Raw genomic sequence first — 57671 nt, 5'->3', positions numbered from 1 at the left:
GGTTTCTATTTATTGTTTCCTCAGACGGAACGATCATTGCTCATCCAGATACCGAATTGAACGGCAAACCGTTCTCTGAAATGCACGCTCAAGTTAACATTTCTGAAGAGATGCAGATTGTAAACTCAGATGGCAATGAATTAGCTTATGACTTTCGAAAGATACCCGGAATTGACTGGTATGTCGGTTCCGTAATCGACAATGGTATTGCCTTCCAACCCGTTAGTGACATGCGCACAAGTTCTATCATTGTTACCACCATCGCGCTATTAGTCAGTATCGGCTTGCTGCTTGTGTTGATAGGTAAATTAATGAAACCATTAGGTTCTCTTAATGACGCAATTCAAGATGTTGCTACTGGTGATGGTAATCTAACACAACGTTTAGCCACCACTACAGACACCGAATTTGCAGAACTCGCAAAAGGTTTCAACCAGTTTACAGAGAGCCTACAAGACAAGATAAAACAGCTCAAAGGCATAAGTCACGAGATACTAAAAGGTGCAGAAGCCAGTTCTGAAGGCGCGTCTGCTGCTGCTGCCGCGATGACAGAACAGATGCGAGAAATAGAGCAATTGGCTACGGCAATGCACGAAATGGCCACCACTTCTACCGACATGGCTGGTAATGCACAAGGTGCTGCGTCTGCGGCTCAAGAAGCCGATAACGCAACACAGGAAGGCAGCGCCATTGTTAGCCATACGACAGATTCTATTGGTGCGTTATCCGCCAGCATCGACGATGCCGTGATACAAGTGAAATCATTGGAGGATGCTACCGATAGAATTGAAACCGTACTTCAGGTTATTAACGATATCGCAGACCAAACTAACCTGCTTGCGCTCAATGCGGCTATTGAAGCCGCACGCGCAGGAGATTATGGTCGCGGATTTGCGGTTGTTGCGGATGAAGTGAGAACATTGGCACAAAGAACTCAAGAGTCCACTACTGAAATCCGTACCATGATTGAACAACTACAAGCCGGTGCAGGTGCGGTAGCTAAAGCAATGGGTACAAGTAAAGAGACCGCAGTAACAACGGTGACCCAAGCACAAGAAGCAAATAGCGCACTAGAGCGCATTAGGGACGCTATTCAACGTATTACCGATATGAATATGCAGATCGCTTCCGCAGCAGAAGAACAGAGCTTAGTGGCCGAAGAAATAAACTCTAATACTGTGAAGATCAAAGATTTATCAGACCTCGTTGCCAATGCCGCAGGTGAATCTAGTAAAGAAATGCAGATTCAAGGCGACAATGTGCGAGAGCAGAATGGTATCTTAGACAAATTTATAGTATAAGGTTACCCGCTGAAACAAAGGGTAAGTAGATATCTACTCACCCTTTTAATTGAAAAAGATCCATCCCCAGCTAGGGTTTATTAAACATTCAAAATACGACATACAACTTGTTGCTTCATCTAACATTTTCGCTTTGTCATCGTGAATGTCCTATTTATTCTAATCACTTCTTTTAAATCTTCTTCTATACTTTCCCCATTCCAGTGCTGTTTGCCTCAAATGAGTAAGACGACTTGAATAATTGTTATTAAAAACAATATAACCCTTTGATTTAAAATAGAGAAGATATGGACCATACTTTGCAAGTATCATCTTTATTTCAATGGGTTAACATTATAATAAGGGAATATATGTATAATAAAACAATAACGTCAGTTGGCTTGTTTTTTCTTTCCATTAACGCCAATGCCACCTCGCAAGTGGCGGACTCTGTCGCCCCAGAGTTAACCAGCAAAGTAACGGCTAAACAGGCTGTCGTTGCCAATGACTATATGGTCGCAGCAGCAAACCCGTTGGCCGCTCACGCGGGTTATGAGGTACTGAAAAGTGGGGGTAATGCTGCCGACGCTTTAGTCGCAATACAAACCGTATTGGGCTTAGTTGAACCACAATCTTCTGGGTTGGGCGGTGGTGCCTTTTTGGTTTACTACGATGCAAAATCTAAAAAAATCACCACGTTTGATGGCAGAGAAACGGCTCCTTTGGCTGCTCGTCCCGAACTTTTTCAAGACGAAAATGGTAAGCCTTTAAAATTTTACGACGCCGTTGTCGGCGGCCGCTCTGTTGGTACGCCCGGCACGGTAAAGTTACTCGCGACGATGCATGAAAAGTATGGACAAAAGAGTTGGTCTGAGCTATTTGTGCCAGCAACAAAAATGGCAACAGACGGATTTACCGTGTCAGAACGACTGGCCTCTTCTATTGCAAATGATAAGGAGCGCTTGAGCCGCTATCCAGACACCAAAGCTTATTTCTTCACATCAGATGGGCAACCTCTTGCACAAGGTAGCACACTAAAAAATCCAGCCTATGCGAAGACACTATCAACGCTAGCAAAAGAAGGGGAAAGTGCCTTTTATCAAGGTCAAATAGCCAAAGATATCGTAGCGAAAGTAACCAGCATTACCGATAACCCAGGCTATCTATCTCAAGCCGACTTTATTAACTACGCCGTTGTAGAACGAGAAACCACCTGTGCTCCATATCGGCAATATGACATCTGCGGCATGGGACCACCAAGTTCTGGTGCCCTCACTGTCGGCCAAATTATGGGCATCTCAAGCCATTTTGACTTAAGCGCAATGGGACCTGAAGATCCTGTTTCATGGCAGATAATAGGGGATGCTTCTCGGTTAGCCTTTGCTGACCGAGGACGTTATATGGCAGACGCAGATTTTGTACCCGTTCCTGAAGGGTTAGTGGATCCTGATTACCTTGCTAGCCGATCTTCGTTGATCAAAAAGGGCAGCGCATTAGCGACGGTTACGGCAGGAAATCCACCATGGGCGAATAAAATCGCCCTAGCCGATGATCAGTCCATTGAGTTACCAAGCACAACGCATCTAGTGATTGCGGACAAAGAGGGTAACATCGTCTCAATGACCAGTACCGTCGAAAATGGCTTTGGTTCGAGAGTGATGAGCAACGGCTTTATTCTCAACAATGAATTGACAGACTTTTCTTTTGCCACCTATAAAGATGGCTATCCCATTGCGAACCGACTCGAACCGGGGAAGCGCCCTCGTTCTTCTATGGCGCCGACGATCGTGATGAAACAAGGGCAACCTTATATGGCCGTTGGTTCTCCGGGAGGTTCTCGCATTATTGGCTACGTCGCACAAACATTGATCGCACACCTAGATTGGGGAATGGATATTCAACAAGCTATCGACATGCCGCATATGGTGAATAGATTCGGTACCTATGACCTTGAACAAGGAACATCCGCAGAAAGCTTTAAAGAACCATTAGAGAAAATGGGATTCAAAGTCAATATCCGCGACCTTAACTCCGGTCTTCATGCCATTTTATTTAAAGACGGCAAATTGATAGGGGGTGCAGACCCTCGTCGTGAAGGCGTGGCTTTAGGTGATTAACTTCGCCATTAATTGACCGTTACTTGATTAAATGCCGTGAAGTCAGGATAAGTGGCAGGGATAAAAATAGGGCCATTTTCAATAAATTGAACTGGCCCCTATAAAATACCAATCTGGAAAATAACTGATCAACAATTCGGATACTCTGGGGCCGACATCAATGGGCATTCTATTGGGCATTTTTAGATAGACTATTCCGCTTAGAATCAACGTGTTTTGTGTGTTTATACTGCGTGGTAATCGATCTTATCAAGCCATTGCTTCGCTGCAATAGCATCTTCTGTTAGGCTCAATATACATCGCAAAGAATTACTATGATTGATGCCATTTCTTTCTATCTGAAATGTATGCACTCCAACCTTTTCGATATGATTATTGACCAAATCCACCTCTTTACTAACCACTCCAGTTGTCGTTTGCTTAACCAAACTTTTTACTAATCGGATAAACTTTGCCTCCGATTCTTTTACATATTTACTATCTTCGATAGAAGTCGTAATGAGTAACGCTTTCACCTCTTCTTTTTGGCGACATATATAATAAGCGTAACCGTTCGAATTCATCATGTTATTAGGGTCAACTTTAAGCAATTCACTCAGAAAAATGCTGCCTTCTTCTACACTTATTCTACTGCGTACTGGTCTAAGACCAAATTCTGATAAATAACGTGTTGTACCTTGAATTGTCCAGCCCATGTTTAACCTCCAGTTCCTAACAAAAATGTGATCTAACCATGTAAACTGAGTTGGATATAGTGCGAAATTCACATACTGACATCTCATATATGGAAACAGATAAATTAGACTCATTGAAACTAATTATCTTACTCAAACCACCCTACTGACCAGCATTTGATTTTGGCCTGTCAGACAAGGTTAATCAATTTGAAACCAATACGTAACATAAAGCACATAAATTAGTCCGGTTAATTTCATTAACTCATTATTATTCAGGGACGATTTATGCAATTCAAAAACCGATTCATATTGGCTTTATCAATGACACTGTTGGCTGCATGTACTTCAACAAACAGCAATAATCCGAAGAGCTCATCCAAGTTAGGTATTCAGTGCAAACCACATTCAAGAGTCGAAAATACCGAGATGGCGATTAAAGGTTTAACTTTAGTTGGAACCCATATTTCCAACGCTCGCTTTGACAAATCAGCCGCAGAAATAGTGAGCTACGATAACTGTACTGATTCCCTATATGTGGTTAATGCACAAGCTGCACAAGTGGATGTCTTATCGCTCAACCAAGATGCGAAGCCTATAAATAATGGTGTGATTGATTTACAAAGTGCAGCACTCCATTCAGGTTTAAACATCGGCGCAGCTAACAGCGTAACGACACACGGCGGTTTAGTGGCCATCGCCGTCGAGAATAAAACCAAGCAGCAGAACGGTATCATTGCCCTATATCGGTCTGACACTTTAGAACTAATCAACACCTACACCGCGGGTGCATTACCCGATATGGTGAGCTTTTCAAAAGACGGTCGTTATCTAGCTTCCGCTAATGAAGGTGAACCAAACTCTGATTACAGCGTTGATCCAGAAGGCAGCGTCACACTTGTCGATTTAAGTGATGGGCCAATGAATGCCAATGTTACTCAAATTAATTTCCGAGCATTTAATTCAGAAAACTCACGTTTTAACGAAGTGTCGGAAACGGTTCGAATTTCAGCACCAAATGCCTCTGTTGCTCAAGACTTAGAACCCGAATTCTTAACGTTTGCCGACAACGGTAAGTTATATGTCGCGCTTCAAGAGAACAATGCGATCGCGGTAATTGATGTAGCAAACGCGGAGATCGACGAAATTTTTGGCCTTGGCGGGAAATCATGGTCCAACGCTCAATTGGATGCCTCTAATAAAGATAAGAAGGCGGGAAACTTCAAAAGCTATCCGATGTTAGAAGGGCTATACATGCCTGATAGCATCACCAGTTACACTATCAACGGCAAAACCTATATTTTAACTGCTAATGAAGGTGACGGTCGAGAGTATGGATTTGATACCACCCAAAAAAACTGCGATATAAAAAGCTATCAATGGGATGAAGATGATTTTTCAAACACGGATAAATACGATTCGGCAGAAGGATTTTGCATTGCTTATGTAGACGAGGTCCGGGGCAAGAACTTAAACATCGACGAAAACCATCCCCTTTCTGTGGCACTTAAAGACAAGACGCAACTGGGGCGTTTAAAGATCCTCAACGACAAGAATATCTCGCAAGGCAAAGCTATTTCCTTTGATGAAACAGTATATACGTACGGTGCTAGGTCGTTCTCTATTTTTAGTGAATCGGGTCGTCTTGTATACGACAGCGGTGATGAATTTGCTCGCATCGCACTGCGTGAAAATGGCGAATATTTTAATAGCACAAACGATAGTAACCAAAGTGGTGACGATCGTAGTGACGATAAAGGCTCAGAACCAGAAGCGATCGAAACCGCAAATATAAACAATCGCCAGTATGCCTTTATAGGTTTAGAACGTCAGGGGGGCATTATGATTTACGACGTAAGTAACCCAGAGAAGCCAACGTTTAATCACTATGTCAATAATCGACATTACAGTGAAGGAGTATGTACAACAATAGATGACGGCAATTGTGACAACGGAAAATACAATGTGAAAGCAGGGGACTTGGGACCAGAATCGATTAAATATTTCCAACGAAATGGACAACATTACTTGGCCGTTGGTAATGAAGTGAGTGGCACAACCTCTGTTTATAGAATGGAGTTTTAGCGATTTCTAACGGCCTACCCCATCTTCTAATAAAAGCCTTTTTACTAGGGCTTTTTTGCTTTCGTCATTCCGACAAAATGATAAGCTAGAGTCTAACTTTTATAGCCGCTGGCCTTAACCAAAATGAACAGACACTCTATTTTTGCCTTATTTCTTTGCACGACTCTATTTGCATGCTCCGTTACTCAGAAAGAGCAAATAAAAAGAGATGCGAATGAAGTAGGTAAAGCAACCAAAGAAGCCACAACGGCTATTGGCCATGCTACGCGGGACGCAACGCGTGAAACGGGTCATTTTTTCCGAGATCTATCCAAAGGAATTACCGAATAAGATGTGACTTAGCGTTCAATTTCAACAGCATTAAACAGAGTATTCTATCAATAGACATTTCATACTAACTATGTGATTTTGATATCATATCTATATGTGATCTTCAGAGAAAATACGGATTCATTCGAATATCGACCGTATTTTTGACCTTTTTGTGTTAAAGGTTTTATTTTTTAGTTGAAGGACACCATTTATGAAATTGAAAACCATCGCTTTAGCCACAATTACCGCATTGGCAGGCTCTAACTACGTTATGGCCGCACCAGATTTTGCACAAGCTCAAGCAGAAACGATTAGACCCAAAAACGTCATTATTTTTATTGGTGATGGGATGGGTTTAGGACAAATTGAAATCGCTCGTCATATGGAATATGGCAAAGACGGTTCTCATTTCATTGAATCATTACCCAATGTTGCTTTAGTTAAAACGTATTCAGCAAATAATCAAGTCACCGATTCCGCCGCCGCTGGTACTGCCATTGCAACAAGCGTGAAAACAAACAACAGCGCTATTGGTGTTGATCCTCAGGGCGTTGAAGTTGATAGCGTTCTCGATGACTTCAAAAAAGCAGGTCGAAAGGTTGGGGTCATATCAACCAATACGGTGACGGATGCGACACCAGCGGCATTTACAGCAAGTGTTGCTGACCGTTATCAAGGCCAACCGGCTGCGGCACGTCAAATGCTAGAGCATGAGTATGACGTTTTATTAGGTGGCGGTTCAAAGTATTTTGGTCCTAAAAAACAAGATGGTGTCGATTTATTGCCAAAATTTGAAGAAACGGGCTATACCATCGTAAAAGATAAAGACCAGCTCGCGGCTATTAAAGGCGCGGACAAACTTTTAGGTCTATTCAATCCAACCTATATGAATTATAAATTGGATCGTGATGACTTAAATAGTAACGAACCAAGCTTAGAATTGATGACCGAAAAAGCGATAGATGTCCTTAAAAAAGATAAAGATGGATTCTTCCTTATGGTTGAAGGTGCTCGAATTGATCACGCCGCACATGCCGCCGATATTACCGGTGTCTGGCAAGAATTTATGGAGTTTGACCGCACTATCGAACAAACCGTAAATTGGGCTAAAGATCGCAATGACACACTAATTGTTGTATTAGCCGACCATGAAACCATGGGCTTATCTGTTACCGAACCAATGGACATTGCAGGTTTAAAAAACATCACTGTTTCACCTGAATTTATGGCAGGAAAACTCGTTAAAGCGGCCGATGGAAAAAGTTTTGAACCCGATTCAATTAAAGCCGTATTCAAAGAATATGCAGGCTTTGAAGTGACCGATGAACAAGTTGCTGAATTAAATTCTCACGTAATGGGTAAGAAAGGGAAGTTGAAATATCAATACAAACTCGGTTGGGAAATTGGGTCAATGGTCGCAGCTCACTACCAAGCCGGTGCTATCGATCGTGCTGTCAGAGAAGCCTCTAGCACTGGTGGTCACTCAGCGAACATGATTCCATTGTTCGCGACAGGTCCTGGTTCTCAGTACTTCGAAGGTGTATTAAACAATACAGATGTACCTAAGTTAATTCGTAGCCTTACTCAGAAATAATTTGTAAGAAACGACTTGTTTGTAAGAAAGCAAAAGCCTCAACAGGATAGTTTTCCAATTGAGGCTTTTTTCGGTCAATTAGCCGCTACTTACTAAGATATTCCGCGTGAAAACGTAAATGGTTTTCAATAAAGCTCGCGATAAAATAATAGCTATGATCATAGCCTTCACGGTAATTAACTTTTAACGGGTACCCTTTTTCCGTAGCAACAGAGTCTAAATATTCCGTCTTCAATTGTTCATTTAGAAACTCATCCGCTACACCTTGGTCAACCAAAGCAGGTACAAAGTCGACTGCCTCGCCAAGTAAAATACTCGCATCATACTCACGCCATTCCTTTGTATCTCGCCCAAGATAGGCAGAAAAAGCCTTTTTACCCCATGGCGTTATTGACGGATGACAGATGGGACTAAACGCCGATACGGATTGGTAGGCACCCGCGTTCCGCAGTGCAATAACAAGTGCACCGTGGCCGCCCATCGAGTGCCCTGCGATCGAACGCTTATTTGTCACTGGAAACGTCGATTCGATCAACTGTGGCAGCTCTTCAAGCACATAGTCATACATATGATAATGTCTACTCCACGGTTCTTGGGTAGCATTAAGATAGAAACCCGCACCTTTACCAAGATCGTAGCTATCTACATCAGCCACATCACCACCACGCGGGCTTGTATCTGGCGCAACGATCGCGATCCCAAGCTCAGACGCCAGAGATTGTACTCCCGATTTCTGCATAAAATTTTCATCGGTACAGGTCAATCCCGACAGCCAATACAGAACCGGAACTTTCTCACCATTTGACGCCTGTGGTGGCAAATAGATAGCAAATTGCATCTGACAATTTAGTACTTTGGAATGGTGGCTATAGCGTTTATGCCAGCCACCAAAACTCTTATTCACGCTGATATTTTCAATCGTCACGCTTCTAACTCCTGAGCTCGCTTTGATTTATGACTAAAAGTGAATAACAGTACGTATGCTCTTGCCTTCGTGCATGAGGTCAAACGCTTCATTCACCTTATCTAGGCTCATCGTATGAGTAATAAAGTCATTAAGCTTAAACTCGCCTGCCATATAGCGTTCTACATAATCGGGTAGTTCCGTGCGGCCTTTAACACCACCAAAAGCGGACCCTCTCCATACGCGACCTGTTACGAGTTGGAATGGACGAGTAGAGATCTCTTGTCCTGCCCCTGCGACACCAATAACGACAGACTCTCCCCATCCTTTATGGCAGCACTCGAGCGCAGAGCGCATTACGTTGACGTTACCAATACATTCAAACGAGTAGTCGACACCACCATCGGTTAGCTCCACGATGACATCCTGAATGGGTTGATCATGGTCTTTCGGATTGATGCAATCAGTTGCCCCTAATTTACGCGCAAGTTCAAACTTACTTTCGTTAATATCGATAACAATGATTCGTGAAGCTTTAGCCATCGTTGCACCGATTACCGCTGACAATCCAATACCACCCATGCCAAAAATAGCGACGGTTGCACCCTCTTCAACTTTCGCCGTATTCATTACTGCACCCATCCCAGTTGTCACACCACAACCAAGTAAACAAACCTCTTCAAGGGGCGCTTCTGGATTTACTTTCGCAAGAGAAATCTCCGGTAAAACGGTATATTCAGAGAACGTTGAGGTTCCCATATAGTGGAAAATCTTAACGCCGTCTTTTGAAAAACGTGTCGTGCCATCCGGCATAAGACCTTTACCCTGAGTTTCACGAATTTTTTGGCAAAGGTTTGTCTTACCGGATTTACAGAATTTGCATTCACCACATTCTGGTGTGTATAGTGGAATGACATGGTCACCAATTTGAACGCTAGTAACGCCTTCGCCAATTGATTCAACGATACCGCCGCCTTCATGGCCTAAAATACACGGAAAAATACCCTCTGGATCTTCACCTGAAAGGGTAAAAGCATCGGTATGACATACACCAGTCGCTATCATCTTTATTCGAACTTCACCTTTTTGAGGTGGCATAACATCGACTATTTCCATCGATAAAGGTTCGCCCACAGCCCATGCAACGGCGGCTTTGGATTTTATTGTTTGTGCTGTCATATTGATGTCCTTAATTTGATCGCTGAAAGCGTCTGGTATTGTTGCGTTCTTTAGAAGTATAGATACATTATAGTCTTCATTTTTTAGAGTGATAATCCCATTACTATGAAAATCACTTTTACTGTATAGTAATAATAGGCGTAGCAAACACCAATCCGTCAAATTGCCAATCATAATAAAATTGTTGTTTATCAGTTCATTACTATATTTCACCTATTTTCACATCATCTTTTCTTGATTTCAGTTATGCTAAGCTCGACCATCGTCGCTAATGATCGCCAAAATAATTACTGAGAGGTAACAATGTTCAACTGGGAAGGGGTAAGCGAATTTGTCGCCGTAACAGAGGCGGAAAGCTTCACCAAAGCAGCAAAGCGCCTTGGTATATCAACGGCCCAAGTTAGCAGACAAGTAAGTGCGCTAGAAACTAGATTGGCAACCAAACTCTTCCACCGTACAACGCGTAAAGTGTCGGTAACCGAAGTTGGATTGATCTATTATCAACACTGTCGGCAGGTGCTTGATGGATTAGAAGAAGCTGAGCGCGCCATCACCCATTTACAGAGTGCACCCAGAGGTTTGTTAAAAATTACCGCACCTATCACCTACGGTGAAAAAACAATCGCGCCTTTGATTAATGATTTCATGAGCAAATATCCAGAACTAAAGGTAAACATAAACCTCACTAATCAGAAACTTGATTTAGTCGATGAGGGGTTTGATCTGGCGATTCGATTGGGCCCACTAGAGGATTCAAGCATGATGGCTAAAAGACTCGGGGCGCGAACCCAATATGTCTGCGCGTCCACAGGTTACCTGTCTACCTTTGGTATTCCTCACTCTTTATCAGAATTGGATCAACATAACTGCTTGGTAGGAACGTTAGATTACTGGCGATTTCAAGACGCTGGAAAACCCAAAAATATCAAGATTAAAGGGAATTTAGTTTGTAATAGCGGTCACGCGCTCGTTGATGCTGCCATCAAAGGGTTAGGTATCATACAACTGCCCGATTACTATGTTTTACCTCATATAAAAGAGGGAAGACTGACACAGATATTAGAACAAAATCGCTCCCCTGACGAAGCCATTTCAGCGCTCTACCCTAATAATCGACATCTATCTCCAAAGATAAGAGTATTGCTAGATTACTTGGAGAAAGCACTAGAATAAAGTGATGTGAATGCTAATTATTGATGACATTAATCGCTCTCTATTGGCAGACAATCTTAAGTGGGGCCTGAATTCAATTTCAACACAATGGCCCTATTCCATCTTACTAGGGTCAAATGGTGGTTCAGGTTTAGAGACATCGATAACTTTAGTTCCTGCAATCCAATCATGTACGCACCTCTTATCTTTTCGAAAAATCAATAAGCCGTCAATCAAGCTAGAGTACTGACCAATAAAAGGGATCCATGCAATTAAACTTATTGGAACTATTCTTTTGAGGATAATACTATGTAATCCAATAAGCTGTTCGTCCTTGTTACTGACAATGGCTATATCGCAGATATACTTCCCTATTGTTTGCCCCCTAGAGTGAAGGAGGTATCCGTTCAGAAGCAACCATATTCCATACAGATAGAGATAACTGGTATAAGGCCCCATAACGTCAATAGCCTCATCTGAGTTCCAGTCATTGAAATACAAAAATAGCATGACCACGACTAATGCAACAAGACCATCAATCAATATTGCGCCTAATCTATCCCGTCTAGATGCAAGCTTATTCTCATTCACATTGACCTCAGTTACTGATGTTTCACTCATGGTTGGTACTCGATATATTGTTTTTAATATTTGGCTATATCAAATAGATACCATATACAAAATTGTTAATAAAAACTGACGGTGTTCTTTATATAACGACTTTTTTAAACGCGATAAAACGAAAAAGAGGCCCCAAAAGGCCCCTTAATAATTTACTAAATCTGCTATTCCCAGTCGAGAATAACTTTCCCAGAAAGCCCGCTACGCATGGTGTCGAAGCCTTTTTGGAAGTCATCAATCTTGTAGTGATGCGTGATAATTGGGGTAAGATCTAAGCCTGATTGAATGAGAGACGCCATTTTGTACCAGGTTTCAAACATCTCACGGCCATAGATACCTTTTATAACCATCCCCTTGAAAATAACCTGGTTCCAATCTATTCCCATATCTTTCGGTGGAATTCCAAGTAGTGCAATTCGCCCACCGTGGTTCATTGCATGCAACATGCTATTGAATGCAGAAGGGTTACCCGACATCTCTAAGCCAACATCAAATCCTTCCGTCATTCCTAACTCAGTCATCACCTCTTCAAGGTTTTGATTGGCGACATTGACGGCTCGAGTTACGCCCATCTTCTGCGCCAGTTCCAAGCGGTATTCATTGACATCAGTAATGACAACGTGACGAGCACCAACATGTTTGGCTACGGCAGCAGCCATAATACCAATCGGCCCAGCCCCCGTGATAAGAACATCTTCTCCGACAAGATCAAACGATAAAGCCGTATGAATAGCGTTACCAAATGGGTCAAATATCGATGCCAAATCATCCGAAATGCTATCTGGAATTTTAAATGCATTGAACGCGGGTATCACGAGGAATTCAGAGAATGCGCCCGTACGGTTTACCCCTACGCCCACCGTATTTCTGCATAGATGAGTTCGTCCACCGCGACAATTTCGGCAATGCCCACACGTAATATGTCCTTCACCAGAAACACGGTCACCGAGTGAAAAGCCACGTACCTCTTGACCAACGCCAACCACTTCACCGACGTACTCATGCCCAACAACCATAGGTACAGGGATCGTATTTTTCGACCAATCGTCCCAGTTGTAGATGTGTACATCCGTTCCACATATCGCCGTTTTCTTAATTCGTATCAATAGGTCATTATGACCCATCTTTGGCTTATCTACTTCGGTAAGCCAAATACCTTCTTCAGGTTTTAGTTTTGCCAGTGCTTTAATTTTCATACTCAAATCTCTCAAGATACGTTGGGTTATTGCCACCGACTTAGATAATCGCCATTTCTTTACCAACCAGAATGAATGCATCAATCGCTTTATCTAATTCATCACGATTATGTGCTGCAGACATCTGAGTACGGATACGTGCCTGCCCTTTTGGTACGACAGGGAATGAGAAACCAACCACATAAATGCCTTTTGCAAGGGATCGCTCAGCAAACTCAGCGGCGACCTTCGCATCACCCAACATGATTGGAATAATCGCATGGTCAGCACCTCCCATAGTAAAGCCCGCACCTTCCATACGAGTTCGGAAATGGGCCGCATTTTCCCATAAATTGTCACGCAACTCTCCGTTTTCTGCTAAAAGAGTCAGCACACGAATAGACGCTGAAACAATAGCTGGTGCAACGGAATTGGAAAACAGATATGGACGTGAACGTTGACGCAACCAATCCACGACTTCTTTTTTCCCGGAAGTATAACCACCAGAAGCACCACCCATAGCTTTACCTAATGTGCCGGTAATTATGTCAATTCGGTCAATCACATCATGATGTTCATGGGTTCCACGACCGTTTGCGCCCATAAAACCAACCGCGTGAGAATCATCAACCATAACGAGAGCATTGTATTTATCGGCTAAGTCACAAATTGCGGGAAGATTAGCGACAACGCCGTCCATAGAGAAAACCCCGTCAGTTACGATCATCTTATGGCGAGCACCCGCCTTATCGGCATCGATAAGTTGTTGCTCTAGTTCTTGCATATTGTTGTTGGCATAACGAAAACGCATCGCTTTACATAGGCGAACACCATCGATGATAGAAGCATGGTTTAGTGCGTCGGATATTATTGCGTCTTCTTTACCTAAAATGGTCTCAAAAAGGCCCGTGTTCGCATCAAAACATGAGGTGTATAGGATCGTATCTTCTTTACCTAAGAATTCAGACAGCTTCTGTTCCAGTACTTTATGTGAGTCTTGGGTACCACAGATAAAACGAACAGATGCCATACCGAAACCATGTTCATCCATGCCATCTTTTGCTGCTTGTATAAGATCCGGGTGATTCGCCAATCCAAGATAGTTGTTCGCACAAAAATTCAGTACTTCTTCTCCAGTAGAGATAGAAACAGCGGCCTTTTGAGCAGAAGTAATGATACGTTCAGACTTATACAGCCCTTCTTCTTTTACTTCTTCAATCTGTTGATTTATCTGATCATAAAATGCTGAAGACATGTTTGTATTCCTTGCTGAAAATGATGTATTTATTGTGTAAAACTATTCTAACTGATAGCGATAAAGACTATTATCCCTTTACATGGAAAAACATTAATGAATCACAGGCACAAATAACGATGATTTCTAATAAGTTGATCACACTTCTTCCCGATCTTGCTGTCTTTATTCTAGTCGAGCAGGAGAAAAGTTTTACTGCTGCAGCAAAAAAACTCAACGTAACGCCTTCTGCACTGAGTAAAACGATGACCCGCTTAGAAAAAGCGCTATCGGTAAAATTGTTTGAAAGAACCACACGTAAATTACTCATCACCGAAGCGGGTAAAAAAATCTATGAAGAATGCATCACCATGGTGAACTCCGCACAACAAGCGATTGAATTATCGACTGAAGACCATGACCGCCCTAGTGGACCCATTACCGTCGCAGCGCCTGAGGCATTTCTCAATTCTGTTTTGCAGCCTTATGTCATCCCTTTTTTGAAAAAATACCCTGATATACAATTAAAACTTCGCGCTGCAGATGGCGACATTGATATCTTTAAAAACGGTATAGATATTGTTTTTCGACTCACAGATAAACCCGACGAAAATTTAGTACTAAAAGAGATGGGTAAAACGAATCTGGTCTTGTGTGCCAGCCCTGACTATCTGAGCAACAAAGGTTACCCGACCCATCCCAATCAACTGATTGAACATGATTGCCTTTATCTCGGTGAGACTGACAACGACCATGTCTGGAGTTTTGTTAAGGACGATGAGTTACACCGGATCCCTGTTTCAGGTCGTTACGCTGTAAACCATTCACAAATGCGGCTCAATGGGGTTAAGAATAGCTTAGGTATTGGTATATTCCATGACTTTGTTATTCAAGAAGCAATACGATCTGGTGAGGTAGAGGAAGTACTCAGTGACTGGACGATAAAAGGCAATTATCATGGCATGATTGCTCTTCAGTTCGCTCAAACCAAATATATGCCCGCTCGATTTCGTGTATTCATCGATTATGCGATGGAACATTTTCTCATCGCCAACTAGGAGAACACCTATGCTTAAACGAATCCATCACACTGCCATTATATGTTCAGATTATGAGGTATCAAAACGGTTTTATATTCATGTTCTGGGTCTAGAAGTGATCGCAGAAAACTACCGTGCTCACCGAGATTCCTACAAGTTGGACCTTGCTCTACCAGATGGTGGGCAGATTGAGTTATTCTCATTTCCTAATGCCCCTAAACGCCCCAATACACCAGAAGCCCAGGGATTAAGGCATCTGGCGTTTGTGGTCGATTCCGTAGAGAACACAAAATGCGAGCTAGAGGCCAAAGGTATCGAAGTCGAATCGATTCGTATTGACGAGTATACAGGCAAAGCATTCACCTTTTTCAAAGATCCGGACGGGTTACCATTAGAGCTATATCAAGCCTAGTGGATATTAGTCCACCACCCCTTTCCAATGGTATTGATTCGCCAATCGATTAAGGGTTTTGACCTCTTTTTCTGTTTCAATCTTTAGCCATTCAATCAGTTCTTCAACGATGGGTGATTTAGTACGATAGTGACAAAAATATTGCCAAGGACTGTATTGAACAGGTGCACCCTCTGGGCATATTAAGTACCCGTACTCCAGTTCAGGTAAAACCAACAAAAGATCCGTCACTGTAACACCCTGACCAGATAAGCAGGCACTAAGTGCCATATCTAAGGTTAAGAATGTGGTATCTCGTGTCTTTGAGGAGTGAACATAGTGGGTATTTCTCAACCATGTGATCCAGTCATAGTGATCCATGGTTGGATGAAGCCTAGGCATCTGAATAATCGTCTCTATGTCGGCTTGGTCCGACACCAATTGTTGTGCACAAACTGGAGCCATAAACTCTTCTCGCAAGTACAATACATCGAGGTTATCGGTATAAAGTGAACCACGACGGGTATTGAATATCAGTAAATCGTATTCACTCGCGTTTACACTTTCATCTTCATCCATGCTAGGAATCACGACTATCTCGTAGCCGGGAAACTTCTCGTGTAGCTGCTGAACTTTAGGGATAAGCGAACGCGTGGCGTAACTCAACGCGGCCTTTATAACGATTTTTTTCTGGTCACTTTGTTTCCAAGAAGCAATTAGGGCTTCTAGAGCTAGGTAGTTCTTTTCCAACACGGAATAAAGCGCCTGTCCTTTTAATGTCAGTTCAATTGAGCGATTTCGTCTAATGATTAGAGATTCATTAAGATCATCCTCAAGCTGTTTGACCTGTCGACTGACAGCACTTTGGGTAACGTGTAGCTCCTTTGCTGCTAAGGTAAAGCTCATAAGCCTCGCTACAGATTCATAAACCTGTAGACCTTTATGAGAATAGGGAAGTTGGGGATAAGGTGACATAGTTTTTCGCATGAGTTCATGTAATGTCAGCATGGCACAAATGTTAATTGAACGCTAGCCTTGAAAGCGTTACTTTGTGCTACATAACACAGAGGCTACTATGCAAAAATTATTTTCTCTCGCTCTTCCACTCATTGTCTCCCAACTCATCTCTATGGCATTGGTATTAACCGATATCTGGATGATGTCACGCATCAGTGTGCAAGCACTTGCCGCTGGTGGATTAGGTGCGTCCGTCTATTCTTTTGTGTTTCTTATTGCTGCAAGCACCGTTGGCTGTAGCGCGAACTTAATCGCTATCGCTTATGGGCAGAGCTTGTCACGTCCTGAGTTTGGTATACAGCAAATACGAAATGCTATTAAAGGCGCGGTGATGCTAGCCGTAATATGTACTTTCCTACTTACGACAAGCTTGATTTTCGCACCAGAACTCCTGCGTAGTGCGAATCAATCAGATGAAGTCATTTTTATCGGAATGGATTATCTCAACGCCCTAAAATGGGCGATGTTACCCACTCTCTTACTATTAGTGTTACGAGGCCTAACAAGCACCTTTGGCGACGCTCGTTCTGTCATGGTGATGTCCGTTATCACCGTTTTGCTCAACGTTCCTATCAGCTACTTGCTCGGCTTTCAATTGGGATTTGGGATAGCGGGTCTCGGTGCTGGCACCTCTATTTCAGCCATTATCTCGTTACTCGGTTATGGTTACTGGGTTTTTGGACGTGACACATACTATCGTTTCGCCCCTTGGTTACGACTTGAAGAGTACTCAATCAAACTCATTACACCTTTATTGACAATGGGAGTACCTATTGCACTGGCGAGTATTTTGGAGCATGGGTTGATCTACGGTGGAACACTGATGGCAGGTATGATCAGTGTCGCATCCTTAGCTATGCACCAGATATTATTACAGTGTTTAAGTTTTACGTGGAACATCAATTTCGGCTTTTCTCAAGCGGCCGCTATTTTGGTCGGCAAAGACTTTGGCGCAGGAAATCAGGCAGGCATTAAACGAACCTCTCACCAAAGCTTTATGCTCGTAACCTTACTGAGCATAATACTGGCTGCTGCGTTTATACTCTGGCCGGAGTCTATCGCTCAACTATTTCAACTTGAAGAAGATAATCCGTCAAGTAACCGCGAATTAACCCTCCTACTGACCTCATCTATTTGGGTCGTTGCACTCTGTTTTGTGGTTGATGCTTGGCAGTTATTGGCTCTGAATTTACTCAGAGGAATGAAAATCGTGCTCTCTCCAACGATCATGACGGCAATCGGCTATTGGGCATTTGGGTTACCTGTCGCGTGGTGGTTAATGCCGAAATATGGCTTAGCCGGGATTTGGGGTGGCATTGGAGTAGGTTTGGGCGTAACGGGAATATTACTACTTATTCAATTGCTCAGTGTGCTGAATACTCGACCCCCGCACAATGCTATTAAGGATAAACTTGAAATGATAGTTTAGTTTTCTCACTTATATTCAGTGATGCTCAGTCACCGAATTTCAACAGTACATTATCGTTATTCCCCATCTAGTCCATCCACTTTTAACCTCCCTTTCCTCTATCCAGATCACCTCATAGGTGGTCTTTTAAAAGCCATTCCAAATTCAGATTTTTCCGACATAAATATCAAAGAGCGACATCCATAATACCTAAAAGAACGATTGTTAGACGCAATTTGCCGCTAGGGCCTTTACGCAAGATCCCAACTAAAAGTAGGCAATCAGGCAGTGTTGCAACATCAAAAAATAAGGTGAGAGGAGTTCAAAATGATATTTAATAAATTATGGGGCGCGCTGTTTATATTGGTTTCTTTAACCGCTTGTAACGATGGTGATAGCGGATTTCCAAAGCAAGCGGATCAACTTACCGATACTTCACATGTACTTATTTCACCGGCAAGTACGTCGTTACCCATCGGCTTATCTCAACAGCTTACTGCGGAAATCCATACGCTTGACGGCCGTGTAGTCAACGTCACTCAAGTACGTGACGTCAATTGGAGTAGCGACGATGAGTCCATCGCTACGGTAAGTAATGACGACGAAAATAAAGGTAAAATCACCGGACATTCGCAAGGAAAGGTAACCATTACCGTGTCTGGTATTGATAATGGACAGCTGATTATTGGTACTGCACAAATCGAGATTACTGATCTTATTGTCACGCAGTTGCAAGTAACCCCTTATGACGCCACGACCCCTATTGGCCTGACAAGCAGCCTCATTGCTGAAGTTACATTGTCCAACGGACAAGTGATTGACGTAACCCAAAATGATGCCATAACTTGGAATAGCGGTGATACTGCCCTCGCTACTGTCAGTAACGATGGTAGCAATAAGGGAAACGTCACGGGAGTTAGAGAAGGAACCGTAGCAATTACCGCTTCTGGCATGGCTAATGGCCAGTCATTCAACGAAACCGTCGACGTTGAGATAACCAATACCACCGTAAATCAGCTCAATGTGGATGTAGCTGAAGAAGTGTTACCCATTGGGTTAGCAGTAAATTTTAGTGCTATCGCTATATTATCTGATGACGAAATACGCAATGTAACCGATAACGACGCCATTATCTGGCGCAGCAGTGATACTTCAATTGCGAAAGTAGATAACCGTCGACCAAACAAAGGAATAGTGACTGGTATCGCTAGTGGCATCGTAACCATTACCGCGTCTGGAGAGGCAAATAATCAATTATTCACGGACAGCATTAAAATAGAAGTGACGGATCCAGTCGTAAGCACGCTACGCATTACGCAAGAAAGCGTATCTCTTGCCGCAGGGCTTACACAAAACCTTTATGCTGAGGCAACCATGTCTGACGGACAGATACTCGATGTAACGCAAAACAGTGTGCTGAGTTGGAGTAGTAGTGATGAATCAATAGCCATAATGAGCAACAACAAGATAGAAAAGGGAAAAATACGAGGTATTCTACCAGGCTTAGTCACCATAACTGCGTCCGGTAATACCAATGGCCATTTGTTCAGCGATACAATACAAGTTGAAGTAACGAATACTGCCATTACACAACTGACGGTGGCTGCACCCAACCCTTCATTACCTAAAGGGCTAAACTTATATCTTACTGCGCAAGCTGTGCTTTCTAATGGACAAAGATTAGATATTACACAAAACGATGCGCTCAGCTGGAGTAGCAGTGATGTAGCGATAGCGAGCGTAAGCAACAACCGGACAGAAAAGGGAATGGTAACAGGACTAACTTCTGGCACTGTTACTCTTACCGCGTCAGGCATTGCTAATGGGTACGCTTTCAGCGACACGATACAGATAGACATTACAGAGCCCGTATTGCAAAAGGTCGAAATCAACGCGTCAGCTATTACTATTACCGAATATTTTGGAACTCAGCTACAGGCTTTGGCTACGTATTCGGATGGTACTTCATATGATGTCACTAACGATTGTCAGTGGCATTCCGAAAGCGCGGAATTGTCTGGGCTAATAGTCGCGGATTTGTCGGTAATGACGGGGTACATTCAAGTCGCTAATTTTATCGAGGGTAAAACAGACAAAGTAAAAGTCGCTTACTTGGGTCTAGAATCGGATCCTGTATCTGTCACCATGGTTACCGCCCAAAAAAGCCTTATCATCGGTCAACCAACCGCTTACACCAATGAAATTTTAAGTGACTTGCACAATGAAATCAGGTTTCAAGGAGGTTCTACTATTGACGGTATTTATGATGCTGAAACAGGAGAGTTATTAGCCGGAGGTTATGGTGGTGGGATATCAGAAGAAGATCGAGAAGTATATTACTCCGATCAAATGGTCATAAAAGATGTCACTTATATAAGGGGGATTTCTGGCACACAATGGAGCCCAAGCAATACGCCCATACTACAAATATTAGAGTGGGATGATGGCACATACAAAAAAATAGGAAAGCTTGAAAATGGAAATTCGATCGAGACTTTCATTCCAGACTCTATTTTAGGTATTATTGTGTATACACGATCACCCCAACAACCGAGCCACGTTTCTGCTATTCAGTTTATTTATAAATAGAGAAGGCTGACTTCTTTGTCATATCAATTTAACGGTCAGTATCCACTGACCGTTAAATTGATATCTTCTTTCGCTGTTTTTTTCGTTCACTATCCACCATAATCCCAGAATTATGCCAAACAGAACGATTTACAGATTTTCAAACTCGACAATAGTTTGCCTCTTTCGAAGCCCAAGGAAGTCTAAAAACTGACGGGCTGTATGAGTGATAACTTGAGTTGCAGGGATATCCGCTCTATCAAGCAGGTCACTGGCTTTTTCTAATATACCAATATCCACACAAAAATGGGCATCTGACCCCGTGGTAATGTAAGTGCCTACTTCCTTCGCAACTAACGCTATTTCGTAACAACGATCGACACTGCCGACTCGGCTATGACCCCTAAGCGAGCTGTTATTAATTTCAATCGCCACGTTATGTTCTTTGGCGCACGTTAATACTTTATGAAAATCGAAATCAAAGTTAGGGTTACCTAAATGACCCAATGCATCCACCCGACCACTCTTTATCACGTTAATTAACGTCTCAGTGTGAATGGATTTATCTTGAGGTGGGAATACGGGCTCATGAAAGCTCGCGATAACCCAATCTAACTTTTCATCTAGGGTTGGATTTATATCTACTTCACCAGATACATTCAGAATATTCGATTCAATCCCTCGAACAACACCAACGTCAGATAAAAAGCGAGGGAGAATTCGTTGATTAGCAAAGAACCAATAGTGAGGTGCTCCTGGCATCGTTTCTGCGTGATCAGTCGTACAAAAAATTTTCAATCCATTCTCATTTGCCACCTTCGCGTTCTCAATTAAGGTGCTATATGCATGTCCACTTGCATAGGTATGAGTATGTGTATCAACTTCAAACTTCATATCGCCTCACTCGCTTGTCTTATACGGGTTATTTCCAACAAGTGTAACAATAATTGTGGACATAGATCACTCTTTCTTCATCTTCTAACATGAAAAATTAATGACAGGAAACAAAGCCTCTGATGAAAGCTTACTAAATAGTGGACAGAACATAAAAAGAACGAATCGCTCATATAGAAAAAGCAAACACCTTTATAAAGAAGACTACCTATGCGTCAGGTGCCTTTTTCAGCTTAGGCTTATACCAAACACCTTTCATTTTTGGCCATAAAACTTGCAACACACTCGCCATTATAATAAGTGAAACACCAACCAGTTTTTCTTGTGTAAGTGTCTCGTTAAAAAACATCATTTGCCAAACTAAAGTGAAGATCAAATTTGTGAAGATCAATGGGGCCAACTGAGAGCTACTACCCACCAACTTATATGCCTTAGAGCGGAAAACTTGATTACTAATTATCACAAATGTAAGCAAAACGACAGCCAACCAAATAGCCCAATGGGTTACAGGTTCGGACATTACTTGGATATCCATATCGGATACGCCATACCACAAGGTTATCGGCAAAATAACAATTGAGCTAAATAGAAAACTCCACGCATTGACCGCGATAGCAGGCATATCCCCCTTAGTTGAGCGATATAGACTTAATTGAGATCCCGCATTAAATATCGCCGCACATAATCCAACCAACAACTCAGGCTTCAAAGCGATACTGCTTACATCCCCTGCTAACATTAGCACCCCAGAAAACGTGGCAACCAACCCTACCTTGGTTACAGTTTGAACCTTTACACCAAAAAGTATTTTCTCAAATATAGGGATAAACAAAGGTCCAGCCGCAAATAACACCACACTCTCTACCAATGTCAGAGTGTTTAGAGAATACAAAAAACACATCTGACAACCAGCAACGCACAAGGCGCGCATAATGAACGATTTTGTTAAGTTTTTCTGAGGAAACATAAATCGTGTTGTTGCCATCATAAACAGCATGAAAATAGCAGGAATAAATAGACGTAAAAAAACTAAAACAGCTAAACTAAACTGACCCGTTAAGTATTTCGCAATAACTCCGGATAATGAAAGACTTAGCGTAGATACAAGCATGAAAATGGTGGGTTTATATTCACTAGACATTCTACTCTCCTTTGATACGGGCATCTTAGAGAAGTGACGGCGAATAAAAAAGCGAGTATTATTAACCAAACCTGTTAGGAAAACTTACATATGCGTTCACTCATTCCATTGAAATCTATCTATGCATTTGTTGCTGTAGCTGAAACCGGCAGCATGACTAATGCCTCTGAGGTGCTTAACGTCAGCCACTCTGCTGTGAGTCAGGCAATAAAAAGCTTGGAAAACCAACTGGGTCAACCACTTTTTAAACGTATAGGTAGGCGTGTTGAACTCAACAGCCAAGGCAAACGCTATTACAAGAAAGTCGCACCAGCATTAGAGCAGATAGTCGATGCTTCTGAAGCAATGCAAAAGCCAATACATTCAAACCGAGTGACATTAAACATGAACAATTCACTCGCGGTTCATTGGTGGATACCTCGTATGCTTAGCTTTCAACAAACCGCACCGAATCTCGATGTAAGAATTTCCAATCTCGTTGGCCCATTTAACTTAGATAATGAGGGAGTAGATGTTGCTCTTATTCACGACCTTAAAGATGAGTGGCAGAATTATTATTGTGAAAAACTAGGGGATGATGAAATAATAATGGTCTGCAATCCAGATTTAGTTAGCAGCAAAGCAACTGTTGAGTCGCTGCTTAGCTCTTATCCGGCAATTTATGCCTCTAATCTCCGGCGCAAAAATGACTGGAACTATTGGTGCCAAGCTCACCAATTGCCCATTCCCAAACAAAGAAATAACTTAAGCTTTGTTGTTTCTGTACATGCTGTGCAGGCAGCGATTAGCAAGCTCGGTATATTTGTCACACATAGACAGTTTGTTAAAGATGATATTAGACTCGGCTTACTTGTAGAGGTAGGGGAACCGGTAAAACACCCTTCACAAAGTTTCTATTTTGTCTGCCAATCTGAAAAACTTAGGCTTGAAAGCGTGCTAACTTTGCGAAGCTGGCTTCGAAAAGAATTTGCGTAGAAAAACAGAGGCGTTAAAACTCTGTTTATTTAGCAGGCTCTCAATTACAGTATTAGAAAGGCAACGTAAACTCATAGTATTTAAAATAACGATAGGTTTTTATTATAGCCATTGACCAAACAGTAACGTCTAATTAATAAATTATCATTATTAATTCAAACAGAAAAGCCTACTAAAAACATCAACGGTAATATATATTAATTATCTATTATTCAGTTGTTATCAATATATATATTCTATCTGTATAATTATCGAACATATTTATCCTTAAGAAAATAAAATACAATAGTCGCCAAATGTTCATCTGACATTATAAAAGTTAATATTTCTTAACATATATCATTCACCATTATTATTAGCTAATCTCCTTCCACACAAAAAACAAAATAGGGCCTATGAGTGACAATGCAAGCTATTCTGTTATATTTATTCATTCGTCGCCTAGGTTGTTCTATTTATATTGATTTATGGTATTTTTTTGGTTTATCCTACAAACATTACTAAGACTATGGTTATTATTTTTTCATGATCCGAGTTATTCGAGATGTGCAGTTAATCAATATTAGACGTGAACTGCTCTTTCGCCTAGATGGTGAAGAGGTTCAGACAATCAAGTTCACGTCGCCAGAGTTCCGAGTTTTGGAGTATCTTATCAATCATGCAGGAGAAACAATAACCAAACAACAACTGATAATGGCTGGATGGGAAGGCCAACCCACAGGCGACAATTCTCTAACTGTGGTTATATCAAACTTACGTAAGAAAATAAAACATTCTACCGATTGGGATATTATCAATATTCCAAAAGTGGGTTACTGGCTCGATTGCTCAAATATAGAACAGACTAAAGAGAACGAAAATGCCAAGGCTGCTCTGCCGGCTAAAATAGAAATAAGACCTAGTATAGAGTACCTATTTCTATTTTTTCTTATCACGTCTAGCATTTTCCCAATTATTTATATCGCCAATAATTGGCTTTCGATAACGTGTAATTCAACTACTGTGATCACTGTTTGCTCGCTAGATAGAAATCTACTGAGTGATGTTACAGAGGAAATTCAACTTACTAGAGATGTCGAATCTAATTTTATATCTAAACATAATTTGGTTAATTTCAAATGATTGCTATTAAGAAACGAACGATCTGTCTATCCGTGGCACTACTTGTCTGGTCAGCATTGCTTCTATTTATTTCCCTAAGTTTTCTGAATGCTCTCGGATGTAAATACAAATTCACAAGTAAAAACAGTAATGGCACGAATATATATATCACCTGCAACAACGCCAAGGTAACAGTGGTAACTGAAGACATTGAAGGATCCGTTTGGCAGAGTGAGGGATTTCAATTCTCACTTTTTAATCAACTTGTTTATATCTATACCAGCTCTGAAAAGATATTTGATAGTCATACAGGTAATACAAAATTCGATACTACTCATGTACTATTTGATGATGGATTACCGAAGCATTTTTGGATCTATAGGTGGAATGCGGATAGTATCGTGATGTTAAGAGAACACCCAATATCAATGGCTTTAAAGGTTGATGTTGTTGGATTTACGGATTTCTCTGATCGATGGTTTTCAAATATAAACACGTCAAATTGACCTCGAAAATCAACCCATAAACGATTACTCTATAACAACAGACACCATGTCATTATACAAGTTATGTAAGGTAAGCTATTAAAACTGCATAAATCCGAGAGCGAATCAAATAACAAGATGAACAAGAAACCAGACAGATGCACCGCAATGTTAGAGCTGATACAACAGGTGAAAGATACCTTACCTTTGTATGAACCAGACACCTTTACCTGCGGAACAAAAAGCAACTGCACTGGTTGTCCTAAAAAACTTCTTGAACTAGTGGACTCAGAGCTCACTTACTGGGAATCAGCAATATCTCGCGGAATAACGCCACATTTTGACGATATTAGACAGTTTGGCAAGCTCTGCAAAAATGTTCGCCGAGGCTTAGTGAGAAACAACCTCATTGCATAACTAATTTTCGGTTCTATTTCTTTACATCTTCCTTCTACTTCACGCTGATAGATAATCAGTTAAGCTTCAGAAACCATTCATTTACTCTTTCTATCGTGTTGCTTGATTCTCGACTTAAAAGGTTTAAACAAGAGCATAACTAATGACGTACAAATCATTAATATTGGGATATATTTCGCGAATAACCGCTTTCAACTCAACAAGCGACATATTTTCTTGATGTGCATGAAATTCTGTCAAATCGTTGAATTTAATCGCAACTACCGAGACAATCTGCAATGTACAGAACCAACGGCCAGTCTCGAGAGTAGACACCTGAACAATTGAGTCTGAAGCATAATTTTTTTCAGACTCATCTCGAATTGTAATCGTCTTTTTACCTGACAAAATGTCAGTTTCAAAACGTTCGAAAAACGTCATCTCTGATAAACTCATTTATATTTCCTTACTTTGGTATTAAGGTCTGTTGATTTTTCGTGTTGTTAGCTAAATACAACCAATTTTAGAAACAAAAATAGCGCCATACTGACTATCGTCGTCCAAAGTACGTTCCTAGTTTTCCAGACCATGAAGGCAGCAAAGAGCGCACCCAACAGATAAGGATTGGTTGGAACAATAGACAACTCATCATCTTGGATAAAAACGATAGGCGCCCAAATGGCCGTTAATATTGCTGGGCTAGAATATGCTAACAACCTTTGAGTGGTTGTATTCAGTTTGATGGGTAATTTGGGTTCTAAAAAAAGATAACGGCTGACAAACACCAACCCTGCCATCGCGAATATAGAAAACAAAATCATAGCTTGTCCTCACTATTCTTATCTTTTCGCTTCTTATCATATAATTTGTCAACTCTACATAGCCGTTCACAAGCGAAGCCACTTAACATACCAAAAAGACTCGATACCATTAAGGCGCCTTCAATTTTCATATACTCCAATGCAACGGATAGAACCAACGCTACAATAACGGACATTAAAATAGGAATGTTTTTTATAGTAGGGACGACCAAAGCAATAAAGGTTGCGGCAACAGCAAACTCCAAACCCAATTGATCTAGATTTGGGATCTGACTTCCTGCTACGATTCCGACCAAGGTAGCAATATTCCAAACCAAATAGAAACTCAGCCCAGCGCCCAGAGCATACCAAGGTTTAAATCGTTCTGGTGTTTGGTTACCTACAACCGCAAACAGCTCATCTGTCAGTAAAAAACCCAACAATAACCGCCACTTAATCGACAGTGGTGCAATTTTACTCCGCATTGATACACTGTATAAAAAGTGTCGTGAAGTAATAAAAAACGTGGTTAAGAGCATGGTACTCACCCCAACACCCGCTTTAAACATCCCGACCGCAACCAACTGCGCAGAGCCAGCAAATAATATGGCCGAAAGCGCTTGTCCCTCAAAAGGTGTTAGTCCGACATCCATAGCAAACGAACCGACCAAAAAGCCCCATGGAATAACCGCCACCGAGAGTGGAAATATGGCTAATGCTCCCCGCCAGAAAAGACGTTTTCTAGCTATCACGCCTGACTACCTTCCACCCCTTCAATTAATGTGTCGAATTGAAGATTCCCACGTAATGACTCTAAATCGGGCTCTTCTGCGGCAAGTTCACGAATGGATGCACTGACTTGAATAGAGCGATGCAGATCATAGATAGCCTGTTCTTCTGCTCCTAAACGCGCATAGGAACAAGCCCTTTGGTATAACGCATGTGCATTGTTATCATCAACTTCAAGTACGCGATTACAAAGGCTCATAGCCCAGTGATATTCGCTCATTTCCATTGCCGCATCCGCTTTATGAGTCAACGCTTCTAAGTCACCTGGGCGAATGACTAGGATCTCATCGCAAACTTCCATTTTCTGCTCAGGCGTTTGAGCATTTTGAACTCGTAACCAAAGATTATGAACCTCATTGATGATCTCAATTTCTTGGTTATTTTCAGAAATAATACGGGTTTTACGTTTTAGATCTCTCTCTAATGCTAAAAATTTGGTTTCATACTCTTTGGCTAATTTATTCAAGCGCGCATCAGCCATCTCTTTGGTGCTTTGCTTGATCTCTTTTAATGACTGCCAGCCAACCAGTGCAATCAATGAGGCAACTCCAGCAATAATGTAGAAGAAATACGTTACCGTTACATTGGCATAATTCATGGATTTATCGGCAACTTCTAACTCTCGGTCCGTAATCTGAATAACTAACCTACGCTCCAGATCTTGCTGGTCTTGTCTAAGCGCTTTAAGCTCATCCAATATATAGCGCTCGACTAATGGACGTTCCAAAATGTCACTCTCAGAATACTTCTCTGCGGCAGAACCACTAAAAGAGATAAATAGAGCTATAAAAAGCACCAAAAAATTTTTCATCACAACCACAACCAAATTACGCGCATAAGAAGGCCTTACAATAGGAGGTAAACTCCATCCTTTCAAGTAGTAAAAAACACAACATACATTTAAAGTGTTATTTCCACTTTTCTCGGCTCGCAACTGCACGAGAATAGCTTCCATCACGTAAAAGATAAAAAGGCGTCCCCTAAGGAACGCCTTTAAGCGACTGAATTGTCGTTATTATTGAGTCGCTTCTTCACACACCTTTTTCTGTATCGCAGGGGGGGCAATCTCATAGTGACTCAATGTCATATCAAAACGGCCTTCTCCCCCTGTAATAGCGCGAATACGGCGCGAATACTCTTGTAGTTCATTTATAGGCGACTTCGCTTTAAGAAGGGTAAAATTATTCGCTTCAGGCCGGCTTCCCTCTATTAATCCTCGATTACCCGAAAGGTCTCCAGACACATCCCCAACGCAGTGTGTAGGGATATGAATATCCAATTGCACAATGGGTTCTAACACAATGGGCTCAGCATTACTGACTGCATCTAAAAACGCCTTTTTACCCGCAATAACGAAGGCGATCTCTTTAGAATCGACCGAATGATACTTTCCATCATATACCGTTACTTCAATATCCTTAATCGGATTCCCGGAAATCGCACCCTCATCGATAGCTTGACGCACGCCTTTTTCTACTGCCGGGATGAGAGAAGTAGGGATTGCACCACCAACGACTTTATTCACAAATTTAAAGCCCGCCCCTCGAGGTAGAGGGCAAACCTTAAGCTGAACCTCTCCAAACTGCCCAGCCCCACCACTTTGCTTCTTATGGCGATACATTCCTTCTGCTGGTTTTGTTACGGTTTCAAAATATTCAACACTGGGTTGACTGGTTTCTACCTCTAGTTTATAAACCATGGCCATTTTCTCTAAGGCCACTTTTAGATGGAATTCACCCTGACCACTGATTAATGTTTCGTTTGTTCTTACTCGGTGTTCTATTCGCAAAGACGGATCTTCCGCAGAAATACGATTCAATATTTCAGATATTTTTTTCTCATCTCCACGCTTTTTAGGCGTCACGGCTAAACTATACATGGACCGCGGAAATGTCAGCGTACGCATATGTATGCCATCTTCTTCGTGTGAATCATGGATCACAGAATCGAAATGCAGGTCATCCACTTTGGCTAACACACAGTAGTCTCCAGCAATGGCTTTTTGGATCTCTCTTCGTTGTTTGCCTTGTAACTGATAAAGATGCCCAACTTTGAACGCCTTATTATTTTCACCAATGTAGAGTTGGCTACCTGCATTTATCTCACCTTGAAATAGGCGAACATAAGCCAGTTTTCCCATATAAGGATCCACGCTAACTTTGTATACATGCGCGACACTATGCTCTAAAGACTCACAGTTCACTTGAACTTGCTTGCCTTTTTTTTCTAACAACGGCGGGTTACCCTCGTTAGGCATTGGCATAATTTCAGCGAGCGTTTTTAGCAATAGGTCAACTCCAGCCCCCGTATCAGAAGAGACAAAGCAGATTGGAATAACGTGACCAGTTCTTAATGACTCTTCAAATGGGTCATGCAATTGATTAGGGTTGAGTTCAGAGCCCTGTTCCAAGTAGATTCCCATTAGATCTTCGTCGACTTCTATCACTTGATCAATCAAGCGTTCATGAGCCGCTGTCACATCATCAATAAGCGTCGCTTTTTCATATTCTGGGGAAAAATAGCAATCAACTACTGAGGTACCATCTTCAGAAGGCAAATTAATGGGCAAACAAGCATCACCAAAATGCTCTGCAATATTGGCCATTAGTTCAACGATTTTGTTGGCGTTTAAGTCGATTTTATTTACCACGATCATTTGGCACTTTTTTTGTTCTTTAGCAAAAGTAAATAATCTATCGGACACTTGGTTTAAAGGGGTATTTGCATCGAGTACAAGCGCCGTAGATTCAACAGCAGGAAAGATACTATAGGTCCGGCCCAGTAGCTCTGCCTGCCCGGGAGTATCGATGTAGTTCATACGATGATTGTTCCAACACAACGAAACCGGGGTCGCTTCTATACTGTGCTTGTATTGAATGGACAGTGGGTCAAAATCGGTGACCGTATCCCCCTTATCAACAAAACCAAGCGAATTAATGGTTTTTGATTCAAAAAGAAGACGCTCAATAAGACTTGTTTTACCGGTACCAGTTTGACCTATAAAAGCGATATTACGGATTTTATTTATGGGCATGATGAACTCCTAAAATTTCGTGAACAGTTTTTAAAACAAAAACATCTTCGGAGCTGGCGGTCTCACCGCCTACTCGTCTTCCACGTCATTTTTCGGATAGCCATATACAAAGTTGATCCTTTAACTCGGTTACCTATAACTAGCTTGAACCCATTCCCTTAAAAATAATGTGACTTAATTCATAGCTGTAACAACGCTGCAAGACCAAACCACTAATCTGTCACCCGAGTAGAGCGAGGAATAAACCGATTAAGACGATCTAGGTCTCTATTTTTTGAAAACACCGCCTCTAGTTCCAGTTGAATACCCATATTTAATTTATGATCCAATTCCCGGGGAGCATCGACTTGTGGTGTAAGAGAGAGGTAAAGCCAATTACTGTAGATTTTTTGGCGCCAGGATGCGGATACCCACGAATTAGCGACTTCATCTGCCTGATTTGGCTCAATACTAACGCCTGTGGAATATTCCAATAAATGATTGTTACTCAGACGATCGAAATACTTAAGTTGAAATAATAGTTCCCAATTATCATCCTCATAAATATATTGCGCACTTGATCCTACTTTAAAAATCTTAGAATCATTTTCCGTTAAGGCGTGATAAAAGTTCAATTCGGTCAATGAACCAGATCCTAACGAGTGATAATAAAATACGTCTTGTTTAAACTGTGCTGTCCAGCTTTGAGAGAAATCTTCAACTCTACGAAGTTCAGCCCTTACGAATGGATCAAAAGGCAAACGTATTTTGACACCCAAATCAAGATTAGTACGCCAGTTGTTAAGCTCTTCGTCTTGTAATCGAACGCCTCCTATCGCGCCATCAATGCTATTTTTTGACGCATCTGACGTTAAGCCTCTTTGCTTACTTTCTAAAGAATCATAGTCGTCTGGGTCGGTTTCTAAGATTATATTCCAATTGTTTTTTACGTGAGGTAAATCAATACGAATAGAAATGCTCTCATCGGAGTTAAAATAGCCATAATGGCTATATTCTGAACGATACTTAATTTTGAAATAACTCTTATTGGTCAAGGCTTCTTCATCATCTTGCTTCGCCAAACCTTGATCCAAAAAAGCACTAAAGTCATGCACAGTCTCAGAGAAGTAATCTTCTGTATCATCAATCCAGGAGTTCCCGTCTTGATAAGAAAAATCAGTCGATAATTCTTGATGATCTTGTTCAGCTGATAACATGGTTATATCCATGTTTTGTGAAGACTGACCATGAACTTCAGGTGCGAGGAATAAAATTGACATCGTAAGAATAAATCGGTGACCGATGTTCTGTCGCCCCATCACCTTTGGACAGAATAGAATTTCATTGTTATCACTAGTACATTCTAATATCTTCAATATCTCTTTTCTTTTTTTGTTATTATTTTTTAATTATAGATGATTTGTACACAAAGCTATTGTTTACCGACGATTTACTCCGTACTCTTTTGATTCGTACATCGGTAACGACGCTTTTTATCGAACTGAGAATTAATAGTTATTGGACCTGTTCTAACAACTCATCTAGATTTAGTACTATCACTCATTCATAACTCAACTGATTATTTTATTGTATGCTAACTAAAACATTGTCAATTTGTATCGCATCTATTGCTTCATTATTCCCTATTTTCTCTCAAGCAATGGCAGGGGCGAATGGAGAGTTTACTGTTGGTCTGGGCCCAGTACCACTCGGAGACGTGGTGATGACTTCACATTGCAATGAAGACGTCTGTAACTATGAGACTCGGGTTAAAGGTTCTTTTATGTTTATTGGTGCCAAAATCAACGAAAAAGGCACATACAAAAAAATTGATAGGCAAGTCGTTCCCGTCACCACTCAGTATGCCGAAAAAATAGGGTCAAAGAAGAGAGCCTTTACCTATGATTTTTTAACACGAAAAATAAAAAATAAAAAAAATAATAAACAAACTGACATGCCTGACAATGTTTACCCTTTTATGCCTTTAATCAATCAAGTTATTCTCGATCTACGCTCTGGTGGGCCAAGGGAATACTATGAGTTTCTTTCTAAACAAAAAATAAAGCGTGCCACTATTACGGCTTACACCAAAAAATTGACGAAAAATGGCACTCTCCACCATTTTGTTGGTAAAGGGAAAGATGACGAGCTGGAGTTTTTTTTCCTTGAACAAGGTGGCAATATTGGGCTAGAAAAAATCGCCTTTGGTAGCTTCCATATGTCTAGGAAATAGTCACGCAGCGCAATGACAACACGGTCATATTCAACGGTCTTTTCTGCCATTTAACGTTTCTGTGAAAAACCATAAGTTATTGTTAACTATGTCCAACTTTTTCATCTAACAATGCTAAACTTGCTTTGCTAATCAGCTAAAACAATTTGGGGATACGAACAAATGATCAACTTAGCCGTCATTGGAACCAACTGGATATCAGAAAAATTCGTCGAAGCCGCTAGGCAAAGCAATCAGTTCACATTGACTGCCGTTTATTCACGTCAATTAGAGAGCGCTCACAGTTTCGCAAAAGAACATCAAGCCCCTGATTGCAACTTCTACAATAGCTTAGAAGAACTCGGTGCGGATAAAAGCATTGACGCAGTCTACATAGCCTCACCTAATAGTTTGCACTGCGAACAGGCCATTTTGATGATGGAACATGGGAAACATGTCATTTGTGAGAAGCCTATTGCTTCCAATATAAACGAAGCAAACCAGATGTATGACGCGGCAGAAAAATGTAATGTCATTCTTTTTGAGGCGTTTAAGACCGAATTTTTACCCAACTTTGAAGAGCTCAAAATGAGCCTTGCCGCAATAGGCAAACTGCGCAGCGTTCATTTAAGCTACTGCCAATATTCGTCTCGCTACCAAAAGTACCTCAATGGTGAGAATCCAAATACATTTAACCCAAAATATTCTAACGGTTCAATTATGGACATCGGTTATTACAACGTTGCCGCCGCCGTCTCGCTCTTTGGTAAACCAGATGCCATTCAAGCCAGCGCAAAACTGCTAGAGTCTGGCGTTGATGCTCATGGAACCGTTATCCTTGAATACCCTAACTTCATCGTATCCATTCAACATTCAAAAGTGTCTGACGGCAATATTGCCAGCGAGTTACAAGGTGACGAAGGGGTAATTTTAATCAATCACCTATCCGAATGTAACGGGTTTACCATCCAAAAAACCGATTCAAACCCGCAAACCGTTCACGTCGGACAGGAAGAAAATTCGATGATCTACGAAGCCATCGCCTTTGCAGAACAGATCCGCGATGGTTCGATGAATTACGCCTACGTACAACGTTCGTTAGAAGTAGCCGAAGTCATCACTGAAATACGTAAGCAAACTGGCGTCGTTTTTCCAGCTGACAAATAGGCCGGCGGATATATGATCGGGTCAATGGAGAGTTTAGATAACGAAAAGTTGACCCGATAAACGGCATAACGGTATGGTAGCGATGAAAAAACAGATACTCATATTTGGCGGCTTAGGTAACCCAGAACATTCAGTCATAAAGCTCTATCGAGAACTTATGATAGAGTTATATTCGCGTTACTCATTAATCGCTATCGATCCAACTCCAGATCATGAAAGTGCACGAAAAGAGCTAAACAGCCAAACGGGTATTGCCTACCACCAGAGCTATTCATCCTTTGATAGTTATTCAAGGTCTTGGGGGGTACATACCCTTTCCGCCGTTTTTATTTTAACACCGGTAATCTACCATTTAGATATCTTAAAACAGCTAAAATCCACTGTTTCCGACAGTGATTGTCTTATCGTAATTGAAAAACCGTCTTTTTCTCTGAACGAGATTGAACAAGGTTTTAACCAAATATCTAAAGAGATGAAGGAACATGGTAATCGGTTTTACTTCATCGATACTGCAATGGTTACTCCCCCTTTAATCGACTTCACAACCAATCCGGATATCCCACACAATACAATACCCAACAAGATCATCGCTGTCGGTGTCGACAACCCAATCAATCCTCACCCTTCAATAAAGGAATTTGGATTCAACAACAAGATAGCCGCTCTTAATGAGAGGCAACTTCTTAATTTGGCCACCAGTGGCGGAGCTGGATTTGGCCTCGATATGGGTATACATGCTATCGCAGGATTCATGATGCTTCTAGAGAAGTTACCCATTTCAGTCACCAAAATTACGTTGGATAACGTAATTTTGGAAGCTCTCCATCGCCCCGACCTGATGAGGGACCGCAACGCCGAAACGTATATGCTTTGTGCTGGCAATATTATGTCTGCTGAAGCCGAGATAGCGTTTGTCATTGAGGGTGGAAAAGGAACGGATACTTGGGACCGTCGCCTAGAGCTTTATTATGATAACTGTGTTGTCGTGCTGGGATTCGGTACACTCAGACATAATCCGTATATCTGTTCATTTTCAGACGCCATAATCCATCGAAATGAATACAAGGTTCATCACTCTGGTTATGTTCAACATTTTATCGATATTAGGAGCTTGCTTGGTTTAGGTCAGACAGAAGCGCTGGTAAGCCCAGAGTTAAGCGAAAAGATTATGCGTAACTCAATGATGTTGATTAGGGATATCTATCAATTTGCATCGAATTCAACCACTCAAATTCGAAACATAAATATAGTTAATAAACATGAAAATACATTACTTAACACACAAGAAACTCATATTAGAGCACAGCTAAATCAAATGTTAGAAGCAACACTGTGACTCTATTCATCCCATCTACATTTATCCGGAAGCAAACATTCCTAAGCATCTAAAACTGCTCGGTAGCAAGCATCACTAAAGTACACCCTTCAACAACTTCGATGCCCCGTTTGGCCGCTTGAGTCATCAAATTTTGATTCTCAGTTCCTGGATTCAGGATAATACGTTTCGGTGACAACGACAGTATTGGCTCAATCATTGGTTCTAAACGCTGTGCGCCGACATAAAGCGTCAATGTATGCACATTTTCGGATAACCCATCTAGTGTATCTACGAGTTCTATCTGGGAGAGACTTATTTTTTTAGGTGATATACCAGCTAAATTTGTAAATCCATTCTCAAGCAGTTTTTGGTACGCCTTAAAACTGTACCGTTCGGCTTTATCAGAGATGCCTAAAATTGCAATCTTCTCGCTAGTATCAGTAATCATTAATACTGTTCCTTATTATTCAGTGACGGTGGCTATATCGTTTATAGCATTTGCCAATAACAGCTGTAAATACATTCGCATTGCAAACTTAGGTTAGATCGGCTGCAATTACCTTGCTGTCTACCGTGACCTTATGTAAAAGAAAGCTTTCACAACCATTGAATACCATAAACTCCGGAAGCGCTTGCTTAAGTGAAGACATAAAATCATCCACTTTCTCCAATCTCGGTTCCAGCGCCAAATGATGTATATCTAGCCTTGATTCGCTCCTAACGGCTTTACAGTCCATGCGTGCGACTAACTGCCCATTCCATAATATTGGGAGCGAGAAATACCCAAATTTTCTTTTCGCTTCAGGTGTATAACATTCAATAAGATAATCAAAATTGAATAAGGCTTGCATTCGTTTTCGCTGAATCAGTAGATTGTCAAAAGGAGACAGTATATGCAGTTTGTTGATCTGGTAACGCTTGCCGAGTAATGAAAGTGTTTCAGGAAGAGTGTAATACTCTATCGCTGCGACTTTTATTATCATTACATCACCACTCTCTACTAACTCTTCTAAAATGGCGGTGATGTGCGGCTTAATGCCTTGAAGTAAATAATTCATCTCCGCAAGCTGGCCTATGCCATTCGCCTTTAAATAACGAAATACAAGGTGCCTAGCGTACTCTTGAGCTGAAGGAATACTCTTATCTATATCTTGTGGTAATACACGTTCTGTCAAATCATAGGATTTTTGAAATTTCACTCGAGACGAAATCATCAAATCCCCTTGCATATATAGATTTTCTAACGCCATTTTTGCGGATTTATGCTGCCAAGCACCTAATTTATTCCCATCACCATCGAAGTCCCTTGCCATTAATGGGCCTTCTTTCTCAATTCTCAACAAAACATTATCCATGACGCCATGGTTACGTTTGTACCAATGACTTTGATGACCATCCAAAATGGCGTTCTTTCTATAAAGGCTGTAACGGAAATCTCGCATCGGTAAGTACGCGGCAGCGTGTGACCAATACTCGAAGACTTGTTTGTCATTTACCAATGTATCTAGGTGGCTAGGTTGGTAACGAGGATTTCTATTCCAAAGGGTGTGGTGGTGTGCTCTTTGGACAACAGAGATGGTATCCATTTGCACATAACCTAGGTGTTCAACAGCCGATAGAGTCGCCTCTAAGGCCGTTCCTTTTTGTTGCCGTGCTGGTAGTTTTTGAGATAACAGTACCAGTTTTCTTGCTTGTTGAAGTGATAGTGAGTCTGCCATGCTAATTATATAATCTCGAAAAGAGTACTCATAAATAGACAATAACAAATAACCTGTAATTATCGATCACTATTTAATATGTGGCTTAGATATGACGTTTAAGGTTTTTCAGTTTATAGTCTGCCACCTTTTATTTAAAGTGGCAGTATTCGAAAAAGCGACGACTCAAGACTTAATTTAAACTCACCTCAACATCAGATTTAATTATACAAGAGCATGCTAATACAAAACCCTTTTCTATCTCTTCTGTCGTTAACGTTTCAACACTTGTACGTTCAACCTCCCCCACTTTCACTTTACACTTACATGAACCACACATCCCACTTCGACATGCCGCGATAACGGGCACCCCTGCTTTCTCTAGCGAGTCAATCAGCATGGTGCCATATTCTGCATCCACTTCAACACCAAAGCTTGGTACCGATACCGAAACGACTCCGCTTTGTTCAACACCATTTTTCGGGTCGATGTCGCACATATTTTGCTCTGGTGAGAAACTTTCTTCAAAAAAGTTCGTCATATCGAAGCTAAGAGTTTCAAGATAAGATTTGGTATCCTGCATGAACCCGACAGGGCCGCATAAGTAAGCGCTACGTTGATGAAGATCAGGACATAATCGTTCCAGCCATTCTTGGTCAAATCGACCCTGTTGGTAATCCGTACCTTCGTTCTCCTTTAAAAGCAGCTTCAAGTGAAAATTTTGATGCGCATTTGCCAGTTCTTCAAGTTCCGCAAAATATATGGTGTTCTCTTTGTTTCTTGCTTGATGGATAAAGTCGATGTCAAGGTCGGCATTTTCAGAAAGCCACTGCCTTACCATCGATGTGACAGGTGTGATTCCGCATCCTGCACTCAGCATAACGACTTTTGATTGTGGTAAACAATCGACACTGTTAAAACTACCTGCTGGTTTAAGAACCGTAATCCTATCTCCCACCACCAAGGTATCATTGATGTAATTGGAGATCTTTCCAGCTTTCACTCGCTTAACAGTAAACTGAAGCTCATTATTCTTTGGCAACGAGCTAATTGAATAAGCACGATATTCGACACTTTCGACCAGAGAAAAACCAAGAGTGACGAATTGACCTGGCTTAAAATCAAACGTTATATCATCACCTATACTACCCAGCGAGAAGCTAACTGTATCAGGAGTTTCGCTCCACTTGTCTTTACAAATAAGATCGACAGAATCGGTATGTTGCCACGCTAACATCACTAAATATCTCCAAGAACAACAATAAAAAAGCCCGGTAATGAGGGAACATTACCGGGAAAGTAAGCAGAGTAATTAAGCTGCTAGAATAGTTTTTAGATCATCTTCTACGTTGCTGATACTGCGCATATCGAACTCTTTTTGCATGATGGCTAATAGATTATCAGTTAAGAATGCGGGTGCCGTTGGGCCGGTGTAGATGCCTTTTAATCCTAATGCAAACAGAGTAAGAAGAATGACAATTGCCTTTTGCTCAAACCAAGAAAGAACCAGTGTTAACGGTAATTCATTGATATCACAATCAAACTCTTTTGAAAGTGCGATCGCGAGCTGAATAGCAGAATACGCATCATTACATTGGCCAACATCAAGTAGACGTGGAATACCATTAATGTCGCCAAATTCACCTTTATTGAAACGAAATTTACCGCAAGCCAAGGTAAGAATAACGCTATCTTCAGGCACCTGAGCCGTAAAGTCGGTGTAATAGCTTCGTTCAGCTTTGTCACCATCACAACCGCCGACTAGGAAGAAGTGACTGATATTGCCTTCTTTGACTTGCTCAACAACCGCTGGCGCGGCCGCCATTAGAGCGTTACGACCGAATCCTACCGTAATCATCTGCTCTATTTCATCGTGCTGGAACCCATCTTGTGCTAGAGCACAATCAATAACGGCACTGAAATCATCACCTTCAAGATGCGCGACACCCGGCCAGCCAACAATGCTGCGAGTGAATAGACGATCTGCATATTGACCCACGTTAGGATTAAGAAGACAGTTAGATGTCATTACAATTGCACCTGGGAAATTGGCGAACTCTTTCTGTTGGTTCTGCCATGCACTACCGTAATTGCCTACCAAGTGTGGATATTTCTTAAGTTCAGGATAAGAATGGCCAGGAAGCATTTCACCGTTTGTATATACGTTGATGCCTTTGCCTTCTGTTTGTTGAAGAATTTTCTCTAAATCGTGAAGGTCATGACCTGAAACCAGGATAGCTTTACCTTTAACCGTCTTAACATTAACTTGAGAAGGCTCTGGGTGACCAAATGTATCGGTTTCGCCTTTATCCAGCATCTCCATAATACGGTAATTCACCAGACCGATCTGCATTGATGTATCCAGTAATGCTTTCAGATCGGTCGGGTCAGTGCCTAGCCACGCCATAATTTTGTGGTATTCACCATACACTTCGTCATCAGTTTGAGATAGAACACGTGCGTGCTCAAGGTAGGCAGCAGCGCCTTTCAAACCATATAAACATAGGAGACGAAGGCCAATCACATCCTCATGCTCACTTTCGTGCCCACGGTTTACGGCCGCTTGAGGAGCAAGTTCAATAATCGCTTGTTCGTCACTTGGTAGTTCGAATTTTGCGGCAGGAGAAAGCTCGGGAATGTCAAAACCAGTGAGCATTGCAGCTGCGCGCACTTTTTCTTCTAAACGTTGCTTATAAGCATTTGATTGTTGAACGAATTCGATAACACGTACTGGATCAAAGTTCACATTGGTTAATGTCGAGAAAAACGCCTTAGGTGCCCACTGATCAATCTCCGTATCAATAACGTTTACAGCGCGACCTAACTCAGCCCAAAACGACACACCTTGCAGAGAATACACCAACACATCTTGAAGGTCAGAAACCTCTGCGGTTTTGCCACACATACCTTGCGTATATGAACAACCTTTACCGATTGGCGTTTGAATTGTTTGCTCGCATTGAATACAAAACATTATAAAGCTCCAGTTAGTCTAGTTATTCCATCGACTCTTATAGGATTTAAAACGGTCGACGGTCATTTAATTCTTTCCAACTAAAGCACTATCCATGCCAATATTTATCTATTTGATTCTATTGATTTATTTCTCAACCACTCTCACGTAATGATGTGAAAAACACATCACAATTGATGTCATTTTCACATCATTACGAATTATCGTTACTTTACACCCAATTTTTTACCCATTCGATACAGATTTCCTCTATCCATTTGAAGGAATTCAGCTGCTCTGGCCCAAATACCATTAGATTCTAGTAGTGCGTGCTCAATAAGTTGCTTCTGAAATGACTCAACCGTTTCTCGCATCGGTTTAGATTCTCTATGGAAGAAAGGTTGTTCCTTATTCGCTTTTATCAGTTTATCATCCGCACCAAAATGCACTCGATTAATAACATACTCTTCTTGTTGAATCGCTCTCAAGCTCACCCTCATCAATGTATGCTCTAATTCTCGAACATTACCTAACCATGCTTGACCTTCCATATAATCCAAGCATCGAGGGTGTATATGCAAGTTAGGCAGGTTAAATTGACTCCGCACTTTGTCTAATATATGACCGGCTAAGACAGGTATGTCACCTGTTCTCTCACGCAAAGGAGGAATATGAATAGGAAATACATTCAGCCGATGATACAGATCTGGTCGAAATCGACCCTCCTCTACTTCTTTTTCTAGATCTCTATTCGTTGCTGCGATAATCCGAACGTCTACAAAACTATTTTTATCAGCACCAACTCTTTGAACCTCACCCTGTTGAATAACCCTAAGCAATTTAGCTTGCAAATGAATGGCTAACTCGCCTATTTCATCGAGAAAAAGTGTACCGCCATTAGCCAGTTCAAATTTTCCGGCTCGGTTACTTGTCGCCCCTGTAAATGCACCTTTCACGTGGCCAAACAACTCACTTTCTGCAATAGATTCTGGTAACGCAGCACAGTTTACATAGATCATTGGTTTATCGCGGCGTTCTGATTGATCGTGTACACCATGGGCGACAAGCTCTTTGCCCGTGCCTGTTTCACCAGAAATCAATACGGCATAATTTGACCTTGCAACCATAGATATACTGCTTTTCAGATAATTCATCTGTGGACTGACTCCCACCAACTTGCCTTGCTTGTCTCTTGCTTGCTCAATAAGTTGCTGGTTTATCGATTTTTGCTGACGATTGGATTCTTGCAGGGTTTCAAATAACGCTATATTCCTCAGCGTCGCGGCGGCTAAGGCAGCAAAGGTCTCGATAGTAATAGTGTCTATCTTCTCGAATGCGCCAACTTCCAAAGCATCTAATGTCAATATACCGACCAATTTATCTTCAACATACAGACTACATCCCATGCAATCATGGACATCAATATGTTCATCTGGTGTTGCCAAAAGTAGACCATCAAAAGGGTCAGGCAATTTAGATGATGCGCTAAATCGAGTTGGTTTTTTATTGGTGAGGATCTGCTCTAAGCGTGGATGATTCTGCGGGGAAAATTTTCGACCCAAAACGGATCTGGATAAACCACTGACTGCTACCGGAATAAGAAAACCTTTTTTATCCAATATGAACAGTGCACTAGCATCGCAAGGAAGCACCTGATTTACTGAATCTATCAGTTTTTGATAGTGTTGTCCTTTAGGTAATGAGGAGCTTAGGTCAAGTGCTATCTGTAAAAGCACTTTATCTAGGGATGGCTTCATTAATATCTCAGATGATTATTTTTTCTGGATACGTATGATGTCTTTTTTACATCAATCATGAATTGATTCAAAACAAGATTCTCTAAAAATACGCCTTGCGGAATAAAAACAGATAGCTCGACTCAATGATCGGGACAGTCCCCCCCCCATCATTGAGTCGAGCTATTTTTATACATTGGCTGTATTGTTCGGCATGTATACCGTTAACTATTGTTGCTCTCTTTCACTGTGTAAGAGTAATCAACATCAACTATAGCTCGGTATTGTACTTCGCCACGTTGAGCTGAAAATTCCTCTAGACTAACTTCTACCTCTTCAATCTCTACCTTCTGAATCTGACCATTGAGTGTGGTTGGAAGCTGAAATTTAAGCTGTGAGTTTGACGCCGCTTTCAACTCATCCGCAATATCAAAGCCCGCTTCATAAGCTTGAGCTTGAGTCGCATAGCCTTCAGAACGAAATTCTGTCTCACTTTTTAACAAATTGGTACCTGCAAAAACAGACGTACTTAATACCAAACCAGTCGTAGCAATCGTTAATAATGTTTTCATAATCTAGCCTTTTTTAATTTCATCCCCTCATGAGATGTACTCATATTAAACAACGTTAAGTAAAGAGTCCGTCAAGGAAGGTAAAGGTATGTATAAAATTGGTAAAGATAAAGCCGGCATCCGAATGCGTATACAGACTACTAATTGCACTTTTTCTCAATAAAAGTATATTTGAGGTAAGCGCAAGCTTATAAATGAAAATGGGCACGTAGACAAAGAGTTAAGGATAAATAATGGACGGCTATCGAATTACTACAGAGACATATGAAATGGATTTTGATGTGATCTATACATTCATTTCTACGAGCTATTGGGCAAAAGGCATTCCAAAAACAACCATGCAAAAAGCCATTGAAAATGCTTTTTGCTTTGCACTTTTTGATTCCGAGAACAATCAGGTTGGCTTTGCTCGCCTAATTACAGACAGAGCTACTTTTGCTTATCTAGCCGACGTTTTTATTCTGGAAGGTCATAGGCAAAAAGGGCTAAGCAAATGGTTGATTTCGGAAATTATAAACCATCCTCAACTTCAAGGGCTAAGGCGAATTATGTTAGCAACCAAAGACGCACAAGGCCTCTACCAACAATTCGGTTTTGAGCCATTGAATAACCCTGAGATGATGATGCAGATTCACAAGCCAGACGCATATAAGAACCTATAGAGCTCGGCCTGAGAAAAATAAACTATTGCTAGAGAGACTATCTATGAATAAGAAAGAGATTATCGTGCGTCATAGTGAAGCAAAAGATGCACAAGGTATTACGCAAGTTTACCAATGTGAAAATGCCTACTCAAACACATTGCAGCTCCCTTTTCCTGACGGTGCTGTGTGGGAATCAAGGATCGCGAATAAACCAGATAACATTTACAGCTTTGTAGCTGAGATCGATGGCGAAATAGTCGGTAACCTTGGGTTCGAGGTTTTTGCTAATTTAAGACGCCGACATGCCGGCTCTTTTGGTATGGGCGTGAAAGATGAACAACAAGGCAAAGGGATTGGCAGTGCGCTTTTATCAACCATGATTGAATTAGCCGACAACTGGTTAAATCTAAAAAGATTAGAGCTTACCGTTTTTATCGACAATGCATCTGCCATTGCATTATATAAAAAATTTGGCTTTGTCATTGAGGGCGAGTCAGAGGATTATGCGTTTAGAAAGGGCGAATTTGTCAGTGTCTATCACATGGCAAGAATTAAAACTTAAAATATTGAATTGGTAATAAGGAGGAACCGCAATGAGCATAGATATACATAGTGGCATTTGGATATCTGAACCCAAATCACAAACCATCACCGACCGCTCTATTCTTTTTACCACAGAGCCGAACACCGATTTATGGCAGCGTTCGTATTATGGATTTCGTAATGACAACGCACCCGCCTATCAATTCGAATCTTCAAACAATTTCACTTTTCTTGTGAAAGCAACATTCCAATATAGAAATCTGTTCGATCAATGTGGCGTGATTATCTATCTTGATAGTGAAAATTGGTTTAAAGCTTCAATCGAGTACGAAAACGAACATTACTCGAGACTCGGAAGTGTAGTTACCAATATGGGCTATTCTGATTGGGCAACGACCGATATTGAACTGCCGAAAGAGATTTGGTATAGATTAAGTCGTAGAGGGCCAGACTTCCTTATTGAAAGCTCTTCAGATGGTATAGCGTTCCACCAAATGCGGGTATTTCATATCCACGCTTTAGGTGAAACATCTTCAAGCATGGGAACGGCAAATCCACCATTACCGCCTAAGAAGTCTATTAAATTTGGTGTTTATGCATGCAGCCCTATCGATTCATCATTCACTGCTGAATTTTCCCACATTTCAGTTAAAGATTGTATTTGGAAAGCGCACGGAACACTCTAAACATGGCTAAAATCTACTTTATCTGTGGTTTCATCGGCTCAGGAAAAACCACTTATGCAAAACAATTGGTCAATACCCACTCGGCATTCCGCTTTTCTATCGACGAATGGATGATACCGTTATTCGGTGAACACATGCCTAGAGAGTTATTCGATGAGCGTATGGATACATTAACCGAACTATTTAAATTGTCAGCAATACAGATGATGCAACTGAACACCTCGGTCATATTTGACTTTGGCTTTTGGAACCAATTAGAACGAACAAAAATAACCCAATGGGCACAATCTCAAGGGTTCGATTTTGAGTTGATTTATCTAGATTCTAGTTTCGAAGTTTGTAGCCAACGAGCCTATAAACGCAATGTTGACCGCACAGACAAAGCCTACGAAATGACACCTGAAATGCTCCAGATGTTCTGGCAATGGTTTGAAGTTCCAACACAACATGAAAAAGTCACGTACATTAGATCATCCGATAACTAACCTAAGATCAAGATCATAGACATTGATAATTATCAACATTTGGAATAAACAATGACCTCTACCATCGTCGTAAATCCTTCTGCTGAAGATATTCAGGACATTAAGAACGGCCTAATAAAGCATAATTCACCCTATCTAAAAGGGTTAAGACGATACGAAATCGCCAATTTCAGTTATAAGATAAACGGAGACAAAAGTGCAGGTGTCACAGGCGAAATATGGGGTAATTGGTTACTCATTCAATACCTTTGGGTAGATGAAACTCAGAGAGGAAATAGGTTAGGTACCACCATATTATCTGAACTCGAACAGTATGCAAAAGAGCAAGGCTGCCATTCCTGTTTGCTAGATACGTTTAGTTTTCAAGCGAGAACATTTTATGAAAAAATGGGGTATACCCATGCGATGACGATGGATGATTTTCCTGTGGAAACAAAGAAGTTTTATATGATGAAATCGTTATGAAGGATCTTACAATGACAAAATGCAATAAAATAACGCTTTTTATTATCACTATTGGTTTTCTTATTGGATGCTCGAAGCAACAAATGTATGACTCCATTCACGCGCAACAAAAAAGCACCTGTAGTCGTCAGAGCAATACGGTCTACCAAGAGTGCCTAGACAGCTTAAGTAAACCATATGAAGAATATGAGTATGAAAGAAACGAGCGTATAGAGACAAATTAACCATTAGACTTAACGTGCTTCACTCAATACTCGTTTACCACTGCTTTCCCAATGGGTGATAAATGCGACGGCTGCAATAATAATCGCAGCACCTAACCATAATCGACCTGGTGGAACCCAACCAAATACCATCCATCCTAACAGTACATTTAATGGCAGTTTTGCATTGTCGAAAGGTTGAACAAATGATGCATCTGCCACCGCGTAAGCTTTTACAATCGCCCACTGTGCCAACGCGGTCATAGCGCCAGCACCAAGTAAAAAGACCCAGATAATTGACGTTGTAGGCATCGTCCAATCTGGTATCGCTAGAAGTAGATTAAAGGGCGTAATAAACAACAGAAGGTAAACCACCATTGTCGATGGAGAGTCGTCAGAAGAGAGTTTTTTCACCATCAACGAATAACATGCCCAGAAAAATGCAGCACCGATAGGCAATAAAGAGGCAATATTGAAATTCTCCCCCCAAGGTTCCAAAATAATCATGGCGCCGACGAAGCCTGCTAAGGTCGCTCCCCAGCGGGCAAACCCAACTTTTTCTTTAAGAAATAGACCTGAACCAATCGTAGCGAAAAGCGGTGATGTCATTAAGAGAGCGATACCTTGCCAAATCGGAACAGGATAAGCTAACGCCCACATCCATAATTGAATACCGATAACAGACAACAACACCCTGAAGATATGCATCTTTAAGTTCATTGTTGTTAACGATTTTTTTATACCGAGTGTCTTTAGATAAGGGAGAATGACGACAAGCGCAACACCATATTGAATCAAGGCAACAGAGGTAGACGGAAGCGAAAAATTGATACTAACATATTGAGCGAGACTATTAACTACAGCAAAAGCTAAGCCAGCGGTTAACATCCAGCTAGCACCTTGGATTGGAGAATGAGGCGACATATAAACTTACTATCTAATATTGAGTTGACCAATAATAAGTCAATTGTCTAAAAACCGCTATCGAAAACGCTGTTATGCGGCCTCGACATTCACCATTTTTCTTTTAACGATGTCATTACATGCTTGATGCACGGTAGTCAGATCTTTCAAGTAAATCCGAGCGGCCGGATCTATTTTTTGCCCATCTATCTTAATTAACACTTTCTGATACTCATTTGAACAATGAGAGATGGTATTCAAATTCTCAATTCGATTGGCAATTCGATATAGTTTGAGTAGGTTGCTTAATTTATGGCTTAGCATCGACGTTCTCCACGCCATTCTCAAATTCCATGTCCTGAGAGATAGCAAAATGTACAGAAAATTATGTTGCGACCATATCCATAGAAGCAGTTATTATTCTAGAGTACTGTTAAAACTGTTTGATTTTATCAAAAAACACACACCGTATGGCGTACTAATACTCAATATCCTCTACTCATGGCCTAAATGCATTAATATTCTAAAATCAAGCTGTATTTACGCAACGAAGATCACGTAAATAATATGTACCCTCGCGTTTTGTGCATAATTATTTGATCAATATCACTCTAAATATACATTGACAGAAAAATGCGAGCTCAATACGAAATCATGATACAACGGAGAAAGGCACAAGTTTTGCCTGAATTTAAAGGGGGCACTTGGTTTACACCTTAAAATTGGAGTAGATCAAAATACTTAAATGAGCCAATTAAGAAGATAGGTAGTCATGTCTGGTTAAAATCAGAAACTGTGATAACTTTAAATGGATTACGAACCAAAGTTATTTACCTTACGATAAAGGTCATAACAGGGAGATTAAATGAATAAACATTGGTTAATGTTAGGTCTACTATCGACAGTTGGTTACGCAAATACAATCTCTACTCCAGGTAAAGCCATCATTGTAGGGAATAGTAACAATGCACTAGCTAAACGAGTCTGCTATTACCAAGACAAAGCATACTCGCTTGGTGCGGTTTTGCAGGTTGGAGAAAACCACATAATATGCAGTGAAGAAAACGCTCGCCAATCGAATGGGCCATTGAGATGGTTTCCATTGGGTCAGGAGCGTTCAAAGATCTCAAATAAACCTAGTTACAAAGTAGATTAAGCCGCACTTTCATCATACTGCTGCTCCAAAGTAGCGGCTCTCTGCGCAGCAGGCATTTCATTTAGCGCAGCAAGATATTCTGTCAGCTTAGGGTAGTCACCAAGGAAACCTAATCCCGCCGCCATTTCTACAATAAATGACATTAATATATCTGCAGCCGTAAATTGGTCACCAACTAGCCAAGTATTATGAGACAAGTGCGTATCCATATAACCCAGAATGAGTTTAATCTCATTTTGACTATAATCAGAAACAAACCGTGTTTCTGACCCATCAACCTTCAAGAAATAATGCATTAACAGAGGCAACGCTGCTGAACTTTCTGCAAAATGCAGCCATTGCAAATAAAGTGGGTACTCATCGGATCCATGTGCAGGAACCAATGTTTCGCTTGCAAAACGTTGTGCTAAATATTCCGTTATGGCCCCAGATTCAGCCAAGACTTTGCCGTCTTCTTCTATCACCGGAGATTTACCCAGAGGGTGCACCGCGCGCAATTCAGGTGGCGCAAGTTGAGTGACAGTATCTCTTTGATACGCCTTGATTTCATAAGGTACTTTTAGCTCTTCTAATAGCCATATAATTCTTTTTGAACGTGATCTAACTAAGTGGTGTAAAGTAATCATGGAATCCTCGGTATTTCTTTATGTTTTACTTTATATGCATATTGTCCACTATTAATAATGGAGTCAAGCTCAACTCCACACTTTTGGTATCCTCAGATCAAAATCATTTTATCGAAACATACTATTAATATTTTATTAACATCTTGTTTTTAAAGAATTAAAATCACCTGATCAAACTCATTTCGTAATCACCAAGTCATTATTGTAATTTAATTACCAAATAAAGGTTGACGCAGGTCACATAAATGTCGATAATGTGATCGTCATCTGATAAACAATAACAAGGAAAACGACATGAGCTCAATATTAACTTCACAAATCGAAGCACCAAAAGTAAGCAATAAAATAGTATCTGTATTACATGAGATTGCAGCAATTTTCACTATGTTTGCTGTGACTTCTACCATTGTATTATTAACAAGCCTTACTTGGATTGCTTAAGCTACTAGGGTGCTTAGAGCACTTTAGTTGTTTAAAGCGGTTGTACAACAAGGCATTCAAATTAGCCCAGAAGTAACCACAATATCAAACTTGTTATTGTGCATAAATGACTCTTTCCTCACATGGATAGGGCATTAAACAGAAAAATTAACAATGTAATTTAATTACACATTCTAATTCTAATTCCTGGTAATGACTAGAGCCATAAGTTAGCTATCAAAACACACTTCCCATCCGTTTCGATAAACGAGATTTTTTCTCTTTCTTATTTCTTATTTCTTATTTCTTATTTCACTTAGCCTATGCTATTTTTGAGATACATGTATTTTGATGTCTTTGTGTCGAAATAAATATAGATATCTCGGGAATGTCGAATGCTTCGAAAAAAAATCAGCATTACACATGCGAAATCAAAAAAAATACTCGTGCTAAATCTAAAAGGTGGCGTTGGCAAGTCAACTTTTACGGTGAATCTCGCTTCAAAATTATGTATGGCTCAGTATTGTGTTGAAATCATTGATAGTGATAAACAGAGTTCTTCCCATTCTTGGGCAAAAGAGATACAACAGATTGAATCTCAGCAACTAAATATTAGTTTCCGCGGTTACTCAGATATTGCTTCATCGGTAAAGGTAAATAGAGATTGCGACTTTACTCTCATTGACTCACCCGCTAACTTTGATGATAACCATATCAAAAAATATTTAATGCTGGCAGATTATGTGGTTGTTCCTATTCAACCTTCACCAATCGATCTCCATGCCACTCTTCCCCTTATTGAAAAAATATTGAAGAATCTGGCTTTAATCAAGAAAGAGGTCAAGGTGGGCTTCGTAATTAATCGTTGTACCGAAGGCAACCCTCAGGTTGAACAGGTCAGGAGTCTACTTGATCATTTTCGACAATATCAAACCTTAGGGCTAATGAGCGATTCCTATCTTTATCAAGAACCATTTCAGAAGAAGACCATCTTGGATGTCGATTTAGATACACCACTTTGGAGAGAGGTTTTTCATTGGCTTCAAATAGAATTAACGGACCGAAAAGTAACGTCCCTGACCGTTAAACCGCATTCACAAACAAACAATAAGGTTAGATATTCAAATCTGTTATCGTTCCGCAACTGATAACCTACCATTCACAATGAATACAGATAAAAAAACGGATTTAGCGTTCAACTAAATCCGTTTTCTGTTTCGTTACTAGCACCTACTTATAGCTGATTTCACGAACTTTAGCTTTCACATTAGGAATAAGTGACGAGCTCGCACTTAACTTATGCACACCCAACTTAATCAATAACTCCGACATTTCAGTATCCCCAGCCATCTCACCACACATACTAACTGGAATATCATTTGCTTTGGCGGCAATACAAGTCATTTGAATTGCTGAAATTACAGCTGATTTTTTATAATCGACTAAATCAGAAACGGTTGTATTTCCACGGTCAGCAGCCATAACGTATTGAGTCAGATCATTGGTACCGATACTGAAAAAATCCGCTTCTTTAGCAAGTTCGTCTGCATTAAGTACCGCGGCTGGCACCTCAATCATAATACCCACTTTCATTGGGTATAGAATTTCCGGTAGATTCAATTCATCACGACAATCTGCAATAAGTGACTTAACCGCTTGAAGCTCTTCTACTTCCGCTATCATTGGAATCATTAATTGAACATTTGAGTTATCTTTCGCTGCACGTAATACCGCTTTTAACTGCGGTTTGAACAGCTCGCTATCCTTCAAACACAACCGAACACCTCGTAACCCTAAGAATGGGTTCTCTTCCTGAGCCATATGATATGAAGGCAGTGGTTTATCTCCACCAACATCTAAACTACGAATAGTTAATGGACGATGCTCTAAAGCAACCGCTATATCACGATAGATTTCATATTGTTCTTCTTCAGTAGGCAACGTTTTGCTCGACTGGAATACAAACTCGGTGCGAAGTAATCCAACACCTTCCGCACCTGACGCTAACGCCGCCTTCACATCTTGCAGCCCACCGATATTCGCGTGAACATCAACTTTCAGCCCATCAACTGTGATAGCAGGTTTCGACGCCTGTTCCCTTTTAGCAACGGTATCGGCGATCCAAGCATTACGTTCTTCAATTAGACATGAAGCTTTTTCTGCATCTGGAGCAAGCCATAAATGACCGCGTTTTCCATCAAGAATGACCTCTTGTCCATTGATGGTGGAGGTAAGAATTCCTTCTGCCTTCACGATGCAGGGAATGCCCATTGCACGAGCTATAATTGCGCTGTGCGAAGTCCTGCCGCCTGCCTCAAGGCAGATACCAATAACCTTCGTCGGATCAAGCTGTGCAGTCTGTGCTGGCGACAAATCACTTGCGACAATAATGCAATTGTCCACTAGTTCAATGGTCTCCGCTTCTGCACCGTCAAACGAATACATTGTCTGCTTTGCAACATCCCATACATCCGCTTCGCGCTCGCGCATGTATTCACTTTCAGACTGAGAATATTCTGCCGCTTGTATCGTCATCACTTTCATCAGAGCTGCTTCAGCGATGCTTCCTAACTTAATCTCTTCTTGAACCATCTCTAACAGATCAGGATCCGTGATCATCATGCCATGAGCACCAAAAATGTCAGCATGCGCTTTACCAAGTGTTTTCTCAGCGTCTGCTTCTTGTTGCTTGAGTGATGCAGACACGCTTGCCACGGCTTGAGCGAACCTAGCTAGTTCATCTATTTCAGATGTGAAATCACGCTGCGGTGTTTCAGGCATTGCACTTTCAAGACCAAGAATCTGACCAATTGCAATCCCCTCGCATACGGAAATACCAGAGATAGCACCGTCAACTTTTGCCACTGCTGGTTTGTCTTCGTCTAGCACAACGACTTTCATCTGCGCAATAGACTCACCAAAATGGTTGTTTGCCAGTGCTTCAAATGAGGCTATCGCTTTTTCGGCATCGTTGCCTGATGCAAGAATTCGAATATTATCGTTAAGTTTGACACCAAGTTTCGCAATGGCATTAAGGCTCTTCGCATTCACTTTCTTATCTGTTTTCTCTAATAGAATATTAGCGTCAAACTTTGCCAACAGACCCACAATGGCCGCCGCTGGGCGTGCATGTAAACCATGAGGATTCAATACCGTCCAACGAAACTCAAGCGCGTCTGCTGATACTTCAACATCTGTCGCAGATGAGATATTTTGTTCCAACTCACCTAAATGTTCACGTTTCGCTGATAAAGAGCCTGCCGCTTCTTCCAATACTGCCGACATTGGCAAGTCGGCCGATGCTGCCACTGACGCAGCCATCGTGCCCTCAACAATCGGAGCGGAACACAGAGCAATATTCGGCACCATATCAGGGTCAATGAGCTCTAATGCTGTTTCTGTACTCAAAAGGGCCGACCCCATATCCATCATCACAACAACGCCGCTATCGTCGTACACCTCTTCGATAGCCATCATGATACGAATAGTATCAGTACCTATCGGATTCTCAGGGTCGTCAATACCGCCAGCCGCAGCTATTTTACAGCGACCTTGCGTCATTTGGTTTGCTAGCTCCACAACTCCATTAGCGAGCAATTCGCTGTGTGATACAACAACGATACCTACCATTATTTATGCCTCATTGACGACTTTATTTAATGTTTCAATCATCAACTTAGTCGATGTTGCTCCTGGATCTGGGTGCCCAATACTGCGTTCACCCAAATAGCTTGCACGACCTTTTTTAGCTTGCATAGGGATTGTTTTTTCAACACCCTTAGCGGCTGCATCAGCCATACTGGTGAGTGCACCACCAACGTTTGCACCCGTTTCAGACGCGGTTTTTCCCGCCGTAATGACTTCCCACCATGCATCACACATCGTTTTGTCACCAGGATTTGCTTTACCACGGCCAACAACACCATCCACACCGGCTTGAAGTGCTTCAATAAATTCGGCTAGTGTTAGGCTCTCTTTACCAGCAGACTTTGTCGCCGCGCGGATGAAAAACGTACCATAAAGAGGACCTGAAGCGCCACCTACTTTAGAAAGTAGAGACATACCTGTAGTCTTAAAAATAGTCGCTAAATCTTTATCAGCAACCGCTGGAAGTTTAGCCGCAACTTCACCAAATCCTCGTTCCATATTCAGGCCATGATCTGCATCTCCAATAGCGGCATCCAGTTCAGTTAACATGTCACGGTTTTCAGAATAGATATCACTACAATTTGTTAGCCAAGTAACGATTTGTGCTTTAGTAATCTCAGACATATTAACAACCCCAACGTAGTGAAGGAGCATCGACTGGAGCATCCCATAATTCTAATGTTTCTGCATCTGCTTTCATCAATGTAATTGAGAAGCCTTCCATATTTAAAGAAGTACAATAGTTACCCACTAAAGTGCGAGCTACTGTATAGCCTGCCGCTTCTAACTCTGTGTGAACTTTACGATAAGCACCGAATAGCTCAGATTCCGGTGTACCACCAAGGCCATTAACGAGCACGATTAATTCATCACCTTTTTCATAGGCTTCTGTTGATTGCACTGTTTCTATCCAATCACCGTTTTCACGATCCCACGTTTTTAGTGTGCGAGAATATGTGTCTGAAGCGAGAAGCTCTTCAAGCATCTCTGCTGTCGTAGTATCAACATCTTTGTATGTGCGACGTTCAATGCCTGGCTCACCATGGATACCCACACCAAATTCAATTTCATCATCAGCAAGTATAAAAGAAGGCTTACCATTCGCTGGCACGATACATGCGGACAGAGCGACACCAAACGAACGAGCACGATTATTAAGACGGGTAGCTAATGCTTCGCAATATGAAATATCTTTACCTGCTTCCGCCGCCGCACCAACAATTTTTTCAATCAGTACCGTTGCCGCGACACCACGACGACCCGCAGTATATAGCGAATCTTTTACGGCCACATCGTCATCAATGACGACCGAACCAACTTTAATTCCTTCCATATGGAGCATTTCAACTGCCATTTCAAAATTAAGGATGTCACCCGTGTAGTTTTTGACGAAATAGAGCACGCCTTCTTCATTAGGAATCGCTTTGCCACACTCCATCATTTGATCTGGGGTTGGAGAGGTAAAAACCGCACCGGGACAAGCCGCTGTCAGCATGCCTTTACCAATAAATCCTGCATGTAGTGGTTCATGACCGCTACCACCGCCAGAAACCAAAGATACTTTTCCTTGGCTTTTTTCATGGTAAATAAAGTAAGGATCAGTCACGAGTTTAAGCGCGGGGTTCGCAAGGACAAGGCCCTCTACTTGCTCAGTCACTACGTTTTCTACTGTATTGATTAATTTTTTCATCACATTCACTTCACTGATTGTTGGATAAATTTGTGCACATATGGGCAATAAGGATAAATATTACATTACGCGCTAGACTATGTCAGAAATTGTAATATTTCCAACAATGAAAACGTTTAACGTGAGGCAACTCAAAATCAAACAAACAAAAACATACAAAAAATCACAAAATGCGTGATGGATCACTGTTGATAATACAAAATATTGTTTTCATAGCGAAGTGAACATTACTCCCCTACCCAAATTTCAAAGAGGTCTCTAAAATGGACAAAATCATTATCTCACCAAGCAAATATATTCAGGGCGCAAACGTACTAGAAAGTATTGGTGACTATGTCAAACCACTAGGTACGAAAGTTCTTGCTATTGCCGATGGTTTTGTAACTGGTCTAGTTGGTGCAACCGTAACGAAAAGCTGTGAAGAAGCAGGAATTGAGCTAAGCATGGCTGAATTTGTAGGTGAATGTAGCCGTCCTGAAATTGAACGTTTAATGGAAATCGCAAGCGAAAAAGGTGTCGACGTCGTTGTTGGTATTGGTGGTGGTAAAACACTTGATACAGCTAAATCTATCGCGTTCTATTTGAAGAAACCGGTTGTAATCGTTCCGACTATCGCATCAACAGATGCACCTACAAGTGCACTCGCTGTTATCTATACGCCAGAAGGCGAATTTTCAGAATATCTAATGATTCCAACTAACCCTAATATGGTTATTATGGATACGCAAATTATTGCAGGTGCGCCAACTCGTCTACTTGTATCAGGTATGGGCGATGCACTTTCAACCTACTTTGAAGCACGTGCAAATGGTATCTCTGGTAAGTCTACAATGGCTGGGGGAGCACCAACACGCGCAGCTCAAGCATTGGCAAAGCTTTGCTATGAAACATTGATTGAAGATGGCCTTAAAGCAAAAATCGCTTGTGATCAAAACCTCTCTAACATCGCCGTTGAAAACATTATCGAGGCCAATACTTATCTATCAGGTATTGGCTTTGAAAGTTCAGGCCTCGCAGCTGCGCATGCTATTCACAACGGCTTAACAAAACTAGAAGAGTGTCATCACTTATACCACGGTGAAAAAGTGGCGTTTGGTACGCTGACTCAATTAGTGTTGGAAAATGCAGCAATGGCTGAAATCACTGAAGTATTAGATTTTTGTAAATCGGTAGGCCTACCGACGAACCTAAAAGATATGGGCGTCACTGAAATCAATCGCGATAAGCTTATGGAAGTAGCTGAGGCTTCTTGTGCAGAAGGTGAAACTATTCACAACATGCCATTTGAAGTTACTCCAGCTTTAGTATTAGCGGCGATGCTAACGGCTAATGAACTAGGATCTATGTAATCAATCATGGGAATTTTCCCTTACGAGTTTGAAAACATTCATGCTTAGATTTACTGTAATATTTTAGATTGTATCTTTAACCCGCCACTTTTTAGTGGCGGTTTTTTATATCGTTGGCCTTATAAGAGCCCAACGTAGACGCGCGAATAGATTGCGATATTGCGATAAGTATTCAGCGAAATGGTTAGGCAACAAAGCGATGACCACACAAACAAAAAAGATCGCACAACGCGATCTTTTATAAAAAAATTCACTTGACTAGCGACTGTTTTTTGAAGCTTCCATTAGTCTTTCTGCAATCTCCTGCAATGGAATTTTCAACGCTTCATCCATTGTCTCTTCACTTACTCTATTCCCAGCAAATTGCATCACTAATTTTTTAAATGACTCAGGGTTTGTCGCACTATCATCACCTTCATACATAGGTGCACCACCTGATTTTACTACCTCATCTAAAGCCAATAAAATCATTCGTAACGCGTGCAAATGTTCTTTTGATTCATTACTCATAAACGTCAATATCCTATCAGAGTATCGATAAACAGAATTAATTCCTTGCTTCAATAATAGGAGTAATTGCAAAAAGAGGTCAATTCGTATGCGCTATAAATGTTATAGCTAACAGCCTTTTAGTATTAACCTCGTATTATTTTTCACCCACACCCATCAATACTGACAATATACCTTGCTCAGTTTCTATCTCAAAAGGAACAGAAACCGTAACAGTATCAAAGCCCGCATCAATTAAAACCTGTTCAACTTTACTCTCTGTTAACCCGTCTTTTTCGTTTTCCGCTAACCAATCCCAATGGATAAATAAACCATCATCTTCAAGTAAGGAATAAATTAACTCAGCAGCTTCATCGAAATCATCTATAAATCCGCATACTGAAGATGCAATGACGCAATCAAACTGACCACGAAACGCCGGATGTTGAGCAATTAACCCTCGAGAAAGAATATCAACAACGGGTTCAACGTTTGGCAGCATTTTTTTGTCTAGTTCTTCTATCATGGCTTCCGATGAATCAAGTGCCACTATATCTTTTGCTAATGGTGAGATTTTTTGACTTAATAATCCTGTACCACAACCAAAATCAAACACTCGTAAATTGGTCACATTAATAATGTTATCTAACTGTTCGAACGCCTTCTCTGCATAGCGAGCTGTCGTTGATTCCATTTCCCATTTTTTTGCGCGTTTATCCCAATCGTATGACATTTGGTCTCCGTTTGTACGTCCTTAATTTTCGCTACCCCATGTTAAACAAATTGTCGCTTAGCTTCACGACTAATTGTTAAACTTTTCATATTTATTCAGATTTGATGCTTTCAATTAGGCAATCTCAGTCGGTTTCGTTATCCTAACATCATGAAACTAGGAGCAAACATGAATATCTCACATATAGAAGCGTTTTGTCGTGTTGCTGATCTCGGCTCTGTTTCAGAAGCGGCTAGGCAATTAGAGTGCAATAGAACCAGCTTGAGCATGGCAATTAAAGCACTCGAAAAGGAACTAAACATTTCTCTTTTTGTCCGCACAGGAAACCAATTATCCCTTTCTGAGGCAGGTAAGGCTATCTATAAAGATTGTGAAAACTTGTTGTCAACCTTCTCAAGAATTAAGCAGACATGCTGTCAGGCTTCGGGTGACTTCAACGCGGAAATATGGATTGCTCGCGATGACGGTTTACCCGATGAGTTTTGGCAGGAACTGGCTCATAAACTCAATAACAGATACCCAGCAACTTCATTCAATATTGTTTTGGCATCCAGCGGAGATTTAGCCAACTTAGTAGAAACAAAGCAAGTCGACTATGCCTTTGGCGTGGACTTTGAACGAACAGACGACCCAAAACTCGTTTATCAACCTTTGGGTAAGATCCGCATGATGTCTGTATGCAAAAAAGGACACCCATTAAGTAAAATGCGCCGAGTATCAGATCAAGATTTACGAAACACAATGCAAGCTTCAATGGCCTACCTAAATGAAAAGAACAACCCGGAACTGCAACCTTTCTCACTGAAATATATCGGATTTTCAAGCTTTGACTATATGCTCCACACGATCTTAAAAGAAGGCGCTTGGGGGGTACTACCTGAACCTCTAATTCGGCACCTTTTAAGAAGTGAACAAATTGCTGTCATCAAACACACCTACGGTTTAACTCAAGAAGATTTCTGCATGGTTACTGCCGCAGGAATGTCTGAGCACCCCGGTATGACATGGCTATCCGATAAATTAAGTGACTTCTTATTTGACTTTTAAGCATATTAATTGGAACCAATCAGTCAGCGTCAATTTTAATGGCACCAAATTAAAGCAATAATCTATTGTTATTATTGTAATTTTCAACCACAAGAGTTATAAGCCCCCTCAGTTTACCATTTTCTCATTGAACATCTTGCGTATATGACCAAAACTTGTCCAACAGTAATAATATGGATATTGTATGTGTGCTCAAGTTAATCACAATGAAAATCGAGTATTAATCTTCTCAGCCCTTTTAGCATCTGTGTTCGCTATCGGAGGACTGTTCTTTGGATTATTAACAGGCTCACTCGTGATTATTTTTGATGGTGTATATTCAACCGTCAGCTTACTGTTAACATTGTTGTCACTGGCGGTATCTAAGTACATTCAAAAACCAGAAAAAAAACAGTTTCCGTTTGGCAAAGCCATCTTAGAACCGGTTGTAATCACAGTAAAAGCCTCTGTCATATTAGCGGTAGTCGGTGTCTCATTATATTCTGCTGTAATCGCCATTTTTAATGGCGGTAGAGAAATGGACGCGAGCATTGCGACACTATTTGGTGTGATCAATGTCGTCGGTTGTGGTTATGCTTGGTGGT

The 57671-nt window shown here is 41.1% G+C and carries 58 protein-coding genes (2 of these 58 running past the window's edge); 29 read left to right on the top strand and 29 right to left on the bottom strand.

Annotation, left to right across the window (positions count from 1 at the left end):
- Positions 1 to 1301, top strand: the 3' portion of a protein-coding gene (locus L3V77_RS22050) for a methyl-accepting chemotaxis protein (protein ID WP_275136968.1). Its footprint begins 568 nt before the window's first position; the window shows 1301 of its 1869 coding nt (coding positions 569-1869); the start codon falls outside the window, past its left edge; it ends in the stop codon at positions 1299 to 1301.
- Between the two features lie 350 nt (positions 1302 to 1651).
- Positions 1652 to 3397, top strand: coding sequence for a gamma-glutamyltransferase (gene ggt / locus L3V77_RS22045; RefSeq protein ID WP_275136967.1), 1746 nt, complete (start codon positions 1652 to 1654; stop codon positions 3395 to 3397).
- A 224-nt stretch (positions 3398 to 3621) separates the two neighbouring features.
- Here the strand turns inward: ggt and L3V77_RS22040 are convergent, their stop codons facing one another.
- Complete coding sequence (locus L3V77_RS22040; protein ID WP_275136966.1) at positions 3622 to 4092, bottom strand: hypothetical protein; 471 nt, start codon at positions 4090 to 4092, stop codon at positions 3622 to 3624.
- A 267-nt stretch (positions 4093 to 4359) separates the two neighbouring features.
- Between L3V77_RS22040 and L3V77_RS22035 the strand changes: the two genes are divergently transcribed.
- The 3 genes from L3V77_RS22035 to L3V77_RS22025 all read left to right on the top strand — a co-directional run bounded on the left by L3V77_RS22035 (position 4360) and on the right by L3V77_RS22025 (position 8062).
- A complete protein-coding gene (locus L3V77_RS22035; protein ID WP_275136965.1) occupies positions 4360 to 6156 on the top strand; it encodes a choice-of-anchor I family protein in 1797 nt (598 codons plus the stop codon).
- Between the two features lie 123 nt (positions 6157 to 6279).
- On the top strand, positions 6280 to 6486 hold the full coding sequence (locus L3V77_RS22030) for a hypothetical protein (RefSeq protein ID WP_275136964.1): 207 nt from the start codon (positions 6280 to 6282) through the stop codon (positions 6484 to 6486).
- 193 nt (positions 6487 to 6679) lie between these two features.
- Positions 6680 to 8062: an alkaline phosphatase gene (locus tag L3V77_RS22025; protein WP_275136963.1), complete on the top strand. Its 1383-nt coding sequence runs from the start codon at positions 6680 to 6682 to the stop codon at positions 8060 to 8062.
- Between the two features lie 85 nt (positions 8063 to 8147).
- Here the strand turns inward: L3V77_RS22025 and fghA are convergent, their stop codons facing one another.
- Both fghA and L3V77_RS22015 read right to left on the bottom strand, forming a co-directional pair.
- A complete protein-coding gene (gene fghA / locus L3V77_RS22020) occupies positions 8148 to 8987 on the bottom strand; it encodes an S-formylglutathione hydrolase (RefSeq protein ID WP_275136962.1) in 840 nt (279 codons plus the stop codon).
- 33 nt (positions 8988 to 9020) lie between these two features.
- The gene (locus tag L3V77_RS22015; RefSeq protein WP_275136961.1) at positions 9021 to 10145 is read right to left on the bottom strand and encodes an S-(hydroxymethyl)glutathione dehydrogenase/class III alcohol dehydrogenase; all 1125 of its coding nucleotides are present in this window, start codon (positions 10143 to 10145) and stop codon (positions 9021 to 9023) included.
- Between the two features lie 303 nt (positions 10146 to 10448).
- Between L3V77_RS22015 and L3V77_RS22010 the strand changes: the two genes are divergently transcribed.
- Positions 10449 to 11318, top strand: a complete 870-nt coding sequence (locus L3V77_RS22010) for a LysR substrate-binding domain-containing protein (RefSeq protein WP_275136960.1) — start codon at positions 10449 to 10451, stop codon at positions 11316 to 11318.
- Positions 11319 to 11411: 93 nt separating this feature from the next.
- On the opposite strand, the gene L3V77_RS22005 is transcribed toward L3V77_RS22010, so the two are convergent.
- The 3 genes from L3V77_RS22005 to L3V77_RS21995 all read right to left on the bottom strand — a co-directional run bounded on the left by L3V77_RS22005 (position 11412) and on the right by L3V77_RS21995 (position 14348).
- The gene (locus tag L3V77_RS22005; protein ID WP_275136959.1) at positions 11412 to 11918 is read right to left on the bottom strand and encodes an RDD family protein; all 507 of its coding nucleotides are present in this window, start codon (positions 11916 to 11918) and stop codon (positions 11412 to 11414) included.
- Positions 11919 to 12082: 164 nt separating this feature from the next.
- A complete protein-coding gene (tdh, locus tag L3V77_RS22000; RefSeq protein ID WP_275136958.1) occupies positions 12083 to 13114 on the bottom strand; it encodes an L-threonine 3-dehydrogenase in 1032 nt (343 codons plus the stop codon).
- Positions 13115 to 13154: 40 nt separating this feature from the next.
- Complete coding sequence (locus tag L3V77_RS21995; protein WP_275136957.1) at positions 13155 to 14348, bottom strand: glycine C-acetyltransferase; 1194 nt, start codon at positions 14346 to 14348, stop codon at positions 13155 to 13157.
- Between the two features lie 119 nt (positions 14349 to 14467).
- On the opposite strand from L3V77_RS21995, the gene L3V77_RS21990 reads away from it, so the two are divergent.
- The gene (locus L3V77_RS21990) at positions 14468 to 15385 is read left to right on the top strand and encodes a LysR family transcriptional regulator (protein ID WP_275136956.1); all 918 of its coding nucleotides are present in this window, start codon (positions 14468 to 14470) and stop codon (positions 15383 to 15385) included.
- Positions 15386 to 15395: 10 nt separating this feature from the next.
- Positions 15396 to 15779 carry a VOC family protein gene (locus L3V77_RS21985; protein ID WP_275136955.1) on the top strand — a complete coding sequence of 128 codons (384 nt, stop codon included), beginning with the start codon at positions 15396 to 15398 and terminating at the stop codon, positions 15777 to 15779.
- Between the two features lie 6 nt (positions 15780 to 15785).
- Here the strand turns inward: L3V77_RS21985 and L3V77_RS21980 are convergent, their stop codons facing one another.
- Positions 15786 to 16733, bottom strand: a complete 948-nt coding sequence (locus tag L3V77_RS21980) for a LysR family transcriptional regulator (protein ID WP_275138227.1) — start codon at positions 16731 to 16733, stop codon at positions 15786 to 15788.
- Between the two features lie 100 nt (positions 16734 to 16833).
- On the opposite strand from L3V77_RS21980, the gene L3V77_RS21975 reads away from it, so the two are divergent.
- Together L3V77_RS21975 and L3V77_RS21970 are read left to right on the top strand one after the other, a co-directional pair.
- A complete protein-coding gene (locus L3V77_RS21975) occupies positions 16834 to 18204 on the top strand; it encodes an MATE family efflux transporter (protein WP_275136954.1) in 1371 nt (456 codons plus the stop codon).
- A 306-nt stretch (positions 18205 to 18510) separates the two neighbouring features.
- Positions 18511 to 20772 carry an Ig-like domain-containing protein gene (locus L3V77_RS21970; RefSeq protein ID WP_275136953.1) on the top strand — a complete coding sequence of 754 codons (2262 nt, stop codon included), beginning with the start codon at positions 18511 to 18513 and terminating at the stop codon, positions 20770 to 20772.
- A gap of 129 nt (positions 20773 to 20901) precedes the next feature.
- On the opposite strand, the gene L3V77_RS21965 is transcribed toward L3V77_RS21970, so the two are convergent.
- Together L3V77_RS21965 and L3V77_RS21960 are read right to left on the bottom strand one after the other, a co-directional pair.
- A complete protein-coding gene (locus L3V77_RS21965; protein ID WP_275136952.1) occupies positions 20902 to 21645 on the bottom strand; it encodes a phosphatase in 744 nt (247 codons plus the stop codon).
- A 208-nt stretch (positions 21646 to 21853) separates the two neighbouring features.
- Positions 21854 to 22786 carry a DMT family transporter gene (locus L3V77_RS21960; RefSeq protein WP_275136951.1) on the bottom strand — a complete coding sequence of 311 codons (933 nt, stop codon included), beginning with the start codon at positions 22784 to 22786 and terminating at the stop codon, positions 21854 to 21856.
- Positions 22787 to 22876: 90 nt separating this feature from the next.
- Between L3V77_RS21960 and L3V77_RS21955 the strand changes: the two genes are divergently transcribed.
- The 4 genes from L3V77_RS21955 (at position 22877) to L3V77_RS21940 (ending at position 25764) form a co-directional block, all read left to right on the top strand.
- Entirely contained in the window at positions 22877 to 23761 is an 885-nt protein-coding gene (locus L3V77_RS21955) for a LysR family transcriptional regulator (protein WP_275136950.1), read from the top strand.
- Positions 23762 to 24286: 525 nt separating this feature from the next.
- The gene (locus L3V77_RS21950) at positions 24287 to 24883 is read left to right on the top strand and encodes a helix-turn-helix domain-containing protein (protein WP_275136949.1); all 597 of its coding nucleotides are present in this window, start codon (positions 24287 to 24289) and stop codon (positions 24881 to 24883) included.
- The gene (locus L3V77_RS21945; RefSeq protein ID WP_275136948.1) at positions 24880 to 25368 is read left to right on the top strand and encodes a hypothetical protein; all 489 of its coding nucleotides are present in this window, start codon (positions 24880 to 24882) and stop codon (positions 25366 to 25368) included. Before L3V77_RS21950 ends, L3V77_RS21945 begins: the two co-directional genes overlap by 4 nt.
- Before the next feature lie 117 nt (positions 25369 to 25485).
- Positions 25486 to 25764, top strand: coding sequence for a hypothetical protein (locus tag L3V77_RS21940; RefSeq protein ID WP_275136947.1), 279 nt, complete (start codon positions 25486 to 25488; stop codon positions 25762 to 25764).
- 123 nt (positions 25765 to 25887) lie between these two features.
- On the opposite strand, the gene yqfB is transcribed toward L3V77_RS21940, so the two are convergent.
- The 6 genes from yqfB to L3V77_RS21910 form a co-directional block, all read right to left on the bottom strand.
- Entirely contained in the window at positions 25888 to 26199 is a 312-nt protein-coding gene (gene yqfB, locus L3V77_RS21935) for a N(4)-acetylcytidine aminohydrolase (protein ID WP_275136946.1), read from the bottom strand.
- Positions 26200 to 26246: 47 nt separating this feature from the next.
- Positions 26247 to 26564: an AzlD domain-containing protein gene (locus tag L3V77_RS21930; RefSeq protein WP_275136945.1), complete on the bottom strand. Its 318-nt coding sequence runs from the start codon at positions 26562 to 26564 to the stop codon at positions 26247 to 26249.
- Positions 26561 to 27295, bottom strand: a complete 735-nt coding sequence (locus tag L3V77_RS21925) for an AzlC family ABC transporter permease (RefSeq protein ID WP_275136944.1) — start codon at positions 27293 to 27295, stop codon at positions 26561 to 26563. Before L3V77_RS21925 ends, L3V77_RS21930 begins: the two co-directional genes overlap by 4 nt.
- Positions 27292 to 28146: an alkyl sulfatase dimerization domain-containing protein gene (locus L3V77_RS21920; protein ID WP_275136943.1), complete on the bottom strand. Its 855-nt coding sequence runs from the start codon at positions 28144 to 28146 to the stop codon at positions 27292 to 27294. Before L3V77_RS21920 ends, L3V77_RS21925 begins: the two co-directional genes overlap by 4 nt.
- A 201-nt stretch (positions 28147 to 28347) precedes the next feature.
- A complete protein-coding gene (fusA, locus tag L3V77_RS21915; RefSeq protein WP_275136942.1) occupies positions 28348 to 30366 on the bottom strand; it encodes an elongation factor G in 2019 nt (672 codons plus the stop codon).
- Positions 30367 to 30578: 212 nt separating this feature from the next.
- Complete coding sequence (locus L3V77_RS21910) at positions 30579 to 31562, bottom strand: hypothetical protein (RefSeq protein ID WP_275136941.1); 984 nt, start codon at positions 31560 to 31562, stop codon at positions 30579 to 30581.
- Between the two features lie 374 nt (positions 31563 to 31936).
- Here L3V77_RS21910 and L3V77_RS21905 point away from each other — a divergent pair, with 374 nt between their 5' ends.
- The 3 genes from L3V77_RS21905 (at position 31937) to L3V77_RS21895 (ending at position 35060) form a co-directional block, all read left to right on the top strand.
- Positions 31937 to 32578, top strand: a complete 642-nt coding sequence (locus tag L3V77_RS21905) for a hypothetical protein (RefSeq protein ID WP_275136940.1) — start codon at positions 31937 to 31939, stop codon at positions 32576 to 32578.
- A gap of 162 nt (positions 32579 to 32740) precedes the next feature.
- The gene (locus tag L3V77_RS21900) at positions 32741 to 33724 is read left to right on the top strand and encodes a Gfo/Idh/MocA family oxidoreductase (RefSeq protein ID WP_275136939.1); all 984 of its coding nucleotides are present in this window, start codon (positions 32741 to 32743) and stop codon (positions 33722 to 33724) included.
- An 82-nt stretch (positions 33725 to 33806) separates the two neighbouring features.
- Positions 33807 to 35060 carry a hypothetical protein gene (locus L3V77_RS21895; protein WP_275136938.1) on the top strand — a complete coding sequence of 418 codons (1254 nt, stop codon included), beginning with the start codon at positions 33807 to 33809 and terminating at the stop codon, positions 35058 to 35060.
- Positions 35061 to 35109: 49 nt separating this feature from the next.
- Here the strand turns inward: L3V77_RS21895 and L3V77_RS21890 are convergent, their stop codons facing one another.
- From L3V77_RS21890 to L3V77_RS21865, 6 genes are all read right to left on the bottom strand, one after another.
- Positions 35110 to 35490, bottom strand: coding sequence for a CoA-binding protein (locus L3V77_RS21890; protein WP_275136937.1), 381 nt, complete (start codon positions 35488 to 35490; stop codon positions 35110 to 35112).
- Between the two features lie 88 nt (positions 35491 to 35578).
- Positions 35579 to 36760, bottom strand: a complete 1182-nt coding sequence (locus tag L3V77_RS21885) for a crosslink repair DNA glycosylase YcaQ family protein (RefSeq protein ID WP_275136936.1) — start codon at positions 36758 to 36760, stop codon at positions 35579 to 35581.
- Positions 36761 to 36932: 172 nt separating this feature from the next.
- Positions 36933 to 37976, bottom strand: a complete 1044-nt coding sequence (locus L3V77_RS21880) for a hybrid-cluster NAD(P)-dependent oxidoreductase (RefSeq protein ID WP_275136935.1) — start codon at positions 37974 to 37976, stop codon at positions 36933 to 36935.
- A 75-nt stretch (positions 37977 to 38051) separates the two neighbouring features.
- Positions 38052 to 39713 carry a hydroxylamine reductase gene (gene hcp / locus L3V77_RS21875; protein ID WP_275136934.1) on the bottom strand — a complete coding sequence of 554 codons (1662 nt, stop codon included), beginning with the start codon at positions 39711 to 39713 and terminating at the stop codon, positions 38052 to 38054.
- A 206-nt stretch (positions 39714 to 39919) separates the two neighbouring features.
- On the bottom strand, positions 39920 to 41449 hold the full coding sequence (gene norR / locus L3V77_RS21870; RefSeq protein ID WP_275136933.1) for a nitric oxide reductase transcriptional regulator NorR: 1530 nt from the start codon (positions 41447 to 41449) through the stop codon (positions 39920 to 39922).
- A gap of 203 nt (positions 41450 to 41652) precedes the next feature.
- Positions 41653 to 42000 carry a DUF3316 domain-containing protein gene (locus tag L3V77_RS21865; RefSeq protein ID WP_275136932.1) on the bottom strand — a complete coding sequence of 116 codons (348 nt, stop codon included), beginning with the start codon at positions 41998 to 42000 and terminating at the stop codon, positions 41653 to 41655.
- Between the two features lie 233 nt (positions 42001 to 42233).
- Here L3V77_RS21865 and L3V77_RS21860 point away from each other — a divergent pair, with 233 nt between their 5' ends.
- The 6 genes from L3V77_RS21860 to L3V77_RS21835 are packed head-to-tail and all read left to right on the top strand — an operon-like array spanning position 42234 to position 45047.
- Positions 42234 to 42662 (top strand): GNAT family N-acetyltransferase, encoded by a 429-nt coding sequence (locus L3V77_RS21860; protein ID WP_275136931.1) that lies wholly within the window; start codon positions 42234 to 42236, stop codon positions 42660 to 42662.
- A gap of 43 nt (positions 42663 to 42705) precedes the next feature.
- Positions 42706 to 43206, top strand: coding sequence for a GNAT family N-acetyltransferase (locus L3V77_RS21855; protein WP_275136930.1), 501 nt, complete (start codon positions 42706 to 42708; stop codon positions 43204 to 43206).
- Positions 43207 to 43237: 31 nt separating this feature from the next.
- Positions 43238 to 43873, top strand: a complete 636-nt coding sequence (locus L3V77_RS21850) for a DUF1349 domain-containing protein (RefSeq protein ID WP_275136929.1) — start codon at positions 43238 to 43240, stop codon at positions 43871 to 43873.
- A gap of 2 nt (positions 43874 to 43875) precedes the next feature.
- Positions 43876 to 44358: an ATP-binding protein gene (locus L3V77_RS21845; RefSeq protein ID WP_275136928.1), complete on the top strand. Its 483-nt coding sequence runs from the start codon at positions 43876 to 43878 to the stop codon at positions 44356 to 44358.
- A 51-nt stretch (positions 44359 to 44409) separates the two neighbouring features.
- Positions 44410 to 44823: a GNAT family N-acetyltransferase gene (locus tag L3V77_RS21840; RefSeq protein ID WP_275136927.1), complete on the top strand. Its 414-nt coding sequence runs from the start codon at positions 44410 to 44412 to the stop codon at positions 44821 to 44823.
- Positions 44824 to 44834: 11 nt separating this feature from the next.
- Positions 44835 to 45047 carry a hypothetical protein gene (locus tag L3V77_RS21835; protein ID WP_275136926.1) on the top strand — a complete coding sequence of 71 codons (213 nt, stop codon included), beginning with the start codon at positions 44835 to 44837 and terminating at the stop codon, positions 45045 to 45047.
- Positions 45048 to 45056: 9 nt separating this feature from the next.
- Here L3V77_RS21835 and L3V77_RS21830 read toward each other — a convergent pair whose 3' ends face one another.
- Together L3V77_RS21830 and L3V77_RS21825 are read right to left on the bottom strand one after the other, a co-directional pair.
- Entirely contained in the window at positions 45057 to 45950 is an 894-nt protein-coding gene (locus L3V77_RS21830) for a DMT family transporter (RefSeq protein ID WP_275136925.1), read from the bottom strand.
- 72 nt (positions 45951 to 46022) lie between these two features.
- The gene (locus L3V77_RS21825) at positions 46023 to 46271 is read right to left on the bottom strand and encodes a hypothetical protein (protein WP_275136924.1); all 249 of its coding nucleotides are present in this window, start codon (positions 46269 to 46271) and stop codon (positions 46023 to 46025) included.
- A 523-nt stretch (positions 46272 to 46794) separates the two neighbouring features.
- Here L3V77_RS21825 and L3V77_RS21820 point away from each other — a divergent pair.
- Positions 46795 to 47085, top strand: coding sequence for a DUF1496 domain-containing protein (locus L3V77_RS21820; RefSeq protein WP_275136923.1), 291 nt, complete (start codon positions 46795 to 46797; stop codon positions 47083 to 47085).
- On the opposite strand, the gene L3V77_RS21815 is transcribed toward L3V77_RS21820, so the two are convergent.
- On the bottom strand, positions 47082 to 47711 hold the full coding sequence (locus L3V77_RS21815; RefSeq protein ID WP_275136922.1) for a glutathione S-transferase family protein: 630 nt from the start codon (positions 47709 to 47711) through the stop codon (positions 47082 to 47084). The genes L3V77_RS21820 and L3V77_RS21815 overlap by 4 nt on opposite strands.
- A gap of 294 nt (positions 47712 to 48005) precedes the next feature.
- On the opposite strand from L3V77_RS21815, the gene L3V77_RS21810 reads away from it, so the two are divergent.
- The gene (locus L3V77_RS21810) at positions 48006 to 48152 is read left to right on the top strand and encodes a hypothetical protein (protein WP_195705643.1); all 147 of its coding nucleotides are present in this window, start codon (positions 48006 to 48008) and stop codon (positions 48150 to 48152) included.
- A 374-nt stretch (positions 48153 to 48526) separates the two neighbouring features.
- A complete protein-coding gene (locus L3V77_RS21805) occupies positions 48527 to 49279 on the top strand; it encodes a ParA family protein (protein WP_275136921.1) in 753 nt (250 codons plus the stop codon).
- Between the two features lie 82 nt (positions 49280 to 49361).
- Here L3V77_RS21805 and ptsP read toward each other — a convergent pair whose 3' ends face one another.
- Genes ptsP through dhaK form a run of 3 tightly spaced genes read right to left on the bottom strand, consistent with a single transcriptional unit; the run spans position 49362 to position 53469 of the window.
- On the bottom strand, positions 49362 to 51761 hold the full coding sequence (gene ptsP, locus L3V77_RS21800) for a phosphoenolpyruvate--protein phosphotransferase (RefSeq protein WP_275136920.1): 2400 nt from the start codon (positions 51759 to 51761) through the stop codon (positions 49362 to 49364).
- 3 nt (positions 51762 to 51764) lie between these two features.
- A complete protein-coding gene (gene dhaL / locus L3V77_RS21795) occupies positions 51765 to 52403 on the bottom strand; it encodes a dihydroxyacetone kinase subunit DhaL (RefSeq protein WP_275136919.1) in 639 nt (212 codons plus the stop codon).
- Position 52404: 1 nt separating this feature from the next.
- Positions 52405 to 53469, bottom strand: a complete 1065-nt coding sequence (dhaK, locus tag L3V77_RS21790) for a dihydroxyacetone kinase subunit DhaK (RefSeq protein ID WP_275136918.1) — start codon at positions 53467 to 53469, stop codon at positions 52405 to 52407.
- A gap of 263 nt (positions 53470 to 53732) precedes the next feature.
- Here dhaK and L3V77_RS21785 point away from each other — a divergent pair, with 263 nt between their 5' ends.
- Positions 53733 to 54818 carry a glycerol dehydrogenase gene (locus L3V77_RS21785; RefSeq protein ID WP_275136917.1) on the top strand — a complete coding sequence of 362 codons (1086 nt, stop codon included), beginning with the start codon at positions 53733 to 53735 and terminating at the stop codon, positions 54816 to 54818.
- A gap of 258 nt (positions 54819 to 55076) precedes the next feature.
- On the opposite strand, the gene L3V77_RS21780 is transcribed toward L3V77_RS21785, so the two are convergent.
- Together L3V77_RS21780 and L3V77_RS21775 are read right to left on the bottom strand one after the other, a co-directional pair.
- The gene (locus L3V77_RS21780) at positions 55077 to 55328 is read right to left on the bottom strand and encodes a hypothetical protein (protein ID WP_275136916.1); all 252 of its coding nucleotides are present in this window, start codon (positions 55326 to 55328) and stop codon (positions 55077 to 55079) included.
- Between the two features lie 136 nt (positions 55329 to 55464).
- A complete protein-coding gene (locus L3V77_RS21775; RefSeq protein WP_275136915.1) occupies positions 55465 to 56040 on the bottom strand; it encodes a class I SAM-dependent methyltransferase in 576 nt (191 codons plus the stop codon).
- Between the two features lie 168 nt (positions 56041 to 56208).
- Between L3V77_RS21775 and L3V77_RS21770 the strand changes: the two genes are divergently transcribed.
- Both L3V77_RS21770 and L3V77_RS21765 read left to right on the top strand, forming a co-directional pair.
- Positions 56209 to 57087, top strand: coding sequence for a LysR family transcriptional regulator (locus tag L3V77_RS21770; protein ID WP_275136914.1), 879 nt, complete (start codon positions 56209 to 56211; stop codon positions 57085 to 57087).
- 184 nt (positions 57088 to 57271) lie between these two features.
- Positions 57272 to 57671: the 5' portion of a cation diffusion facilitator family transporter gene (locus L3V77_RS21765; protein ID WP_275136913.1), read on the top strand. 497 nt of this gene lie beyond the right edge of the window; the window shows 400 of its 897 coding nt (coding positions 1-400); the start codon lies at positions 57272 to 57274; its stop codon lies beyond the right edge, outside the window.

The organism is Vibrio sp. DW001 (assembly GCF_029016285.1).
Lineage (GTDB): Bacteria > Pseudomonadota > Gammaproteobacteria > Enterobacterales > Vibrionaceae > Vibrio.
This window is presented reverse-complemented; position numbering and strand designations above follow the sequence as displayed.

What these genes read in the sequence shown, in the direction of transcription:
- ggt (WP_275136967.1), top strand. Translation starts at nt 1,652, where the DNA reads ATGTATAATAAAACAATAACGTCAGTTGGCTTGTTTTTTCTTTCCATT.
- L3V77_RS22040 (WP_275136966.1), bottom strand. Translation starts at nt 4,092, where the DNA reads ATGGGCTGGACAATTCAAGGTACAACACGTTATTTATCAGAATTTGGT.
- L3V77_RS22035 (WP_275136965.1), top strand. Translation starts at nt 4,360, where the DNA reads ATGCAATTCAAAAACCGATTCATATTGGCTTTATCAATGACACTGTTG.
- L3V77_RS22030 (WP_275136964.1), top strand. Translation starts at nt 6,280, where the DNA reads ATGAACAGACACTCTATTTTTGCCTTATTTCTTTGCACGACTCTATTT.
- L3V77_RS22025 (WP_275136963.1), top strand. Translation starts at nt 6,680, where the DNA reads ATGAAATTGAAAACCATCGCTTTAGCCACAATTACCGCATTGGCAGGC.
- L3V77_RS22015 (WP_275136961.1), bottom strand. Translation starts at nt 10,145, where the DNA reads ATGACAGCACAAACAATAAAATCCAAAGCCGCCGTTGCATGGGCTGTG.
- L3V77_RS22010 (WP_275136960.1), top strand. Translation starts at nt 10,449, where the DNA reads ATGTTCAACTGGGAAGGGGTAAGCGAATTTGTCGCCGTAACAGAGGCG.
- L3V77_RS22005 (WP_275136959.1), bottom strand. Translation starts at nt 11,918, where the DNA reads ATGAGTGAAACATCAGTAACTGAGGTCAATGTGAATGAGAATAAGCTT.
- tdh (WP_275136958.1), bottom strand. Translation starts at nt 13,114, where the DNA reads ATGAAAATTAAAGCACTGGCAAAACTAAAACCTGAAGAAGGTATTTGG.
- L3V77_RS21995 (WP_275136957.1), bottom strand. Translation starts at nt 14,348, where the DNA reads ATGTCTTCAGCATTTTATGATCAGATAAATCAACAGATTGAAGAAGTA.
- L3V77_RS21990 (WP_275136956.1), top strand. Translation starts at nt 14,468, where the DNA reads ATGATTTCTAATAAGTTGATCACACTTCTTCCCGATCTTGCTGTCTTT.
- L3V77_RS21985 (WP_275136955.1), top strand. Translation starts at nt 15,396, where the DNA reads ATGCTTAAACGAATCCATCACACTGCCATTATATGTTCAGATTATGAG.
- L3V77_RS21980 (WP_275138227.1), bottom strand. Translation starts at nt 16,733, where the DNA reads ATGTCACCTTATCCCCAACTTCCCTATTCTCATAAAGGTCTACAGGTT.
- L3V77_RS21975 (WP_275136954.1), top strand. Translation starts at nt 16,834, where the DNA reads ATGCAAAAATTATTTTCTCTCGCTCTTCCACTCATTGTCTCCCAACTC.
- L3V77_RS21970 (WP_275136953.1), top strand. Translation starts at nt 18,511, where the DNA reads ATGATATTTAATAAATTATGGGGCGCGCTGTTTATATTGGTTTCTTTA.
- L3V77_RS21965 (WP_275136952.1), bottom strand. Translation starts at nt 21,645, where the DNA reads ATGAAGTTTGAAGTTGATACACATACTCATACCTATGCAAGTGGACAT.
- L3V77_RS21960 (WP_275136951.1), bottom strand. Translation starts at nt 22,786, where the DNA reads ATGTCTAGTGAATATAAACCCACCATTTTCATGCTTGTATCTACGCTA.
- L3V77_RS21955 (WP_275136950.1), top strand. Translation starts at nt 22,877, where the DNA reads ATGCGTTCACTCATTCCATTGAAATCTATCTATGCATTTGTTGCTGTA.
- L3V77_RS21950 (WP_275136949.1), top strand. Translation starts at nt 24,287, where the DNA reads ATGATCCGAGTTATTCGAGATGTGCAGTTAATCAATATTAGACGTGAA.
- L3V77_RS21945 (WP_275136948.1), top strand. Translation starts at nt 24,880, where the DNA reads ATGATTGCTATTAAGAAACGAACGATCTGTCTATCCGTGGCACTACTT.
- L3V77_RS21940 (WP_275136947.1), top strand. Translation starts at nt 25,486, where the DNA reads ATGAACAAGAAACCAGACAGATGCACCGCAATGTTAGAGCTGATACAA.
- yqfB (WP_275136946.1), bottom strand. Translation starts at nt 26,199, where the DNA reads ATGAGTTTATCAGAGATGACGTTTTTCGAACGTTTTGAAACTGACATT.
- L3V77_RS21930 (WP_275136945.1), bottom strand. Translation starts at nt 26,564, where the DNA reads ATGATTTTGTTTTCTATATTCGCGATGGCAGGGTTGGTGTTTGTCAGC.
- fusA (WP_275136942.1), bottom strand. Translation starts at nt 30,366, where the DNA reads ATGCCCATAAATAAAATCCGTAATATCGCTTTTATAGGTCAAACTGGT.
- L3V77_RS21910 (WP_275136941.1), bottom strand. Translation starts at nt 31,562, where the DNA reads ATGTTATCAGCTGAACAAGATCATCAAGAATTATCGACTGATTTTTCT.
- L3V77_RS21905 (WP_275136940.1), top strand. Translation starts at nt 31,937, where the DNA reads ATGCTAACTAAAACATTGTCAATTTGTATCGCATCTATTGCTTCATTA.
- L3V77_RS21900 (WP_275136939.1), top strand. Translation starts at nt 32,741, where the DNA reads ATGATCAACTTAGCCGTCATTGGAACCAACTGGATATCAGAAAAATTC.
- L3V77_RS21895 (WP_275136938.1), top strand. Translation starts at nt 33,807, where the DNA reads ATGAAAAAACAGATACTCATATTTGGCGGCTTAGGTAACCCAGAACAT.
- L3V77_RS21890 (WP_275136937.1), bottom strand. Translation starts at nt 35,490, where the DNA reads ATGATTACTGATACTAGCGAGAAGATTGCAATTTTAGGCATCTCTGAT.
- L3V77_RS21885 (WP_275136936.1), bottom strand. Translation starts at nt 36,760, where the DNA reads ATGGCAGACTCACTATCACTTCAACAAGCAAGAAAACTGGTACTGTTA.
- L3V77_RS21880 (WP_275136935.1), bottom strand. Translation starts at nt 37,976, where the DNA reads ATGTTAGCGTGGCAACATACCGATTCTGTCGATCTTATTTGTAAAGAC.
- hcp (WP_275136934.1), bottom strand. Translation starts at nt 39,713, where the DNA reads ATGTTTTGTATTCAATGCGAGCAAACAATTCAAACGCCAATCGGTAAA.
- norR (WP_275136933.1), bottom strand. Translation starts at nt 41,449, where the DNA reads ATGAAGCCATCCCTAGATAAAGTGCTTTTACAGATAGCACTTGACCTA.
- L3V77_RS21865 (WP_275136932.1), bottom strand. Translation starts at nt 42,000, where the DNA reads ATGAAAACATTATTAACGATTGCTACGACTGGTTTGGTATTAAGTACG.
- L3V77_RS21860 (WP_275136931.1), top strand. Translation starts at nt 42,234, where the DNA reads ATGGACGGCTATCGAATTACTACAGAGACATATGAAATGGATTTTGAT.
- L3V77_RS21855 (WP_275136930.1), top strand. Translation starts at nt 42,706, where the DNA reads ATGAATAAGAAAGAGATTATCGTGCGTCATAGTGAAGCAAAAGATGCA.
- L3V77_RS21850 (WP_275136929.1), top strand. Translation starts at nt 43,238, where the DNA reads ATGAGCATAGATATACATAGTGGCATTTGGATATCTGAACCCAAATCA.
- L3V77_RS21845 (WP_275136928.1), top strand. Translation starts at nt 43,876, where the DNA reads ATGGCTAAAATCTACTTTATCTGTGGTTTCATCGGCTCAGGAAAAACC.
- L3V77_RS21840 (WP_275136927.1), top strand. Translation starts at nt 44,410, where the DNA reads ATGACCTCTACCATCGTCGTAAATCCTTCTGCTGAAGATATTCAGGAC.
- L3V77_RS21835 (WP_275136926.1), top strand. Translation starts at nt 44,835, where the DNA reads ATGACAAAATGCAATAAAATAACGCTTTTTATTATCACTATTGGTTTT.
- L3V77_RS21830 (WP_275136925.1), bottom strand. Translation starts at nt 45,950, where the DNA reads ATGTCGCCTCATTCTCCAATCCAAGGTGCTAGCTGGATGTTAACCGCT.
- L3V77_RS21825 (WP_275136924.1), bottom strand. Translation starts at nt 46,271, where the DNA reads ATGGCGTGGAGAACGTCGATGCTAAGCCATAAATTAAGCAACCTACTC.
- L3V77_RS21820 (WP_275136923.1), top strand. Translation starts at nt 46,795, where the DNA reads ATGAATAAACATTGGTTAATGTTAGGTCTACTATCGACAGTTGGTTAC.
- L3V77_RS21815 (WP_275136922.1), bottom strand. Translation starts at nt 47,711, where the DNA reads ATGATTACTTTACACCACTTAGTTAGATCACGTTCAAAAAGAATTATA.
- L3V77_RS21810 (WP_195705643.1), top strand. Translation starts at nt 48,006, where the DNA reads ATGAGCTCAATATTAACTTCACAAATCGAAGCACCAAAAGTAAGCAAT.
- L3V77_RS21805 (WP_275136921.1), top strand. Translation starts at nt 48,527, where the DNA reads ATGCTTCGAAAAAAAATCAGCATTACACATGCGAAATCAAAAAAAATA.
- ptsP (WP_275136920.1), bottom strand. Translation starts at nt 51,761, where the DNA reads ATGGTAGGTATCGTTGTTGTATCACACAGCGAATTGCTCGCTAATGGA.
- dhaL (WP_275136919.1), bottom strand. Translation starts at nt 52,403, where the DNA reads ATGTCTGAGATTACTAAAGCACAAATCGTTACTTGGCTAACAAATTGT.
- dhaK (WP_275136918.1), bottom strand. Translation starts at nt 53,469, where the DNA reads ATGAAAAAATTAATCAATACAGTAGAAAACGTAGTGACTGAGCAAGTA.
- L3V77_RS21785 (WP_275136917.1), top strand. Translation starts at nt 53,733, where the DNA reads ATGGACAAAATCATTATCTCACCAAGCAAATATATTCAGGGCGCAAAC.
- L3V77_RS21780 (WP_275136916.1), bottom strand. Translation starts at nt 55,328, where the DNA reads ATGAGTAATGAATCAAAAGAACATTTGCACGCGTTACGAATGATTTTA.
- L3V77_RS21775 (WP_275136915.1), bottom strand. Translation starts at nt 56,040, where the DNA reads ATGTCATACGATTGGGATAAACGCGCAAAAAAATGGGAAATGGAATCA.
- L3V77_RS21770 (WP_275136914.1), top strand. Translation starts at nt 56,209, where the DNA reads ATGAATATCTCACATATAGAAGCGTTTTGTCGTGTTGCTGATCTCGGC.